The sequence below is a fragment of the Streptomyces bathyalis genome (assembly GCF_015910445.1).
Classification (GTDB): Bacteria; Actinomycetota; Actinomycetes; order Streptomycetales; family Streptomycetaceae; genus Streptomyces; species Streptomyces bathyalis.
This window is the reverse complement of the sequence record NZ_CP048882.1, coordinates 5534216-5590998: the sequence shown is the minus strand read 5'-3', so window position 1 is coordinate 5590998 and position 56783 is coordinate 5534216. Positions and strand designations below refer to the sequence as shown.

At 70.6% G+C, this 56783-nt stretch carries 53 protein-coding genes and 1 riboswitch (2 of these 54 running past the window's edge); of the genes, 22 read left to right on the top strand and 31 right to left on the bottom strand.

Translation table 11 applies throughout. From position 1 onward, the window contains the following. From G4Z16_RS24205 to G4Z16_RS32985, 4 genes are all read left to right on the top strand, one after another. Positions 1-456, top strand: the 3' portion of a protein-coding gene (locus G4Z16_RS24205) for an alpha/beta fold hydrolase (protein ID WP_246531030.1). 387 nt of this gene lie to the left of the window's left edge; the window shows 456 of its 843 coding nt (coding positions 388-843); the start codon falls outside the window, past its left edge; it ends in the stop codon at positions 454-456. A gap of 94 nt (positions 457-550) precedes the next feature. Next, positions 551-1468, top strand: coding sequence for an oxidoreductase (locus G4Z16_RS24200; RefSeq protein WP_197352775.1), 918 nt, complete (start codon positions 551-553; stop codon positions 1466-1468). A 319-nt stretch (positions 1469-1787) separates the two neighbouring features. After that, entirely contained in the window at positions 1788-2612 is an 825-nt protein-coding gene (locus G4Z16_RS24195) for a response regulator transcription factor (protein WP_197352774.1), read from the top strand. 276 nt (positions 2613-2888) lie between these two features. Further along, positions 2889-3067, top strand: a riboswitch (cyclic di-AMP (ydaO/yuaA leader). 59 nt (positions 3068-3126) lie between these two features. After that, complete coding sequence (locus G4Z16_RS32985) at positions 3127-4149, top strand: transglycosylase family protein (protein ID WP_343070899.1); 1023 nt, start codon at positions 3127-3129, stop codon at positions 4147-4149. 256 nt (positions 4150-4405) lie between these two features. Here G4Z16_RS32985 and G4Z16_RS24185 read toward each other — a convergent pair whose 3' ends face one another. Then, the gene (locus tag G4Z16_RS24185; protein ID WP_197352772.1) at positions 4406-6028 is read right to left on the bottom strand and encodes a thiamine pyrophosphate-dependent enzyme; all 1623 of its coding nucleotides are present in this window, start codon (positions 6026-6028) and stop codon (positions 4406-4408) included. Between the two features lie 91 nt (positions 6029-6119). Next, a complete protein-coding gene (locus G4Z16_RS24180; RefSeq protein WP_197352771.1) occupies positions 6120-7589 on the bottom strand; it encodes an MFS transporter in 1470 nt (489 codons plus the stop codon). Positions 7590-7712: 123 nt separating this feature from the next. Here G4Z16_RS24180 and G4Z16_RS24175 point away from each other — a divergent pair, with 123 nt between their 5' ends. Together G4Z16_RS24175 and G4Z16_RS24170 are read left to right on the top strand one after the other, a co-directional pair. Further along, on the top strand, positions 7713-8495 hold the full coding sequence (locus G4Z16_RS24175) for an IclR family transcriptional regulator (RefSeq protein WP_197352770.1): 783 nt from the start codon (positions 7713-7715) through the stop codon (positions 8493-8495). Between the two features lie 115 nt (positions 8496-8610). After that, on the top strand, positions 8611-10185 hold the full coding sequence (locus G4Z16_RS24170; RefSeq protein WP_197352769.1) for an MFS transporter: 1575 nt from the start codon (positions 8611-8613) through the stop codon (positions 10183-10185). A 294-nt stretch (positions 10186-10479) separates the two neighbouring features. Here G4Z16_RS24170 and ppdK read toward each other — a convergent pair whose 3' ends face one another. From ppdK to G4Z16_RS24140, 6 genes are all read right to left on the bottom strand, one after another. Then, positions 10480-13185 carry a pyruvate, phosphate dikinase gene (gene ppdK / locus G4Z16_RS24165; protein WP_197352768.1) on the bottom strand — a complete coding sequence of 902 codons (2706 nt, stop codon included), beginning with the start codon at positions 13183-13185 and terminating at the stop codon, positions 10480-10482. 428 nt (positions 13186-13613) lie between these two features. Continuing rightward, entirely contained in the window at positions 13614-14504 is an 891-nt protein-coding gene (locus tag G4Z16_RS24160) for a Gfo/Idh/MocA family protein (protein ID WP_425508114.1), read from the bottom strand. An 82-nt stretch (positions 14505-14586) separates the two neighbouring features. Further along, on the bottom strand, positions 14587-15792 hold the full coding sequence (locus G4Z16_RS24155) for an ROK family transcriptional regulator (RefSeq protein ID WP_197352766.1): 1206 nt from the start codon (positions 15790-15792) through the stop codon (positions 14587-14589). Positions 15793-15799: 7 nt separating this feature from the next. Beyond that, positions 15800-16666 (bottom strand): carbohydrate ABC transporter permease, encoded by an 867-nt coding sequence (locus G4Z16_RS24150; RefSeq protein ID WP_197354865.1) that lies wholly within the window; start codon positions 16664-16666, stop codon positions 15800-15802. A 142-nt stretch (positions 16667-16808) separates the two neighbouring features. Further along, entirely contained in the window at positions 16809-17864 is a 1056-nt protein-coding gene (locus G4Z16_RS24145) for a carbohydrate ABC transporter permease (protein ID WP_197352765.1), read from the bottom strand. Positions 17865-17949: 85 nt separating this feature from the next. Further along, positions 17950-19386, bottom strand: coding sequence for an ABC transporter substrate-binding protein (locus G4Z16_RS24140; protein WP_197354864.1), 1437 nt, complete (start codon positions 19384-19386; stop codon positions 17950-17952). A 155-nt stretch (positions 19387-19541) separates the two neighbouring features. Between G4Z16_RS24140 and G4Z16_RS24135 the strand changes: the two genes are divergently transcribed. From G4Z16_RS24135 to G4Z16_RS24115, 5 genes are all read left to right on the top strand, one after another. Continuing rightward, positions 19542-20588, top strand: a complete 1047-nt coding sequence (locus G4Z16_RS24135; RefSeq protein ID WP_197352764.1) for a zinc-dependent alcohol dehydrogenase — start codon at positions 19542-19544, stop codon at positions 20586-20588. 147 nt (positions 20589-20735) lie between these two features. Then, the gene (locus G4Z16_RS24130) at positions 20736-21536 is read left to right on the top strand and encodes a sugar phosphate isomerase/epimerase family protein (RefSeq protein ID WP_197352763.1); all 801 of its coding nucleotides are present in this window, start codon (positions 20736-20738) and stop codon (positions 21534-21536) included. Then, positions 21533-23125: an MGH1-like glycoside hydrolase domain-containing protein gene (locus G4Z16_RS24125; RefSeq protein WP_425508113.1), complete on the top strand. Its 1593-nt coding sequence runs from the start codon at positions 21533-21535 to the stop codon at positions 23123-23125. Before G4Z16_RS24130 ends, G4Z16_RS24125 begins: the two co-directional genes overlap by 4 nt. 7 nt (positions 23126-23132) lie before the next feature. Continuing rightward, positions 23133-25184, top strand: a complete 2052-nt coding sequence (locus tag G4Z16_RS24120) for an amylo-alpha-1,6-glucosidase (RefSeq protein ID WP_197352762.1) — start codon at positions 23133-23135, stop codon at positions 25182-25184. A gap of 176 nt (positions 25185-25360) precedes the next feature. After that, entirely contained in the window at positions 25361-25582 is a 222-nt protein-coding gene (locus G4Z16_RS24115) for a dodecin (protein ID WP_197352761.1), read from the top strand. 43 nt (positions 25583-25625) lie between these two features. Here G4Z16_RS24115 and G4Z16_RS24110 read toward each other — a convergent pair whose 3' ends face one another. Together G4Z16_RS24110 and dusB are read right to left on the bottom strand one after the other, a co-directional pair. Continuing rightward, complete coding sequence (locus G4Z16_RS24110) at positions 25626-26684, bottom strand: zinc-dependent alcohol dehydrogenase family protein (RefSeq protein ID WP_197352760.1); 1059 nt, start codon at positions 26682-26684, stop codon at positions 25626-25628. Positions 26685-26784: 100 nt separating this feature from the next. Beyond that, positions 26785-27924 carry a tRNA dihydrouridine synthase DusB gene (gene dusB, locus G4Z16_RS24105; RefSeq protein ID WP_197352759.1) on the bottom strand — a complete coding sequence of 380 codons (1140 nt, stop codon included), beginning with the start codon at positions 27922-27924 and terminating at the stop codon, positions 26785-26787. A 287-nt stretch (positions 27925-28211) separates the two neighbouring features. Between dusB and G4Z16_RS24100 the strand changes: the two genes are divergently transcribed. The 4 genes from G4Z16_RS24100 to G4Z16_RS24085 all read left to right on the top strand — a co-directional run bounded on the left by G4Z16_RS24100 (position 28212) and on the right by G4Z16_RS24085 (position 31360). After that, positions 28212-29216, top strand: a complete 1005-nt coding sequence (locus G4Z16_RS24100; RefSeq protein ID WP_197352758.1) for an aldo/keto reductase — start codon at positions 28212-28214, stop codon at positions 29214-29216. A 17-nt stretch (positions 29217-29233) separates the two neighbouring features. Beyond that, positions 29234-29824, top strand: a complete 591-nt coding sequence (locus G4Z16_RS24095) for a TetR/AcrR family transcriptional regulator (protein WP_197352757.1) — start codon at positions 29234-29236, stop codon at positions 29822-29824. A 12-nt stretch (positions 29825-29836) separates the two neighbouring features. Then, the gene (locus tag G4Z16_RS24090) at positions 29837-30658 is read left to right on the top strand and encodes a phosphotransferase family protein (protein ID WP_197352756.1); all 822 of its coding nucleotides are present in this window, start codon (positions 29837-29839) and stop codon (positions 30656-30658) included. A gap of 81 nt (positions 30659-30739) precedes the next feature. Further along, positions 30740-31360, top strand: a complete 621-nt coding sequence (locus tag G4Z16_RS24085; RefSeq protein ID WP_343070897.1) for a Uma2 family endonuclease — start codon at positions 30740-30742, stop codon at positions 31358-31360. 60 nt (positions 31361-31420) lie between these two features. Here the strand turns inward: G4Z16_RS24085 and G4Z16_RS24080 are convergent, their stop codons facing one another. Next, positions 31421-32803 carry a glycine--tRNA ligase gene (locus tag G4Z16_RS24080; protein WP_197352754.1) on the bottom strand — a complete coding sequence of 461 codons (1383 nt, stop codon included), beginning with the start codon at positions 32801-32803 and terminating at the stop codon, positions 31421-31423. Between the two features lie 171 nt (positions 32804-32974). Between G4Z16_RS24080 and G4Z16_RS24075 the strand changes: the two genes are divergently transcribed. From G4Z16_RS24075 to G4Z16_RS24060, 4 genes are all read left to right on the top strand, one after another. Then, positions 32975-33934 (top strand): metal ABC transporter substrate-binding protein, encoded by a 960-nt coding sequence (locus G4Z16_RS24075; protein WP_197352753.1) that lies wholly within the window; start codon positions 32975-32977, stop codon positions 33932-33934. A 96-nt stretch (positions 33935-34030) separates the two neighbouring features. After that, positions 34031-34819, top strand: a complete 789-nt coding sequence (locus G4Z16_RS24070) for a metal ABC transporter ATP-binding protein (protein WP_197352752.1) — start codon at positions 34031-34033, stop codon at positions 34817-34819. Further along, on the top strand, positions 34816-35805 hold the full coding sequence (locus G4Z16_RS24065) for a metal ABC transporter permease (RefSeq protein WP_197352751.1): 990 nt from the start codon (positions 34816-34818) through the stop codon (positions 35803-35805). The genes G4Z16_RS24070 and G4Z16_RS24065 overlap by 4 nt, the downstream gene beginning before the upstream one ends. A gap of 97 nt (positions 35806-35902) precedes the next feature. Further along, positions 35903-36316 (top strand): Fur family transcriptional regulator, encoded by a 414-nt coding sequence (locus G4Z16_RS24060; protein ID WP_028435051.1) that lies wholly within the window; start codon positions 35903-35905, stop codon positions 36314-36316. Between the two features lie 30 nt (positions 36317-36346). Here G4Z16_RS24060 and G4Z16_RS24055 read toward each other — a convergent pair whose 3' ends face one another. From G4Z16_RS24055 to G4Z16_RS24035, 5 genes are all read right to left on the bottom strand, one after another. After that, on the bottom strand, positions 36347-36535 hold the full coding sequence (locus tag G4Z16_RS24055; protein WP_197352750.1) for a hypothetical protein: 189 nt from the start codon (positions 36533-36535) through the stop codon (positions 36347-36349). 227 nt (positions 36536-36762) lie between these two features. Then, the gene (locus G4Z16_RS24050) at positions 36763-37578 is read right to left on the bottom strand and encodes an isoprenyl transferase (RefSeq protein ID WP_197352749.1); all 816 of its coding nucleotides are present in this window, start codon (positions 37576-37578) and stop codon (positions 36763-36765) included. Positions 37579-37666: 88 nt separating this feature from the next. After that, positions 37667-38485 carry a DNA repair protein RecO gene (gene recO / locus G4Z16_RS24045; protein ID WP_246531028.1) on the bottom strand — a complete coding sequence of 273 codons (819 nt, stop codon included), beginning with the start codon at positions 38483-38485 and terminating at the stop codon, positions 37667-37669. Between the two features lie 206 nt (positions 38486-38691). Beyond that, on the bottom strand, positions 38692-38919 hold the full coding sequence (locus tag G4Z16_RS24040) for a hypothetical protein (RefSeq protein ID WP_197352748.1): 228 nt from the start codon (positions 38917-38919) through the stop codon (positions 38692-38694). 111 nt (positions 38920-39030) lie between these two features. Further along, positions 39031-39462: a DUF2000 domain-containing protein gene (locus tag G4Z16_RS24035; protein WP_197352747.1), complete on the bottom strand. Its 432-nt coding sequence runs from the start codon at positions 39460-39462 to the stop codon at positions 39031-39033. A gap of 49 nt (positions 39463-39511) precedes the next feature. On the opposite strand from G4Z16_RS24035, the gene G4Z16_RS24030 reads away from it, so the two are divergent. Further along, complete coding sequence (locus G4Z16_RS24030; RefSeq protein WP_197352746.1) at positions 39512-40372, top strand: helix-turn-helix transcriptional regulator; 861 nt, start codon at positions 39512-39514, stop codon at positions 40370-40372. Between the two features lie 43 nt (positions 40373-40415). Here the strand turns inward: G4Z16_RS24030 and G4Z16_RS24025 are convergent, their stop codons facing one another. Continuing rightward, positions 40416-41105, bottom strand: coding sequence for a TerB family tellurite resistance protein (locus G4Z16_RS24025; RefSeq protein WP_246531027.1), 690 nt, complete (start codon positions 41103-41105; stop codon positions 40416-40418). Between the two features lie 248 nt (positions 41106-41353). Beyond that, positions 41354-43117, bottom strand: coding sequence for a 2-isopropylmalate synthase (gene leuA, locus G4Z16_RS24020; RefSeq protein ID WP_197352745.1), 1764 nt, complete (start codon positions 43115-43117; stop codon positions 41354-41356). 373 nt (positions 43118-43490) lie between these two features. Between leuA and G4Z16_RS24015 the strand changes: the two genes are divergently transcribed. Then, the gene (locus G4Z16_RS24015) at positions 43491-44627 is read left to right on the top strand and encodes a M4 family metallopeptidase (RefSeq protein WP_197352744.1); all 1137 of its coding nucleotides are present in this window, start codon (positions 43491-43493) and stop codon (positions 44625-44627) included. A 37-nt stretch (positions 44628-44664) separates the two neighbouring features. Beyond that, entirely contained in the window at positions 44665-44931 is a 267-nt protein-coding gene (locus G4Z16_RS24010; protein WP_197352743.1) for a protealysin inhibitor emfourin, read from the top strand. A gap of 38 nt (positions 44932-44969) precedes the next feature. Here G4Z16_RS24010 and G4Z16_RS24005 read toward each other — a convergent pair whose 3' ends face one another. From G4Z16_RS24005 to G4Z16_RS23945, 13 genes are all read right to left on the bottom strand, one after another. After that, a complete protein-coding gene (locus tag G4Z16_RS24005) occupies positions 44970-45833 on the bottom strand; it encodes a tetratricopeptide repeat protein (protein WP_197352742.1) in 864 nt (287 codons plus the stop codon). After that, on the bottom strand, positions 45830-46681 hold the full coding sequence (locus tag G4Z16_RS24000) for an NAD(P)H-binding protein (protein ID WP_246531026.1): 852 nt from the start codon (positions 46679-46681) through the stop codon (positions 45830-45832). Before G4Z16_RS24000 ends, G4Z16_RS24005 begins: the two co-directional genes overlap by 4 nt. A 134-nt stretch (positions 46682-46815) precedes the next feature. Further along, the gene (locus G4Z16_RS23995) at positions 46816-47457 is read right to left on the bottom strand and encodes an NAD(P)-dependent oxidoreductase (protein WP_197352741.1); all 642 of its coding nucleotides are present in this window, start codon (positions 47455-47457) and stop codon (positions 46816-46818) included. Between the two features lie 96 nt (positions 47458-47553). Continuing rightward, positions 47554-48993, bottom strand: coding sequence for an MFS transporter (locus G4Z16_RS23990; protein ID WP_197352740.1), 1440 nt, complete (start codon positions 48991-48993; stop codon positions 47554-47556). 153 nt (positions 48994-49146) lie between these two features. Next, a complete protein-coding gene (locus tag G4Z16_RS23985) occupies positions 49147-49656 on the bottom strand; it encodes a hypothetical protein (RefSeq protein ID WP_197352739.1) in 510 nt (169 codons plus the stop codon). 155 nt (positions 49657-49811) lie between these two features. Continuing rightward, entirely contained in the window at positions 49812-50153 is a 342-nt protein-coding gene (locus G4Z16_RS23980) for an antibiotic biosynthesis monooxygenase family protein (RefSeq protein WP_197352738.1), read from the bottom strand. Between the two features lie 45 nt (positions 50154-50198). Further along, positions 50199-51215: an alpha-ketoacid dehydrogenase subunit beta gene (locus G4Z16_RS23975; RefSeq protein WP_197352737.1), complete on the bottom strand. Its 1017-nt coding sequence runs from the start codon at positions 51213-51215 to the stop codon at positions 50199-50201. Beyond that, positions 51194-52177 (bottom strand): thiamine pyrophosphate-dependent dehydrogenase E1 component subunit alpha, encoded by a 984-nt coding sequence (locus G4Z16_RS23970; RefSeq protein WP_197352736.1) that lies wholly within the window; start codon positions 52175-52177, stop codon positions 51194-51196. Before G4Z16_RS23970 ends, G4Z16_RS23975 begins: the two co-directional genes overlap by 22 nt. A 20-nt stretch (positions 52178-52197) precedes the next feature. Then, a complete protein-coding gene (locus G4Z16_RS23965) occupies positions 52198-53241 on the bottom strand; it encodes a methyltransferase (protein WP_197352735.1) in 1044 nt (347 codons plus the stop codon). After that, positions 53231-54442, bottom strand: coding sequence for a 2-oxo acid dehydrogenase subunit E2 (locus tag G4Z16_RS23960; protein ID WP_197352734.1), 1212 nt, complete (start codon positions 54440-54442; stop codon positions 53231-53233). Before G4Z16_RS23960 ends, G4Z16_RS23965 begins: the two co-directional genes overlap by 11 nt. Before the next feature lie 45 nt (positions 54443-54487). Further along, a complete protein-coding gene (locus G4Z16_RS23955; RefSeq protein WP_197352733.1) occupies positions 54488-54823 on the bottom strand; it encodes a TcmI family type II polyketide cyclase in 336 nt (111 codons plus the stop codon). 209 nt (positions 54824-55032) lie between these two features. Beyond that, positions 55033-55776, bottom strand: a complete 744-nt coding sequence (locus G4Z16_RS23950; protein ID WP_197352732.1) for an AfsR/SARP family transcriptional regulator — start codon at positions 55774-55776, stop codon at positions 55033-55035. Positions 55777-56376: 600 nt separating this feature from the next. Next, a protein-coding gene (locus tag G4Z16_RS23945; protein ID WP_197352731.1) for a helix-turn-helix domain-containing protein crosses the window boundary here: on the bottom strand, positions 56377-56783 show its 3' end. The gene runs 856 nt beyond the window's last position; 407 of the gene's 1263 nt are visible here — the last part of the coding sequence; its start codon lies beyond the right edge, outside the window; it ends in the stop codon at positions 56377-56379.

The window sequence follows — 56783 nt, the reverse complement described above, 5'->3', positions numbered from 1 at the left end:
TCCATGGTCTGCTCCTCGGCCCGCTTCGGAGAGCCCTCCGCCTGGCGTGAGCGTGCGGCGGCCGTGCGTGCGAACGGCACCGAGTCCATGATCGCGTCCCGCCCCGGTGTGTGGTTCTCGCCCGAGTACGGGAGCACGCCGCACGGTGCGGCGATGCTGGAGGATCTGCGCTGTACGGAAGCCGCCGGGTACGCGGCCTGCTGCGACGCCCTCGCGTCGTTCGACCTGCGGGACCGGCTCGCCGATGTGACGGTGCCGACCCTCGCCGTCGCGGGACGCCTCGACCCGGCCACGCCGCCCGCGCACTCCCGTGAGATCACCGACGGCATCCCCGGCGCCGCCCTGGTGGAGGTCGCCGGGGCCGCGCATCTGGCCAACGCCGAGTGTCCCGACCCGGTCACCTCCGCCCTGCTCGTCCACCACGAAGGCGTGCCCGGCCAGGCGGACCGCCGGTGAGCCCGGCGCGGGCGGCCGGCGGCGACCCCGTGAGCCTCGCAACCCCCCTGCGGCTCCCTCGCGCGGTCCGTCCGGCCGCCATACGCTGAGTCGCATGAGCTGGACAGCGCGCAGCATCCCCGACCAGAGCGGGCGTACCGCGGTGGTGACGGGCGCCAACAGCGGCATCGGCTACGTGACTGCGCGCGAACTGGCGCGGCGCGGCGCCCGGGTGGTGCTGGCGTGCCGCAGCGAGCAGCGCGGCGCCGCCGCTCTGGACCGGCTGCTCTCCCAAGTGCCCGAGGCCCGCGCGGAGTTGCGCCTGCTGGACCTGGCGGACCTGGCGTCCGTACGGGAGTTCGCCAGAACGCTGCCCTACCGCCGGCTCGATCTGCTGGTCAACAACGGTGGCCTGATGGCGGTTCCCTACGGACGTACCGCCGACGGCTTCGAGACGCAGTTCGGCGTGAACCACCTCGGTCACTTCGCCCTCACCGGGCTGCTGCTGGAGCGGCTCCTCGCCGCGCCCGGCGCCCGCGTGGTGACGGTCGCCAGCATGGCCCACTTCCTGTCCAACATCGACATGAACGACCTCGGCAGCGAGCGCCACTACCGCCCGATGGTCGCCTACGGCGCCTCGAAGACGGCCAACCTGCTCTTCGTGCGGGAGCTTGCGCACCGTGCCGACCACCAGGGCCTCGATCTGACCGTCACGGCCGCCCACCCCGGCTATGCGCGGACCGAACTGCAGGCCAAGGGCCCGCGGCTGGCGGGCAAGGCGGGGCGCGAGCGGGTGACGCAGCTGTTCACCGACGCGGTGGGCGCCTCGGCGGACCAGGGTGCGGCGCCGGTCCTGTACGCGGCGACCGCGCCGTACGTGCACGGCGACACCTTCTACGGTCCGCGCATCCTGGGCGTGCGAGGCGGCCCCGGTCCGGCCTGGCGGGCCCCGTGGACGCGCAACGACATCGCGGCGGCGCAGCTCTGGGCGGTCTCGGAACGGCTGACGGGGGTCACCTACGCAGTGAAGTGACCCCCGTGCTCCGACCCGGGGCCCTGAGCGGGGACGGTGCCGGCGCTCCTGACGCGGGGCCTCCTCCGGTGCCGGCCGGGGGGTGCCGCTCAACCGCCTCTCGCCGCCGTACTGCCCCCGTACCTCCGCCGTCGGCTCGGTCGGAGCCTTTGTGCGTGACCTCGGGATCGGGCATGGTTTCCTGCGTCCGTGCGGTGCCACCGGGGAGGACCGCCGCCCGCCCGCCGGTCCGGCGTCCGGTACACCCCATACATCCCGTACTTCTTGTTCGTCCGTTCACGCCGGAGCCGCCCGCCCGGCGCGGCGGGAGGAGGCAGCCGTGATCCGCGTACTCGTCGTCGACGACGACTTCATGGTTGCCCGCCTGCACAGCACCCTCGTCGAGCAGGTGCCGGGCTTCACCGTGGCGGGAGCCGTGCACAGCGGCAAGGACGCCCTGGCGGCCGTGCGCGAGCTGCGGCCCGACCTCGTGCTGCTGGACATGTACCTTCCCGACCTGCCGGGCCTGGAGGTCCTGCGGGAGCTGCGCGGCACCGGCGGGCCGGAGGAAGGCCCCGACGTGCTGGTGGTCACCGCCGCCCGTGATGCCGAGACCGTGCGGGGCGCGCAGCGCGGCGGCGCCGTGCAGTACGTCATCAAGCCCTTCGAGGGGCAGCTGCTCAAGGAGCGGCTGCTCCGGTTCGCGGAACGACGCGAGGCCCTTGCGGCGCTCCAGGCGCCGGAACAGCGGGACGTGGACCGGCTGTTCGGCGACGCGTCCGCCCCCGGCGGCGAGCCCGGCGACCCCGGCACGTCCGGCCTCCCGGGCGGCAGCGGCACCGAGGGCTCCGGAGCGCACCGCCCGCATGCGAGGGAGGACGGGGCCGCCGGCCGTACGCGGCTGCCCAAGGGCCTCACCGAGCAGACGGCCGGACTGGTGCGTGCCACGCTCGACGCCGAGACGGATCCCGCGGGCCTTTCCGCTTCCGAGTGCGCCGGGCGCATCGGCCTGTCCCGTGTGAGCGCCCGGCGGTATCTGGAGCACTTCGTCTCCGTCGGGACCGCCCGCGTCACCCTGCGGTACGGCACCACGGGGCGTCCGGAGCGCCGCTATCACCGCGTGGATCCGTCCGGCTCCGAGGCCCCCGCGCAGACCGGTCCGTAAATCGGGCGGAAAGCGTGATTCGCGCCACAGAAACCCCGTGACCGGCGTCACATCGGCGACTTCACGCTCATCCCGGTCCGTTCAATTCCCTTGCACCGTAAGGCGAATGGAACGGCACGCCTTAACCCGTACATGCCAATTTCCGCGATCTTCATCTTCCGTGGATTCTGCGCCTTTCTTGTGGTGACGAATTCCTTCTGATTAACGTGCAAGCCCACCGCGTCTCCCGTGCGGTGGTCCGCTGCCGGAACGCCGAATCCTGCCACCGGCCCGCGGAAATCACGCAATCCCAGCCCGGCAGGAGCGGGGGACCCAGGTAAGTGCCGCGCGTTTCGCCCCCTTGGAAACGCACGGCTTGGGGTGAAGCCGCACGCGAATGCCCCCTCGCATTCGCCGCGGCCGGGCTGCTCCAGCCCGAATCCGACAGCTCACCTCGCAGGCGCAGGAGAGGAACAGCCCTATGTCCGGACGCGGTCGACACCGTCGTCAGTCCAATCGCCGTATCCCGCGCGGAGTGTCGCGCACTTCCCTCGCCATTACGGCGGGCGGTGCGGGCATCGCCCTGCCCTTCATCGGCTCGGGCACCGCGAACGCCGCCTCCGTGGACACCTGGGACAAGGTCGCCCAGTGCGAGTCCACGGGCGACTGGTCCATTAATTCCGGCAACGGCTACTACGGCGGCCTCCAGTTCAGCCAGAGCACATGGGCCGCCAACGGCGGCACGGAATACGCACAGCGCGCCGACCAGGCCACCAAGGAAGAGCAGATCAAGGTCGCCGAGAAGGTGCTCGACAGCCAGGGCCCCGGGGCCTGGCCCTCCTGCGGCGCCAAGGCCGGGCTGAGCGCGGACAGCGCCGCTCCGGACCTGTCGGGCGGCTCCGACAAGCAGGCGAAGGCCGCTGCCGGCGAGGCCGACAAGAAGGCCGAGAAGTCCAAGCCCAAGAAGGCCGGGAAGAAGGACAGCCCGAGGAGCGGCGAGAAGTACACCGTCGAGACCGGGGACACCCTCAGCGCGATCGCCCGCGAGCACGACACCAAGGGCGGCTGGCAGGGCCTGTACAAGGCGAACCGGAAGACCGTGGGCTCCGACCCCGACCTGATCCGCCCGGGTCAGAAGCTCAGCCTCGACGGCGAGGCACGGGCCTCGCGCTCGCAGCCGCAGCGCAGCGAAAAGGCACCGCGGGCCGGCGCCACGCATTCCTCCGGCTCGAAGTACGGGAACAACCTCGACGGCTGGATCCGCGAGTCCCTGGACATCATGAAGTCCAAGAACATTCCCGGGACTTACAACGGCATCAAGCGCAACATCATGCGGGAGTCCGGCGGCAACCCGAACGCCGTCAACAACTGGGACATCAATGCCCAGAACGGCACCCCGTCCAAGGGTCTGCTGCAGACCATCAAGCCGACTTTCGACTCGTACCACGTCGAGGGAACGGCCAATAACATGACCGACCCCGTCGCGAACATCGTGGCCGCCTGCAATTACGCGGCCGCCAGGTACGGCTCGATCGACAACGTCAACGGACCGTACTGACCGAGCGATCCACCGGACCCGGTCCGACGGGTCGGTGACAAGGCCGGCGACAACTCAACACAGGTGCGGTGCGATTCAGCATTCCTGCGATTCTCCGAATCGTCCACGGATCAGCGATTCGGCGAATCGGCTGTCCACCGCATTGCCACGCCGATGGCGGCTCGTTCACCGGATTCCTTCCGGGGGACCAGCCGCCATCGGCTTTTCCTTGTTCCGCGTTGTCACGGGCGGCGCAACGGATTCCGCCCGCGGCCCTTCACGGCTGGAATGTCTCCTCGGCACGCACCGCGACTTCGAGAACCAGCGGCCGTGTGCTGTCGGGGAGTTCGGGAAGCAGCGCGTCCAATTCGGCGAGGAGTTGGGCGTGTCCGGTGACACGGCGCGCCGAACAGCCCAGGGCCTTCGCCATGCCGGAGACGCTGACTTCCTCGAAGTCGGGCCAGGGCGCGGTGTTTTCGTGCTTGTCCGCGAGCCGGTCCATGATCGCGTAGCGCCCGTTGGCGAGGACGACGAAGACGACGCCGACCTTGTAGCGCACGGCCGTCCACAGCGCCTGTATCTGGTAGAGCGACGACCCGTCGCCGACGACCGCCACCACCGGGCGCTCCGGCGCTCCCATCCGCACGCCGATGGCCGCCGGCAGCGCGAACCCGAGCGCGCCCATGGCGGCGCTCAGGAATCCGAGGGGCCGACGCGCGGGCACGAGCGCGTGCAGATCGGGACGGCTGGAGGGGGTCTCCTCCACCAGCACCGTCTCCTCCGGCAGCCGCCGCGCGAGCTCCGCCAGTACGTGTGCGGCACGCAGCGGCTCCCCCTTGGCGGGCGGCGGGGGCGGAACGGCCCGCTCGGCGACGGGCCGCACGGCGTCGGGCGTCCGTGCGGCACCGCCTTCGCCCTTGCCAGCGGTCTGGGCGAGCGCCGTGCAGAACGCGGGCAGTTCGGCCACCACGGCGAGTGCGACCGGGGCCCGTTGGGCCTCGGCCGGGTCGTCCGTGACGACGGCGAGGCGCGTGCCCGCCCGCACCAACGGACCCTTCTCGTACGGGTACTGGCGGAAGACGGGCGCCCCCACGCTCAGCACCAGGTCGTGCGCGCCGAGGACCTCCCGCAGCCGCGTCCGGTCGGCCGGCAGATGGCCGGCGAAGAGCGGATGGTCCTGCGGGAATCCGGCGCGGGCGCCGAAGGACTCCTGCCACACGGGGCAGCCGAGCCGCTCCGCGAGGAGCGTCAGCGCCTCCCAGGTCACCGGGTGGTCGGCTCCGGCACCGACGACCATCGCGGGTGCGCTCGCCGCGTCCAGCAGCGCGGCGACCTCCCCCACGTCGCCGGTGTCGGCGGCAGCAGGAAGCCGCAGCTGCGCGGGAGCGGGAAGCGGCAACTCCTCCGCCGGCTGGGCCCAGTCGTCCATCGGGACGATGACCAGCGCGGGGCCGCGCAACGTACGGGCGGCGTGTGCGGCCCGCGCGATCGCGCCCGGCACGTCCTGCGCACGCGGAGGCGTCTCGGTCCGTACGGGATAGTCGCCGGCGAGCTGTTCCAGGCGCCCCGCGAGAAAGGGCTCCTGGACGAGGTGGCGGCGGTCCTGCTGGCCGACGACCACGACGAGCGGCGCGCGGTTCACCCGTGCCGTGGACAATGCGCCCGCCGCGTTCCCGAGGCCGGCGGTGGTGTGCAGCAGCGCGAGCGCGGGCGCCTCGCGCGCGATGGCATATCCGGTGGCGGCCCCGATGACCGAGCCCTCGTGCAGCGCGAGCACGAAGCGGATGTCCTCGGGGAGGCCGGCGAGGAAGGGCACCTCCGTCGAGCCGGGGTTGGCGAACACGGTGGTCAGGTCGTGCCGGCGCATCACGTCGAGCGCCGCCTCGCGGACGGTGGGCATGAAAGTGGAGCTCCTGTTGCGGTGACTTGCGGGGCCGGCCGGAGTGCCGGCCCCTCGTTCTGCCGTGTGTGCGGACGGCTGCCGCGGACCCCTAGGCCGCGGCGGGCTGCTTCCGGCTGCGGACCTGCGAGAGCACGAAGAAGCCCGCGACGACGATGATCGCGTCCAGCCACACGGCGGCCTCCCAGCCGCCGGTGCTGTCACGGAGGACGCCGCTGATCGCCGGAGAGAGGACGGCGCCGATCTCACCGATGAGGTTCTGCATGCCGAACGCCGAACCCCGCAAGGACTCCGGGGCGAGATCGGCGGTCAGAGCCTGGCCGACGGGCTGCAGCGCGTTGAAGAACAGGCTCGCGGTGAAGAGCAGGATGCCCATGACCCACAAGGACGGCTTGGCCGCGGCGCTGAGGTACCAGGCGAACGCCAAGGTCAGCACGGCCTGGATTCCGGTGAACGTGAGCATCATCGACTTGCGTCCCCAGCCGCGTCGCAGCCCGTAGTCCGAGAGCCAGCCGCCGGCCGGGAAGCCGAGGATGCCCGCCCCCGCGTTGAATCCCGCGGTGAGGGCGGCGGCCATGAACGACGACTTCGCCGCCCCGGCCACGATGGACACCGACCAGAAGCTGAAGAACCACAGGTTCCACAGGATCGCGATGTAGACGATGTAGATCAGCATCAGGTCCCGGTTCTTGACCACGGGACCGATCTCCGTGCCCTTGCGGACCAGCACGAAGAGCACCAGGCCGAGGGCCAGGCCGACTTCGAGCAGGGCGACCCACAGCTCGTTCAGACCGGCGCTCGTGCCGAGCCAGTACACGCCCATGATCAAGGCGAGCGAGACGGCGGAGTAGGCGCTCAGATGGAGCGTCGCGCGGCTCAGCCCGGAGATCGTCAGGTGCGCGCGGAACCAGAGGGCGACCACGACGGCGACGATCACGGTCCCGAGACCCAGCACCCAGAAGACCATCCGCCACGCCTCGACGTGGTCGAGGAAGAGCTTGCCGAACTCGATGAGTTCGGGCGTGAAGACGATCGCGATGGTGATACCGAGGGAAAGTCCCGTGATGACCACGCCCATACCGAGGCTTCGGTTGCGCTCGGGCGTCGTGGCACTGATCAGGCTGCGGTCGTTGGAGTAGAACGCGCCCTCGCCGAGGCCGGTGACCACGCGTACGACGATGAACGCGACGAGGCCGCCGATGAAGCCCGTCAGGATCGTGGCAACACCCGCCCACAGCAGGCTGACCACGATGAGGGTGCGGTGCCCGTAGCGGTCCCCGAGGTAGCCGCCGGGGAACTGGGTCAGCATGTAGCCGGCGAAGAACAGCCCGCCGACCAGGCCGCCGAGGGCGTGCGGATGCGGAGCCTCGGCCAGGAATCCGACCTTGTTGTCGATCATCCATGTGACGACGGGACCGGTGACGGCTCTGTCCGCGGCGCTGACCGTCCAGCCCAGGAGCAGCAGCACCCACAGGGTGTGCCAGGAGCGCCAGCCGCGGCCCTCCGCGGTGGTGTCCGTGCGTGGCTCGACTGAGGAAGGGTCTCCCGGTACAGCCTTCATGGGGTCTCCGTTGCGGTTGGTGCAGTGCCGGACGCCGGGCGGCGTCCGAAGGCGCGCGCGGGCCGCCGGTCAAACTAGGCTCACGGAGTGGTAGGCGGAACGGGTTGCGGTAGCTTTTCTGCTATGCCGAAAAAACAGGGGGAGGAACACGATCGGCAGGCCGACGTCTACGCCGCCAGCTCGGTCGACAACGCACTGCGCACCCTGGTCTATCTGCGCGGACACCAGTGCGCCCGCGTCACGGACATCAGCGACCACCTGGGCGTGGCCCGCTCCACCGCGCACCGGCTGCTGACAACGCTGCGCGGCCATGGATTCGTCGAGCAGGAACCCGGCGGCCGCCGCTACCGTCTCGGCCCCGTGCTGCTGGGGCTGACCCGCGGACCGGTCGACGAGCCGACGCTGGTGCAGGTCGCCCACAGCCATCTCGCCCGCCTGCGGGACGAGGCGGGCGAGACGACCAACCTCCTCGTCCTCGACGGTCCCGACTCGCGCTTCGCCGACGGCGTCGAGGGCCCGCACCCGCTCCGCGTGGGCACGCGTACGGGCGACCGCGTGCCCGCGTACGGCACGGCCGGAGGCAAGGCGCTGCTCTCCGAGCTGTCCCCCGAGGCCGCGCGCACCCGCTACCGGCGCGGGCTGGCGGCGCTGACGGCCTCGACGCTGCCCGACGTCGACGCCCTCGTCGCCGAACTCGCCGTGACGCGCGCACGCGGCTATGCCCTGAACGTCGACGAGAGCGTCATGGGCGTGCACGGCGTCGGCGTCCCGGTACGCGACCGGTTCGGCACATGCGTGGCGGCGGTGACCGTCGCCGCCCCGAGCATCCGCCTCGACCTCGCGCGCGCCGCCGAACTCGCCCCGCTGCTGCGGCAGACCGCCGAGCGCATCGGCTCGGAGCTGTAGAGCCGCGATCGCGGCGGCAGAGAAACGCGGCGGCACAGAGCAGCCCGCGGGAGAGCAGCGCCGCTGAACAGCACCGGCGTGGACGCGCGGCCGGGTGCTGCACGAGAGTTCTGTCATGCCGTATTCGAAGGCCCGCAAGCGGGCGGTGTTGATGATCCTCTGCACGGGCCTGTTCATGGCGATGCTCGACAACCTCGTGGTGACCACGGCCCTGCCCGGCATCGGGGCGGACCTCGGAACCGGAACGGCCGGTCTGCAGTGGGTCGTCGAGGCGTACAGCGTCGTCTTCGCCGCGCTGCTGCTCACCGGGGGAACGCTCGGCGACCGCTGGGGCCGGCGTCGCGTCTACCTCGCCGGACTCGCGCTGTTCACCGCCGGCTCGGCCGTCTGCGCCCTGGCCCAAGGCATCGACGTCCTGGTTGTCGGACGCGCGGTGCAGGGCGTGGGCGCCGCGGCCCTCACGCCGGGCACGCTCTCGATCCTGCGGCACGTCTTCACCGATCCCCGCGAGAGGGCCCGGGCGATAGGCGTCAACAGCGGTGTTTCGGGGGCGGGCCTCGTCCTGGGACCGGCGCTGGGCGGACCGTTGGTGGATCACTTCGGCTGGTCGAGCGCGTTCTGGATCAACGTCCCGGTCGGTGCTGCCGGGCTGATGGCCGCCGCGCGCGTCCTGCCGGAGGTTCCCCGCTCGGGCGCGCGGCCCGACCCTGCCGGGCAGATCACGGCCGTGCTCGGGCTGGGCGCCCTCGTACTGACCCTGATCGAGGGGCCCGTACGGGGGTGGAGCGACCCCGCGGTCCTCTGCGGAGCCGGCACCGCCGCCGTCGCCCTGACGGCCTTCACGGTCGCCGAACGCCGGGTGGCCTCGCCGATGCTGGACCTGCGGCTGCTGACTGACCGGTCCACCGGCACCGCGGTCCTCGCCGGAGCCGCCGTGGGCTTCGGCTTCTTCGGGCTCAGCGTCTTCGTCACGCTCTATCTGCAGTACGTCCTGAACTGGTCCCCGACCAAGGCCGGTCTGGCCATGCTGCCCGCCACCGTGTTCACCGCCGTCACGGCCGTACTGACCGGACGTCTCTGCGCCCGCTTCGGCCACCGCTTCGTCCTGGCCGCCGGACTGGTCCTGCTCGCCGCCGGGCTCGCCGGGTTCACCCTGTACGGGGCGCAGGCCCGGTTCGCCGAGTTCGGCTGGCTCATGCCGCTCCTGGGCACGGGGTTCGGCATGGCCGTTGCCTCCACCTCCGTCGCGGTGATGGAGGCGGCGCCCAAGGCACGTGCGGGAGCCGCCTCCGCGACGCTCAACATGCTCCGCGAGGTCGGCGGTGTGGCCGGTGTCGCGGTGATGGGCGCGATCCTCTCCGCAAGGTTCGCCGCCGCACTCCGCGACGAACTCCCCGCCACCGGTTCGCGGGACGCGGACGCGCTGGCCCACTCCGTCACGGCAGGGGGCAGCACGGGACTCGGCAGCACGTCGGGTCTGCCCGCCGCCGTCGTACGCGGCATCGACGACGCCTTCGTCACCGGCCTCCATCTGGCGCTGTGGACCGGTGCGTTCACGCTGCTGCTCGCCGCGGCGGCGGTGCTGCTGCGCATGCGGAAGCGGCACCGTCGCGACGACGGGCCTCGCACCGACGGCGACGGCGACAGTACGGCGGAAGAGTCCGCGGCCGCGCAGCCCGCTGAGCCCTGACCGGGGAGCCGGTCACGGGCACCGGCGGACAGGTCTCCACGAGGGAGAACCAGTGGATTTCGGGCGACCCCTGCCCGGAGGGGCGAGCGGCGTACGGACGCGGGCCGCACCATGAGGGCACCAATGAGGGGGTGGCACCTCCGCACAGGTGCCACCCCCTCGGGTTCCCGGGCCCGCCCCGCCGCCGGTGAGGGTGCGCGGGCGCGAGGCGGTCCAGGAAGTCCGGCCCGGTGCCCGGCGCATGGCCCGGACCGGAGCCGGACCGGGGCGCTTCCGGGGCCGGAGCCAGCGATATCAGTCGGCCGCGGCCGCCCTGCCCGCCTCCAGACGTGCGACGGGGATGCGGAACGGGGAGCAGGAGACGTAGTCGAGCCCCACGTCGTGGAAGAAGTGCACCGAGTCGGGGTCGCCGCCGTGTTCGCCGCACACGCCGAGCTTGAGGTCGGGGCGTGTGGCGCGGCCCGCCTCCACGGCCAGGCGTACGAGCTCGCCCACGCCTTCCCTGTCGATCGTCTCGAACGGGGAGACCCCGAAGATCCCCTTCTCCAGGTACGCCGTGAAGAAGCTGGCCTCCACGTCGTCACGGCTGAACGCCCACACGGTCTGGGTGAGGTCGTTGGTGCCGAAGGAGAAGAAGTCGGCGCACTCGGCGATCTGGCCGGCCGTCAGGGCCGCCCGCGGCAGCTCGATCATCGTGCCGAGTGTCAGGTTCAGCTCGACGTCGTGCTGCTCCTCGACGTCCGCGATGACCGCCTCCGCCTCCTCGCGGACGATCTCCAGCTCCTGCACGGTGCCCACGAGCGGGATCATGATCTCCGCTCGTGGGTCGCCGCCGCCGGCCTTGCGCGCGGCCGCGGCCTCCGCGATGGCCCGTACCTGCATCGTGAACAGCCCCGGCACGACCAGGCCCAGCCGCACGCCGCGCAGCCCCAGCATCGGGTTCTGCTCGTGCAGCCGGTGGACGGCCTGCAGCAGCCGCAGGTCGTTCTCGTTGGCGTCCTTGCGGGACTCGGCGAGGGCCACCCGCACCGACAGCTCGGTGATGTCCGGCAGGAACTCGTGCAGCGGCGGGTCCAGCAGCCGCACGGTCACCGGAAGCCCGTCCATGGATTCCAGCAGCTCGACGAAGTCGCCCTGCTGGAGCGGCAGCAGACCCTCCAGGGCCTCCTCCCGCTCCTCCTCGGACTCCGCCAGGATGAGCCGCTCCACGAGGCTGCGCCGCTCGCCGAGGAACATGTGCTCGGTACGGCACAGGCCGATGCCCTGCGCTCCGAAGCGCCGTGCGCGCGCGCCGTCCTCGGCGTTGTCGGCGTTGGCCCGTACGCGCAGGCGGCGCACCCGGTCCGCATACGCCATGATCCGGTGGACGGCCTTGACCAGCTCGTTGGCGTCGTCGGCCCCGGCGTGCATGCGGCCCTCGAAGTACTCGACGACGGGCGACGGCACGACCGGCACCTCACCGGCGTAGACCTTGCCGGTGGAGCCGTCGATCGAGACGACGTCGCCCTCCTCGATGATCAGCCCGCCGGGGGTCTTCAGGCGGCGCCGCTTGGTGTCGACCTCCAGCTCCTCGGCGCCGCACACGCAGGTCTTTCCCATGCCGCGGGCGACGACGGCCGCGTGCGAGGTCTTGCCGCCGCGGGAGGTGAGGATGCCTTCGGCCGCGAGCATGCCGTCCAGGTCGTCGGGGTTGGTCTCGCGGCGGATGAGGATGACCTTCTCACCGGACCGGGACCACTTGATCGCGGTGTAGGAGTCGAAGACCGCCTTGCCGACGGCCGCCCCCGGTGACGCGGCGATGCCCCAGCCGATCTCGTCGGCGTCCCTGACTCCGCCGTTGCTGTCGAACCGGGGGAACATCAGCTGCGCGAGCTGGTTGCCGTTGACCCGTTGCAGCGCCTCTGCCTCGTCGATGAGGCCCTGGTCGACGAGCTGCGTGGCGATGCGGAAGGCGGCGGCCGCGGTGCGCTTCCCGACGCGGGTCTGCAGCATCCACAACTTGCCGCGCTCGATGGTGAATTCGATGTCGCAGAGGTCCCTGTAGTGCGTCTCCAGGGTTTCCATGATCTGCATCAGCTGGTCGTAGGAGGCCTTGTCCAGCGACTCCAGCTCGGCGAGCTGCACCGTGTTGCGGATGCCGGCGACGACGTCCTCGCCCTGGGCGTTCTGCAGGTAGTCGCCGTAGACGCCCTGCTGGCCGGTCGCGGGGTCGCGGGTGAAGGCGACGCCGGTGCCGGAGTCCGGGCCGAGGTTGCCGAAGACCATCGAGCAGACGTTCACGGCCGTGCCCAGGTCCTGAGGGATGCGCTCCTGACGGCGGTAGAGCTTGGCCCGCTGGCCGTTCCACGAGTCGAAGACCGCCGTGACGGCGAGGTCCATCTGCTCGCGCGGGTCCTGCGGGAAGTCCCGCCCGGTCTCCTTCAGCACCAGGTGCTTGAACTTCTCGGTCAGGGTCTGCATGTCCGCCGTGTCCAGGTCGATGTCGCTGGTCACGCCCTTGAGGCTCTTGGCCTGCTCGATGGCCTCGGAGAAGACCTCGCCGTCCATGCCGAGGACGGTGTCGCCGAACATCTGGATGAGCCGCCGGTAGGAGTCCCAGGCGAAGCGCTCGTCGCCGGACTGTGCGGCCAGCCCGTGCACGGAGTCGTCGGAGAGGCCGATGTTGAGGACGGTGTCCATCATCCCGGGCATCGAGAACTTCGCCCCGGACCGCACGGACACCAGCAGCGGGTCGTCGGCCTGACCGAGCTTCTTGCCCATCTTCCGTTCCAGCGCCTCGAGATGGGCGCTGACCTCGTCGCGGAGAACGTCGGGCTCCTCACCGCTGTCGAGGTAGACCTTGCACGCCTCGGTGGTGATCGTGAACCCGGGCGGGACGGGGAGCCCGAGGTTGGTCATCTCGGCGAGATTGGCCCCCTTGCCACCCAGGAGGTCCTTGAGATCCTTGTTGCCCTCTGTGAAGTCGTAGACGAACTTCTGCGCTACATCGTGATCCGGCACGCGACTCGACTCCTCGTGGACGGCTGGCCCTGACGGCGGGGAGCGTACCCAGATCGAAGGCACAGACGTACGTCCAGCGGTACGCCAAAGGGCCGTAACCACCCGGACGGAGAGGATCGAAGGTGGCGGTCGCCTCATACGGCCGTAAAGATCGACTCCACAAGTCGAATTCACGACTCCGGGACGCAACCTCGCCCGGCCTCGGAGTCACCCTGTGTCATGCCGACCTTCGGGCAATGAATCTAGAGCGAGTAAAGTGACGGGCTGCTCCTTGGAGGTCTGCATCGCACAGTTGAGCGCTCATTTGAGCGCACCTCTGATCAAGGTGGCGAGAATCACGCCTGCGAGGGAACGCCCTTGTCTCACAATGCGGACATGTCGGCCCTCGTCGCCCGGCCCGCTCCGGAGCCCGTCGCTGTCGGTCCCAGTCAGGCGGCCGACCGCCGCGCCTGCTCCAGCAGCTCCTGGAGACGCAGCCCGCGCCGCGCGTCGACGTCCCGTGAGCGCCCCTCGCGTACTGCCTCCGCGAACTCGCGCCGCAGCACGGCCCAGCCCTCGTCCTGGTCGAACTCCGCTGTGTCGTAGACGAGTTCCTCCTCCTCGGAGTAGAGCTCGACCCGGGTCCGCGCCCGTGGGAGCCGCACCGCGCCCGACAACGACGCCTGGCTGACCGCACCGTTCTGGTGCTCACAAGTGAGCTCGATCCAGCGCCGCGAATCCCCCGCGGCACGCACGGAGGCGATGGGGCCGACCGCGAGGTCGAGCAGGTCCAGCAGATGCGGGCCCAGGTCGAGCAGCGCGCCGTGCTCCAGGCGCCAGCCGGTCGCCATCTCCCCGTCGAGGAAGGCGCCGTGCACGTAGCAGGAACGGGCACCCGCGACCTTCAACTGCCTTGCCCGCGCGAGGAATTCACGGGTGCGCGGGTGGTAACGCTTGCTCAGTACGAGTTGGGAGACGACGCCGCTGTCGGCCACGGCGTCCGCCAGCCCACGGGCGGAGGCGAGGTCGAGGCCGAGCGGCTTCTCCAGCAGCAGCGCCCGGCCCGCCCGCGCGGCGGAGGGCGCCAACTCGGCCTGCACCGACGGCGGTACGGCGAAGGCCACCGCCTCACACATGTCGAGGAGTTCGGCGAACGAGGACGCGGTGGCGGCACCGTACGGGGCGGCGACGTCCGCCGCGGCCTCGGGCCTGCGCGCCCACACGCCGGCCAGCTCGGTCTCCGGGCCTGCCGCGAGCATCCGGGCGTGCATGGTGCGGGCCCAGGGGCCGGCTCCGACGAGGCCCACCCGTACCGGGTCGGCGGTCCAAGGCTCGGTCACGAGCGCTCCTTCCGTACGGGACATGGGGCGGGCCGTACCGGGCGCCACACCGCCCTCGGGACGGCGAACACCCCCGTCGGGGTCAGCGGCCGGGATCGGCGAGCCGGGCATCGGCCCGCTCCGGCGAGTAGAGCTCCTCGACGACGCTCGCGGCGGCGCCCAGCAGCCCCGCCCGCTCCCCCAGCCGCGAGGTGACGACGTTCAGATGCGCTGTCGTGCGCGGCATGGCCCGCTGGTACAGCAGCTCCCGGACGCCGGTGAGGAACGGCGTCCCCGCCAGATCCCCGGCGATCATGAGAACGCCCGGGTTGAGCAACGTGACGACGGTGACGAGCACTTCACCCACCTTGCGTCCCGCCTCACGCGCCAGCCGCACCGCGTCCGGCTGCCCGGCGGCGAGGTGGTCGCGGACACCCGAGGCGGAGGAGGTGGCGATGCCCGCGTCCGAGAGCTGGGCCGCCAGCGCCCGCCCGCTGGCCACAGCGGCCAGGCAGCCGTACGAGCCGCACATGCACAGCGCGTCCGGGCAGTCGTGGAGGCGGATGTGGCCGATGTCGCCGGCGCCGCCGTCGATCCCGCGGTAGAGCCGGCCGTCCGCGACCACGCCCGCGCCGATGCCGGTGGAGACCTTCACCAGCAGGAAGGCCGCGCAGTCCCGGTGGCCGGCGCGCTGCTCCGCGTAGGCCATCAAGTTGGCGTCGTTGTCGACGAGTACGGGCACGGCAGGCCCGTCGGCGGCGATGTGCCGGACCCATGCCTCCTGGAGCCTGCCGCGGATCGGGAAGCCGTCCCAGCCCGGCATGATCGGCGGCTGGACGACCAGACCCGAGTCCCAGTCGACGGGGCCCGGCACGGACAGGCCGATGCCGCACACCCGGCCGTGCGGTGTGCCGGTCTCCTTCAGCAGACCGGCGAACCACTGCGCCAGCGTGTCGAGTACGTGGTCCGGCCCGTCCGTGATGAGCATCTCGCCGGACCGCTCGGCCAGTACGGTGCCCGCCAGGTCGACGACGGCCGCGCTCGTGAGGTGCGTGCCGAGGTCGGCGGCGAGCACGACGGCGTGCTCCGCGTCGAACTCCAGCCGTGTGGACGGCCGTCCGCCACCGGAACCCTCGACGGGTGCCGCCTCGCCCTCCCGCAGCCAGCCCGCCGCGAAGAGCTGGTCGAGCCGGTGCCCGACGGTGGACCGGGAGAGCCCGGTGGCCCGTTGCAGCGCCCCGCGCGTGGTCGCGCGGCCCTCCCGGATGAGCTGCAGCAGGTGTCCCGCGCTCGCCTGGTTCCCGGTCATCCGCTCCTCAGCTCTTGTCCGCCCCGCTGGTGAGGCCCTCGGTCAGCAGCCGTTCCGCGGCGAGGAAGAGAAGGACCACAGGAACGGTCAGCACGACCGATCCTGCCATCAGCACGGTCTTGGACACCTCGATGCCGTTGGCCAGCTGCTGGAGCCCGAGGGAGACCGTCCAGTTCTCCGGCGTCGCCGCGAGGAAGAGCAGCGCGAAGAGGAACTCGTTCCACGCGATCATGAAGATGTACAGGGCGGTGGCCATCAACGACGGTGCGGCCAGGGGCAGTACGACCCTGCGGATCGTCTGCAGGCGTGAACAGCCGTCCAGCGCCGCAGCCTCCTCGACGCTGAAGGGGATCGTCGCGAAGTAGTTCCTCAGCATGTAGACCGAGACGGGCACGGTCTGTGCGATGTAGACGATCGCGAGCCCCACGATGCTGCCCTGCAGCCCGATCTTCGCGAACATCACGAAGAGCGGCACGGCCAGCAGCGTCGCCGGGAAGAGATAGACGGCGAGGAAGAGCGCGCTCAGCTGCCGTCCGCCGAAGAAGCGCAGCCGGCTGACCGCGTACGAGCCGGGGATGGCCGCCAGGAGCGTGAGCACCACGGCACCGAGCGAGGCGAGCGCCGAGTTGGAGAGCATGCCCAGGAATCCCTGGCCGCCCTCGGCGGTCGGCTTGAGCACCTCCTCGTACGTGCTCAGGGTGAACTCCTGGGCGGAGACCCACAGTCGGCCGGGGTCCAGCAGCAGGGCATCGATGGGTTTCACCGACAGCAGGAGCATGTAGTAGAACGGCGCCAGCGTGATCAGCGCGAGGAAGGCGATCACCACCCAGCGCAGCACGCCGAACAGCCGCTCCTCGAACTGGGCCCGGCTCATGGGGACTTGGGCGCGGCTCATGCTGTGCTCCCTGCATTCTCCCCCGGAGCTGAAGCCCGGGCGGTACCCCCGGCTCCGCCCGCACAAGTCAGAGGCGCGGGCATCGCGTACCTCTGCCGCCGGGTGGTTGTGCGTGCGTCGCTCATGAGTCTTCCTGGACCTTCCTGCCGAAGAACGTGAAGTACAGGCCCAGCAGCGCCATCAGGATCACTGCGAGGACGAGCGCCTGGGCCGCGGCTGCGCCCACGTCGAAGCGGGCGGTGAGGAAGTTGTAGACCCGCACCGCGACGACGTCCGTGCCGGAGCCGCCGCCGGTCAGCAGGTACACGTCGTCGAACTTGTTGAACTCCATGATGAAGCGCAGCACGGACAGCAGCGCGACGACGGGCATGAGCTGCGGCAGCAGCACGTGCCGGAAGCGCTGGGTGGGAGCGGCGCCATCGACCTTCGCTGCCTCCTCCAGGCTGCCGGGCACCGCCTGGAGGCGGGCCAGCAGGAAGAGGAAGGCGAACGGGAAGTAGCGCCAGGTCTCGAAGGCGATGACGGTCAGCAGGGCCAGCGGCAGCTCGAAGTCCAGCCCGAGCAGGGAGACTTCGTAGGAACGGGTGGAGAGGAAGGCCACCGGGTCGTCCCAGCCGAGCAGCTTGGCGCCCCACTCGTTGACGATGCCGAACTGCGGGCTCAGCGCGATCTGCCACACGAACGCGACGGCCACGACCGGCGCGACGTACGGCAGCAGCATCGAACCGCGGACCAGTCCCCGGCCCCGGAAGGGCTTGCGCAGCGCGAGCGCGGCGACCAGGCCGAGCGCGATCGAGCCGGCCGTCGAGCCCACGGTGTACAGGAGCGTGGTCCACAGGCTGGTCCAGAAGCCGGGTGAGCCGAAGACCGACTGGAAGTTCTCCAGCGACCAGTCGCCCAGCAGCCCCATGTTCTGGATGTCGATGAGCCGTGCGTTCTGGAACGCGAGGAGCACCGTCCACAGGATCGGAAGGACGACGACGACGCCCACGACGACCACGGTGGGCGTGACGAAGGCCAGCCCCGCGCGGTTCTCCCTGCGGCTCGCGGTGAGCGGGCGGCGCGTGACGCCAGGGCCGGGTGCGCCTCGCGGGCTCCGCCCGTCCGCGGCGCCGTCTGCTGAGGAGGCGTCCGGACTGGGGACGCCGTCCGGTGCGGTGGTCGTGGGATGCGTCATGGTGTGCGTACCTCGGGTGTGTGCGTACCTCGGGTGACGGGGGTGATCGGGCCCGCGTGGACGGTCCCCTGGGCGCGGGAGCGGCTCACCGCAGGGACCGCCGCAGCGCGTCGATCTCGTCCTGGGACTCGCGGGCCGCCTCGTCCGGCGAGGTCTGGCCGCTGGTCATGGCTCCGATGGCCTTGGGTACGGGCAGTTCGCCGTTCGTGGCGCCGACGAGGGCTCCCTCACCCTGGGTGAAGCCCCAGCGGCGCATCACGCCGATGCCCTCGGTCAGTTCGTCCAGCAGCTCGTCGGGATAGATCGAGTTCAGGGGCTTGCGCACCTTCGCCTCGACGCCGAGCCGGCTGGAGTGCCAGGCACGGGTGAACTTGCGGGGGTCGTCCGAAGTCCCTTGCCGTACCGGGATCTTGCCTTCGGGCGCCATCCCGAACCAGTCCTCGTAGCCGTCGCTCAGCATGTACTTCACGAACTTGCGGGAGGCTCCGGTCTCCGCGGTCTTCGTCACGGCCCACGAGGTGATCTCGCCGAACTGCACGGGCTTCTTTCCGTCCGGGCCCTTCAGCGCGGTGGTGATGCCGCTGTTCTCCGCGAGGAACGCCTTGTTCTTCTTGCACTCCGGGCAGCTCGGCACCGCGTCGGCACGCTGCCCGGACAGCTCGTCCAGCAGGAACGAGGACCAGACCATCATCGGAGACCTGCCCGCGAAATACGTGGCACGGGTGGTGTCGACGGTCTGCGTGCCGGGAGCTCCGTGCTCGCGGGCCAGTTCGTCGTACGTGGCGAAGGTGCGACGGCACGCGGAGGAGTCCAGCGTCACCTTGCCCTTCCCCACCAGCTGGCAGTCGTTGGCAAGGGCGAGGTCCTCGAAGCTCTGCTGTGTGAAGGCGTCGGCGGGATCGGTGGCCAGCGAGATGCCGTGCATGCGGCCGCGGTCGAGCTTCCGTGCGGCGTCGAGCATCGTGGCGTAGCTGTCGGGCGCGGGCAGGCCGGCCTTCTTCAGCAAGTCCTTGCGGTAGACGAGGAGTTGCAGCCAGGCGTCGGAGGGGACGGTGAGCCGCGCCGGGCCGTCCGACGTCAGCTCGAGCGCGTTGGGGTTGAAGGTGCCGCGGCCCAGCTCCTTGACGATGTCGGCGGGTGCCTTGGTGTTCAGCAGCCCGTTGCCGTACATCTGCCAGGCCTGGCCGAGGGGGAGCGAGCCGATCACGTCGGGCAGATGGCCGGAGGCGGCGGCGGACATGATCAGCTGCGGGAGCTGGCCCTCGTCCACGCCGACGAGTTCGACCCGCACACCGCTCTTCTTCTCGAAGCGGGCCACCATCTTCTTCTCGGCCGCCATGCGCGCGGGCAGGTTCTCCAACGTCCACACGGTGATCTTGTCGTCCGGCCGGTCCGGGCCCGTCCGGGCGTTCGCCGAGCACCCCGCGAGCAGCGCGGCACCCAGCGACACGGCCACGGCGGCCGCGGCGGTTCTCCCGGCGGCGTTCCTCGCGTACCTCGCGTGCGGGCGCCGCGCCCACATCCACATGCGTGCCATGCCTGCTTCGTCCTCACCTGGCTTCCGCTTCACAGGGATGCATCTCAGCACCACTTCTGTCTATTAACAAGACGTAATTCTCATGTATCTTCGACGGAACTTGGGAAGCCCACGTCAGAGCCAGACCCCCGGAGTGCCTTGTGGAGCGAGTCGTCCAGTTCACCGGACCGCGGCAGGTGGAGATAGCCGAGCACGAACGTGCGCCGCTGCCGTCGGGCCATGTGCGGCTCCGCACGCTCTACTCCGGCATATCGGCGGGCACGGAACTGACCGCGTACCGGGGGACGAACCCCTATCTCACCCGCACCTGGGACCCGCAGGCGCGGCTCTTCCGGGACGGCGCCGCCGGCATCGAATATCCCGTGACCGGCTGGGGCTACTCCGAGGTCGGCGAAGTCACCGAGGTTTCACCGGAGTTGACCGGGCTTCCCGGGATGCCCGCCGTCGGCGACCTGGCATGGGGCATCTGGGGGCACCGCAGCGAGGGCATCGTCCCGGGCGAGAGGCTCGCCGGTCACACACTGCCCGCGGAACTCGAACCTCTCGCGGGGGCGTTCGCACGTGTCGGTGCCATCGCGTACAACGCCGTGCTCGGCGCCGCGGTCAACCTCGGTGAGGACGTCGCGGTGTTCGGGCAGGGCGTGATCGGGCTTCTGACCACGCGTCTCGCCCGGCTGAGCGGTGCCCGTGTGATCGCCGTCGACGCGCTCGCGGCGCGGCTGCAGGTCGCACGCCGCTACGGCGCGGACGTCACCCTCGACGCCCGCGAGGACGATGTCGCCGAACGAATACGGGAGTTGACGGAGGGCCGGGGCGCGGACTCCGCCATCGAGATCAGCGGCGCCTACCCCGCGCTCCAGGAGGCACTGCGCTCGGTGGCCGTCGGCGGACGCGTCGTCGCCTCGGGCTTCTACCAGGGGGAAGGCGCGGGGCTGCGGCTCGGCGACGAATTCCACCACAACCGGGCGCAGTTGATCTGCTCGCAGATCGGAGGGGTGCCCCAGGAGCTGGCGGGACGGTGGAGCGTGGAACGCCTCCAGCAGACGTTCCTGCGGCTGGTCGCCGAGGAGCAGATCGATGTGAAGTCACTCGTCAGCCACGTCGTCCCGGTGGCCGAGGCCGGCGACGCCTACGCGCTGCTGGACGAACGCCCGGCCGACGCCCTGCAGATGGTCCTGGAGTTCTGAGACCGGACCTCGGCCCGGCCCAGGCCCGGCGACCGCACACACCGACACACCGACGCACACGCACCCCGCACCCCGCACCCCGCACCACGCACCACGCACCACGCACCACGCACCACGCACCGAGAACACCCTGCGAAAGGCCCCACCATGTTCACAACCGCCTGCCAGGAGCAGCTGCTGCCGGGCGAAACCCTGCAGCAGAAGTGGGAGTTCGCACAGTCGGCGGGCTACGGCGCCATCGAGCTGCGCGGAAAGGGCGGTCTCCACTTCCGTGAGCGGCTGCCGGAGCTGCGAAAGGCCCTCGCGGACGGTGTCGTCATGCCGACGGTGTGCGTCGAGATGCTGCACTTCTTCGGCGCCTTCGACGACGAACTGCGGCGCGACGCCGTGGAGCAGATGAAGTCCCAGCTGTCCGTCATCGGTGAACTGGGCGGCCGGGGCGCGATGACTCCCGCCTCGTACGGGATGTTCTCCCGTCGTCTGCCGCCTTTCGAGCCGCCGCGCAGCGACGAGGAGGACCGCGAGGTGCTGCTCGCGGGTCTCACGGAACTCGGGGAGCACGCCCGCCGCGAGGGGGTCGTCCTCTTCCTGGAGCCCCTCAACCGGTACGAGGACCACATGGTCAACAGGCTCGACCAGGCAGTGGAGTTGATACGCGAGACCGGTCTGGACTCCGTCCGCGTGGGCGTCGACAGCTACCACATGAACATCGAGGAGGCGGATCCTCCCGCCGCGCTCCTCGCCGCGGCCCCGTACATCGGGCACGCCCAGGTCAGCGACTCCAACCGCTTCCAGCCGGGCGCGGGCCACCTGGACTGGCCCGCCTGGCTCGGGGCGCTGGACGCGGCCGGCTACACGGGCGAACTGGCCGTGGAGTGCCGGCTGACGGGCGACCCCGTCGAAGCGGTCCGCTCCATACCGGCGTTCCTCGAGCGGGCCGCCGCGTGAACGCCGCCGCGCCTGCCTCGGCGTCGCGGACGGCACAGGGACCGGCGGGAGCCGCGTCCCGGGAGACCGGGCCCGGTTCCGCGAAGTCCCTTGCCCCGCACCGGTTTCCAGGACGAACTGAACGCAGCGGGCTGCGGCGCGGGGCCCACCGCGTCCTGCTGGGCAACTGGACCGGGTCATCGACGGTGCCCTCGCACGGCCTGTATCCGCACCAATGGAGCTGGGACTCGGCGTTCATCGCCGTCGGGCTCCGCCATCTCTCGCCCGTCCGTGCCCAGCGCGAACTCGAGACGCTTCTCGGAGGCCAGTGGGACGACGGACGGATCCCGCACATCGTCTTCAACTCCCATGTGCCGTCCGACGCCTACTTCCCCGGGCCCGGCTTCTGGCGTTCCTCCACGGCGGGTGCCGCCTCCGGCGGAGGCGCGGGCGCGCCGCGCGGCCTGGAGACGTCAGGGATCGTGCAGCCGCCCGTGCACGCGCTCGCCGCCTGGCTGGTGCATCTGGCCGATCCGGCGGTCTCCCGGCGCAGGGGGTTCCTGGAGCGGGTCCGGCCGCGGCTGGCGGCCTGGCACCGCTACCTCGCCGGCGAACGCGACCTCGGCAGAGGGGGTCTGGCCGCGGTCGTGCATCCGTGGGAGTCGGGCATGGACAACAGCCCGTGCTGGGACGGTCCGCTGTCCCGTGTCGAACCGGCTGCCGCGGACTCCTTCCGGCGGGCCGACCTCAGGCACGGCGCTGCCGACGACCGGCCGACCGATCTGGACTACGGGCGTTACGTCGCTCTCGCCGCCGGCTACCGGGACCACGGGTACAGGGACGCGGAGGCACCGCACCCCTTCGCCGTCGAGGACCCGTCCTTCAACGCCCTGCTCATCGTGTCCGAGCACGCGCTGGCCTCGGTCGACCGCGAGCTCGGCGGCGACCCGGCCCCCCACGGCGGACACGCCGCCGCGCTGACCGACGCCCTGGTGCGGCGACTGTGGTCGCCGGAGGCGGGCCAGTTCCTGTGCAGGGATCTGCGCGACGGGACCGGCCCGGCGGCCTCCGGTGCGGGCGCCCCTGAATCCTCCGGACCTTCCGGGGCGCTCGTGGAAGCGCGAGGCGCAACGGGCCTGCTGCCCCTGATCGCCCCCGGCCTGCCCGGTCACATCACGGCGGAACTGCTGCGCACCGTCACCAGTGAGCACTTCGGTCTGGGCACGAGGGTGCGGCTGCTGCCGAGCTACGACCTGTCCGGCCCGGCCTTCGATCCGTACCGCTACTGGCGCGGACCCGCCTGGTTCAACGTCAACTGGCTGCTCGAACGCGGCCTGCGCCGCTGCGGCGAGAGCGAACTCGCCGACACGCTGCGTGCCGACGTGCTCGGCGCCGCCGCGGCGTCCCGCTTCGCCGAGTACGTCGACCCGTACACGGGCGCGGGCCGTGGCGCACGCGACTTCAGCTGGACCGCGGCTCTCGCCCTGGATCTGCTGAAGGCACCGGATTCAGGCCAGGAGTCCGAACTCGAGGTTCAACCGGACGGATTCACGTCAATGAGCCGAGCAGAGTCCGCATCCGAGTCATCCGAGCCCGAGAAGGGACGCTGACCTACCTGTGAATGCGACCGAGCACCGTCTGCTCGTCCACGAAGGCACCTTCGCCGTGCTGGGCCCCTCCGGCGACATCAGCGGCTCGCCCGGCTGGGCGCTGCCCAGCGCACAGTCCGACGGGACCGTTCCCGAGGGCCTGTTCGTACGCGACGCCCGGCATCTGAGCCGCTGGCAGCTGACCGTCGACGGCTCCTCCCCAGCCGTTCTGGTGCCCGCGTCCGACAGCAACGGCACCGCCGTACTCACGCCGCACGGCACCCGTGAGGAGCCGCCCGCCTACACCGTCTTCCGGGAACAGGCCGTCGTCAGTGGCGAGTTCACCGAACGGATCCGGCTCACGAGCAATCTGGGCGAGGACACGACGGCACGTCTGACGCTCACCGCCGACGCCGACTTCGCCGACCAGTTCGAGCTGCGCTCGGACCACCGCTCCTACGACAAGCCGCACACGGTACGCACGCACGAAGTGCACCCGGACGGCGTCGAGTTCGGGTACCGGCGCGGCGAGTGGCACTCCCGCACCACCGTCACCGCCGAGCCCCACCCCATGACCGTCGAGGAAACCGGCAGCTCCGCCCGGCAGTTGGGCTGGCTGCTGGAACTGCCGCCGCACGGCACGGCCGAGTTGACGCTCCGGGTGACGGCACACCCCCACGGCGCACCGGAACGCCGGGGGGCCGCGAACGTACCGGACGCCGATCCGGCCACCATCACCTCGTGGCTCAAGTCCCGTACGGGCGAGTTCACTTCGGCCGACCCCGTCCCCGCCCGCATGACCGACTGGCCTGAGCTTGCCCGCGCCTGCGAGCAGGGCCTGGCCGACCTGGCCGGGCTGCGCGTGACCGCACGCGGCCCCGACGGCGAGGAACTGCTCATACCCGGCGCGGGCGTTCCCTGGTTCCTGACCCTCTTCGGCCGGGACTCCCTGCTCACCTCGCTCTTCGCGCTCCCCTACCGCCCGCAGCTCGCCGAGCCCACGCTGCTCGCACTCGCCGCCACCCAGGCGCGCGAGGACGAGCCCGAACGCCTCGCCCAGCCAGGGAAGATCGTGCACGAGGTGCGCCATGGCGAACTGGCCCACTTCGGACAGGTCCCCTACGGGCGCTACTACGGCTCGGTCGACTCCACACCGCTCTTCCTGATCCTCCTGGGCGCGTACAGCGAACTGACGCGGGAGACGGACGAGCGGCAGGGCCAGGACGCTGAACGGCCACCCCTGGCACGCCGTTTGGAGCCACACGCACGAGCCGCCGTGGACTGGATGTTCACCCACGGTGGCCTGGACGAGTACGGCTACCTCGCCTATCACGCACACCAGGGCGGCCTGGCCAACCAGAACTGGAAGGACTCCCCGGGAGCGGTGTGCAGCACCGACGGCACACGGCCCACCGGAGCCGTCATGGTCGCCGAGGTCCAGGGCTACGCCTACGACGCGCTGTGCCGCACGGCGGAGCTGGCCCGTACGGCCTGGCAGGACGAGGCGTATGCCGAACGGCTGTCGAAGGCGGCCGCGGCCCTGCGTGAACGCTTCGAATCCGACTTCTGGATGCCGGAGGAGAACTTCCCGCTGCTCGCCCTCGCCGAAGGCACCTCAGGCCGGGGGCCGGGGGACGGCATGCGCGCCGACGCCCTCGCCTCCAACGCGGGTCACCTGCTGTGGTCGGGGATCCTCGGCCAGGAGGCGGGCGAGCAGGTGGGCCGGCGGCTGATGGCCCACGACTTCTTCTCGGGCTGGGGGGTGCGCACCCTGGCGTCCGGCCAGGCCCCGTACCACCCGCTCTCCTATCACCGGGGCAGCATCTGGCCGCAGGACAACGCGGTCATCGCCCTCGGGCTCGCCCGTTACGGCATGCACGAGGAGGCCCGCACCCTCGCCGCCGGAATGGTCGAGGCCGCGGCCAGGCAGAACTACCGGCTACCGGAGGTGCTGGCCGGCTACGGCCGCGCCGATCACCCGGACCCCGTCCCCTATCCGCATGCCTGTTCCCCGCAGGCGTGGGCCGCTGCCACGCCGCTCGCGCTGCTCACAGCCGTGGGGGGCGCGCCGGGCACCTGACGGCCCCGTTCGCCCCTCACCCGCCGCCCCCGGCCGCCGTCCCCCCTGCGGCCGGGGGCGGCCCTCGTCGTGCGGGGTGACCGGCGGGGTCGCCCAAATCCTGTGATCTGCGTAATCCGGGCGTATCCGGGCACCGGGGAGGGACGAACCGGGCGAACGATCCAGCGGAGGTCCTCATGAGCGAGCACACCTACCGGGTGACCGAGATCGTCGGCACGTCCCACGAGGGCGTGGACAGCGCGATCCGTAACGCGATCAGCCGTGCTTCGGAGACGCTGCGCAATCTGGACTGGTTCGAGGTCACACAGGTGCGCGGCCAGATCGAGGACGGGCGGATCGAGCACTACCAGGTCTGCATGAAGGTCGGGTTCCGCCTGGAGGGCGGCGGGTCCGCCTGACGCCTGTGGCCGGGCGGCTCACCGCCGCCCGGCACGGACACGTTCAGGACTTCGGCGACTCCGGCCTGATGACCGTCACGCCGGGGGTGCCGGGCACCGGGATGTCCATCTCCATCAGTGCGGCGGGCGCCTCGGACAGGTCGATGGTTCGCCGCACCAGCAGCTCGGGGTGGAGCACCTCGGCTTCGACGAGCCCCAACAGGGCAGGGTACTCGTGGGCCTGGATGCCGTGGCTGCCGAGCAACTCCAGCTCGTGGGCGACGATCCGGTCCATCGGGATCGCCGGGGAGCCCTCGTCGGGCGGCAGCAGGCCGACCTGCACATGGCGTCCCCGCCGCCGCAGGCTCCGTACGGACGCGCAGCAGGTGCGCGGATCGCCGAGGCAGTCGAGGGACAAGTGGGCGCCGCCCAGGGTGCGTTCGATGACGGCCGCCCCCGGATCGTCCACGTCGGAGACGTCCACGGTCGCCTCCGCGCCGAGGTCGCGGGCGACCTTCAGCGCCGCCCTGGAGATGTCCACGGCCACGACCCGCGCGCCGTTCGCCACGGCGATCATCACCGCTGAGAGCCCGACGCCGCCGCAGCCGTGGACGGCGACCCACTCGCCGGCGGTGACGCGGCCCTGGCGCACGACGGCGCGGTAGGCCGTGCCGAAGCGGCAGCCGAGCGCGGCGGCCGCGGGCGCCTTGATCGAGTCGGGGATCGCCACGAGGTTGCCGTCGGCGTTGTCGATCGCCACGTACTGGGCGAACGAGCCCCAGTGGCTGAATCCCGGCTGTGTCTGCTGCTCGCAGACCTGCTGGTTCCCCGTGACGCACTGGGCGCAGGTGCCGCAGCCGCACACGAAGGGCACGGTCACCCGCCGTCCCACCCACGGCAGCGCCGAGCCGGAGCCTGCGGCGACGACCGTCCCCGCGAACTCGTGGCCGCCTACGTGCGGAAGCTTCACATCGGGGTCGTGACCGCGCCAGGCGTGCCAGTCACTGCGGCACAGACCGGTGGCGTCGACTTCGATCACCACGCCGCCCGGGGCGGGAGCGGGGTCGGGTACGGAGCGCAGAGCCGGGTGCTGCCCGAACTCCTCGTAGACAATGGCCTTCACAAGGGCACAGTCTCCCAGTCACCCGACCTGCACAGGACGTTGGTTAGCCGTTCTGGATAAAAGTCCGATTGGTCTTCACCAAGCCCTGTGACGAGGATGTTCAACCGCCCGAAGTGTCGAGTTCCGCATCGGCGCCGACACCTTCGGCGCAGTCGTACGGGTCGTCGAGCCAGCCCTCGGGCAGCACGACCTTGTTGCGCCCGTGGGTGCGTCCTCGCGGACCGTCCGCGTCGTGCGGCCACGGCTGGTCCGCGTCGAGGCCGTCGAGCAGACCGGCCAGCTCCTCCAGCGACGCGGCCACCGCCAGCCGCTGACGCGCCTGCGAACCGATCGAGAACCCCTTGGTGTACCAGGCCACGTGCTTGCGGAAGTCGATGACGCCGCGCGCCTCGTCGCCCAGCCACTCCCCCAGCAGCGTCGCGTGACGCAGCATCACGCGCGCCACCTCGCCGAAGGACGGCCGCGCGTACGCCTCCGGGCCCTCGCCCCCGAACGCCGCGACGAGGTCGCCGAACAGCCACGGCCGCCCGAGGCAGCCACGGCCGACGACCACGCCGTCGCACCCGGTCTCACGCACCATCCGCGTCGCGTCGTCCGCGGACCAGATGTCGCCGTTGCCGAGCACCGGGATCTCGGGCACGGCCTCCTTGAGCCGGGCGATGGCGTCCCAGTCGGCGGTGCCGCCGTAGTGCTGTGCCGCGGTTCTGCCGTGCAGGGCGATCGCGGTGATTCCCTCGTCGACCGCGATGCGTCCGGCGTCCAGGTACGTCAGGTGGCCGTCGTCGATGCCCTTGCGCATCTTCATCGTGACGGGGAGCCCGCCCGCGTTGCCGACGGCCTCGTGCAGGATCGCGCGCAGCAGCGGCCGCTTGTACGGGAGTGCCGAACCGCCGCCCTTCCGCGTCACCTTGGGCACCGGGCAGCCGAAGTTGAGGTCGATGTGGTCGGCGAGGGCCTCGTCCGTGATCATCCGGACCGCCTTGCCGACCGTGACCGGGTCCACCCCGTACAGCTGGATCGAACGCGGCCTCTCGCTGTCGTCGAACCGCACGAGCTGCATGGTCTTCGCGTTGCGCTCGACGAGGGCCCTCGTCGTGATCATCTCGCTGACGAAGAGCCCCTTACCACCACTGAACTCCCGGCACAGCGTGCGGAACGGCGCGTTCGTGATCCCGGCCATCGGCGCCAGCACCACGGGCGGCTGGACGGCGTGGGGACCGATGTGGAGCGGCGGCGTCATGACGTCGGCGTCCTCCGAGACGTACGGGCTTACGGGGCTGGGCCGGCCTGGCCCGGGTGCCGCTCGCATGTGCGGCGGCGAGGTGTCCGCGCGGGCGGCGCGGCATCCCATTCTCCCGCATCGGCGCCGGGCCCGTACGAGGGGCCGTCCCGCCCCGGCCCGGGTGGAGGCAGGGAGCGTGAAGACCACCTCGCGAAACAGAGATGGAATGACAGATATTGACATCTGTCATTCCATCTCTTACTCTCGGCAGTGGCAGATCCGGCAGCACCAAAGGAGCGCAAACCATGCAGACCCGCACCCTCGGCAGCAACGGCCTCCGTACCTCGGCCCTCGGCCTCGGCTGCATGGGCATGTCCGCCCTCTACGGCCGAACCGACCGGGCCGAATCCGTCGCGACGATCCACGCCGCGCTCGAAGCGGGAGTGACCCTGCTGGACACCGGCGACTTCTACGGAATGGGCCACAACGAGCTGCTCATCAACGAGGCGCTGCGCACCGCACCCGCCGCCCGCCGCGAACAGGCCCTGACCAGCGTGAAGTTCGGAGCACTGCGAACCGTGGAAGGCGGTTTCACCGGGATCGACGGCCGCCCGGAGGCGGTCAAGAACTTCGCCGCGTACTCGTTGCAGCGCCTCGGCACCGGCCACATCGACATCTACCGGCTCGCCCGACTCGACCCCGCCGTCCCGATCGAGGAGACCGTCGGAGCCGTCGCGGAACTGGTGAAGGCGGGCCACGTGCGGCACATCGGCCTCTCGGAGGTCGGCGCCGGCACCATCCGCAGGGCCGCGGCGGTGGCTCCGGTCAGCGACCTCCAGATCGAGTACTCGCTGATCTCGCGCGGCATCGAGGACGAGATCCTCCCGGTCTGCCGCGAGCTCGGGATCGGCGTCACCGCGTACGGCGTGCTCTCCCGCGGACTGATCAGCGGCAACTGGTCACGCGAACGGGAGCTCGCGCCGGGCGACTTCCGCGGCATGAGCCCCCGCTTCTCCGGCGAGAACCTGGACCGGAACCTCGACCTCGTCGAGGCTCTGCGCCGGGTCGCCGACGGCAAGGGGATCACCGTCGCCCAGACGGCCGTCGCATGGGTGCTCTCCCGCGGCGAGGACATCGTCCCGCTGGTCGGCGCCCGCACCCGTGAGCGGCTGGCGGAGTCGCTGGCGGCGCTTGACGTTACTCTCGACGCAGACGATCTCGAAGCCATCGAGCAGGCGGTGCCCGCCGGTTCCGCCGCAGGCGACCGCTACCCGGCGGCCCAGATGGCGCACCTCGACAGCGAGAAATAGCGAGAACAGGGGGCCGGATGGTGTCGGAAGCGCTGACTCCGGAGCGCATCCTCGAGGCCACCGAGGAGGTGCTGCGCCGCTACGGCCCCGGCAAGGCCACGGTCGTCGACGTGGCCCGCGCCCTCGGCGTCAGCCACGGCAGCGTCTACCGGCACTTCCGTACCAAGGCCGCCCTCCGCGAGGCCGTGACGCAGCGCTGGCTGGACCGCACCAGCGAGCGTCTCGTCGCCGCCGTCGACGGGCCCGGCCCGGCCGACGAGCGCCTCGACAGATGGCTGACGACGCTCTTCGAGGCCAAGCGCCACAAGGCGGGCGACGATCCGGAGCTGTTCGCCACCTACTCGGTGCTGACGGACGACGTGAACGCCGTCGTCGACCGGCACATCGACGAGCTGGTCGGCCAGCTGTCCCGGATCATCGAGGACGGGCGTACGCAGGGCGTCTTCGCCTCCGACTCCGCCGGCTCCGCCGCCGAGACCGCGCGTGCCGTCTTCCACGCGACGGGACGGTTCCACGACCCCGCGTACGCCCCGGAGTGGTCGCGCCCCGGGATCGAGGAGGCGTTCGCGGCGGTGCGCGCCCTGATCCTGCGCGGGCTGCGCGCCTGACCCCGCGGACCGTTGAGCACCGGCGGCCCGCACGGCACCCACGCCGTCGAGCTGGGCCCTCACCGGGTCGTCAAACGCTTCCGCGCGGGTGACCGCGAGGAAGGCGAACGGGAGTGGCGCGCCCTGCGGTTGCTCGCCGAGCACGCACCCGGGCTCGCGCCCGCTCCCCTGGCGGCCGGACTCGGCACGGAGGAACCGGCGATCACGATGTCGCGACTGCCGGGCGAGCGGCTGCGGGGCCGCCCGCACGACGGGCCGGCCCTCGACGCCCTGGCAGAAGCGGTGCGGACGCTTCACTCCGCGCTCCCGCCCGCCGTACTCGCCGATGTCCCTCCCCGGCCCGGCCTCGCCCATGACCTGAGGGCACACCTCCGCTCCTGGGCCTCCCGGGTCCGGGTTCCGCCCCGCGGCGAGGCCGACGCCGCGATGGATCTCGGGCTGCGATGGCTGGACCGGTCGGACGTGGAATCCGCACCGGACAACGTGCCGCCGGTATTCGGCGCCGGGGACGGAAATCTCGCCAACTACCTCTGGGACGGCCGCCGCGCGAGGATCGTCGACTTCGAGGACTCGGGCCGCAGCGACCGGGCGTTCGAACTCGCGGAGATCACCGAGCATGTGGGCTCCTGGGTGGACGAACCTCTCGACGTCCGCGCCTTCCTGAGCCGCTTCTCCCTGACGGCGCAGGAGTCCGCCCGCCTGCGGGACTGCCGCCGCCTCCTCGCTCTCGTATGGCTGTTCCTGCTCTCCTTCGACGAGGAGCGGCAGCGCCCCCGGAACCCTCCCGGCACGGCGGAGCGCCAGGCCCGGCGCCTGACGGCCCTTCTGACCTGAGCGGACCGCCCGTTGTCAGACCCGTTGAATACTGTGGGTGACCACTGGATCACCCGGCAGGAAAGGCGCATCATGACGGTGATGCTGGATCGACCGACGCCCATAGAGACCCCCGACGGCCCGCCCGACTTCGAGGCGATGTGCCGGACCTTGCTGAGCATGGACGTGCCCGACGGCTACCGGGCGGAGATCATCAGGGGGAGCATCGTCGTGTCACCGTGGTCCAGGGGGTTCTACTACCGAGTGATGGAATCCATCCGGGAGCAGTTGCGGCAGCAACTGCCCGAGGGCGAGACGTGCGGCGATGCCCCGTTCCTCTTCACATTCCCCTCCGAGCAACGTGCTTACGGGCCGGATCTCTACGTGGCGGCACGTGCGGCCTTCGACACCGCGAAGCGGTACATCGACGGCGAGGCGCTCACGCTCGTCTGCGAGCTCACTTCACCCTCGACGCGTGACGCCGACTGGGACGACAAGGTCCGGGTCTACGGGAAGGCCGGCGTTCCCGTGTATCTCCTCCTGGACATGGAGGAGGAGTCAGCCACCGTCTTCTGGGCGCCGGCGGAGAAGGGATACACCTCGCACACGACGGTGCCGTTCGGGAAGACGCTCCACATCCCCGCGCCGTTCGACTGCGAGCTGGACACCAGCGGCTTCGGGGCCCCCGCGGAGCAGCAGGACGGGCAGCGGGAGGGCAACTGACGGACGACGAGGGCCGGTTCCGCACCCTTGGCGGAACCGGCCCTCGTCACTCCGTACGGGTCAGCAGCCCAGCAGCCGGCCCGCGAGGTAGCTCTCGATCTGGTCGAGCGAGACGCGGTCCTGCTTCATCGTGTCGCGCTCGCGAACCGTGACGGCGTTGTCGTCGAGGGTGTCGAAGTCGACCGTGACGCAGAAGGGCGTGCCGATCTCGTCCTGGCGGCGGTAGCGGCGGCCGATGGCGCCGGCGTCGTCGAACTCGATGTTCCAGTTCTTGCGCAGCGCCTCGGCGAGGCCGCGCGCCTTCGGCGACAGCTTCTCGTTGCGCGACAGCGGGAGCACGGCCACCTTGACGGGCGCGAGCCGCGGGTCGAGCCGCATCACGTTGCGCTTCTCCAGCTTGCCCTTGGCGTTGGGCGCCTCGTCCTCGATGTAGGCGTCGAGCATGAACGCGAGCATCGCGCGGTTGACACCGGCCGCCGGCTCGATGACGTACGGCACCCAGCGCTCACCGGCCTCCTGGTCGAAGTAGGACAGGTCCTGTCCCGAGGCCTTGGAGTGCGCGGTGAGGTCGAAGTCGGTGCGGTTGGCGACGCCTTCGAGCTCGGAGAACTCGTTGCCGCCGAAGTTGAAGCGGTACTCGATGTCGGCGGTGCGCTTGGAGTAGTGGGAGAGCTTCTCCTGCGGGTGCTCGTACCAGCGCATGTTCTCTTCGCTCAGCCCGAGCCCCGTGTACCAGGACCAGCGCTGCTGCATCCAGTACTCGTGCCACTTCTCGTCCTCGCCCGGCTTGACGAAGAACTCCATCTCCATCTGCTCGAACTCGCGGGTGCGGAAGATGAAGTTGCCCGGCGTGATCTCGTTGCGGAAGGACTTGCCCGTCTGCGCAATGCCGAACGGCGGCTTCTTGCGCGAAGTCTGCTGCACGGCCGCGAAGTTGGTGAAGATGCCCTGCGCCGTCTCGGGCCGCAGGTAGGCCACGGAGCCGGCGTCCTGCGTCGGGCCGAGGTGCGTGGAGAGCAGCCCGGAGAACTGCTTGGGCTCGGTGAAGCCGCCCTTGTTGCCGCAGTGCGGGCAGTTGATGTCGGCGAGGCCCTGCGCCGGGAGCCGCCCGTGCTTCGCCTCGTACGCCTCTTCGAGGTGGTCCGCGCGGAAGCGCTTGTGGCAGGACGTGCACTCGGTGAGGGGGTCGGTGAACGTGGCGACGTGACCCGAGGCCTCCCACACCTGCGGCGCCAGGATCACGGACGAGTCGATGCCGACGATGTCGTCGCGCGAGGTGACCATGGCCCGCCACCACTGACGCTTGATGTTCTCCTTCAGCTCCACACCGAGCGGACCGTAGTCCCAGGCGGCACGCTGACCGCCGTAGATCTCACTGCACGGGTAGACGAAGCCACGGCGCTTGCTCAGGCTGACGATGGTGTCGATCTTGTCGGCGGCCACAGTGCTCTCTTCATCAACGGCGGACGGAATACTTCAGGTTACCGAGCCATGAGGGGGGCGGATCAAATCGGTCCGGGCTATCGGTACGGCGAACGATTCGCGGACCACCGGCAGCCCGCCCCCAGCCGACCCATTTGACAATGGTTTCCAAGTAGGTTGAAAATGAGTGTCATGAACGCTTCCTGCCGGCTCATACGTGTCCTCGCCGCCGCAACCGCTCTCGGCGTCGGCGGGCTCGCCCTGACCGCCTGCACGAGCGACTCGGCCGCCGACGAGGAGGCGAACGGGAAGGTGGACGTCGTCGCGTCCTTCTACCCCCTCCAGTACGTCGCCCAGCAGATAGGCGGCGAGCACGTCGAGACCGAATCCCTCACCAAGCCCGGCACCGAGCCGCACGACCTGGAGCTCAGTCCCCAGCAGACCGGACGGCTGAGCGACGCCGGTCTCGTCGTCTACCTCAAGGGCCTGCAGCCCGCGGTCGACGAGGGCGTGCAGCAGGCCGAGCCGGAGCACGTGGCCGACGCCTCCTCGTACGCGACGCTGGAGAAGCACAGCACGGACGTGCACGGCGAGGACCACGGAAAGCACCACTCCCACGACGCCGCGGGCGCCGGGCAGGGCGGAGACCCGCACGTCTGGCTCGATCCCCTTCGCTACGCCCAGATCGCCAAGGGTGTGGGCAAGGAACTCGCGGAGGCCGACCCGTCCCACAAGAAGGACTACGCGAAGAACACCGAGACCCTCGTCCAGCGCCTGCACTCACTGGACAAGGAGTTCAAGAAGGGTCTGGCTCGCAAGAAGACCGACACCTTCATCACCACCCACGCCGCCTTCGGCTATCTCGCCGAGCGGTACGGGCTGCACCAGGCCGCCGTCTCCGGCATCGACCCGGACTCCGAACCCAGCGGCGCCCGCATGAAGCAGCTGCACAAGACCGCCAAGGCCGGGCGAGTCGACACCGTCTTCTTCGAGTCGAGCGCCAGTGACAAGACGGCGCGGACGCTCGCCGGGGATCTGAACCTCAAGACAGGCGTCCTCAGCCCTCTGGAGAGCGTGAAGAAGAACGAGGACTACTTCTCGGTCATGCACCAGAACCTCTTCTCACTGCAGAACGCGCTCGGCGCCAACTGAGGGCCGCCGCATCCGCCACATTCCGCCGCCCTCCGGTCCCGTTCCCGCCACCGGACCCCGATCCCCAGCACCGACCACCGAGGAAGGGCCCTTCGCATGGCCGAGCCTCAGCCAGTGATATCCCTCCGGGGCGCCACCGCCTCCCTCGGGGCGCGCACCGTTCTGCGCGGCCTCGACTTGACCGTGGACCGCGGCGAGGTCGTCGCCCTGCTCGGCTCCAACGGTTCGGGGAAGTCGACCACGATCCGCACCGTGATCGGCCAGGTGCCCCTGTCCGGGGGCGAGTTGGAACTGTTCGGCACCCCGTTCCCCCGGTTCCGTGACTGGCGCCGCATCGGCTACGTCCCGCAACGATCCACCGCGGCAGCGGGCGTGCCCGCCACCGTGCGGGAGGTCGTCTCCTCCGGCCGTCTCGCCCGTACGAAGCTGCGTCCGCTGGGCCGCGCCGACAAGGCCGCCGTCGGCAGGGCCCTGGAGGTCGTCGGGCTCACGCACCGCGCCAAGGACTCCGTCAACGCGCTCTCCGGGGGGCAGCACCAGCGCGTGCTGATCGCGCGGGCCCTCGCCGCCGAACCCGACCTGCTGATCATGGACGAGCCGATCGCGGGCGTGGACCTGACCGGCCAGGACGTACTGGCGGACGCGCTGCGCGAACAGGTCAGCCGGGGCACGTCCGTACTGCTCGTGCTGCACGAACTCGGGCCCTTCGCACCGCTGATCGACCGCGCGGTGCTGCTGCGCGAGGGCCGGGTCGAACTCGTCGCGAACCCGGACCGCCTCCACGACCTCGCCTGCCATCCGCACGACACCCCGGGCGCGGCAGTGGCCGCCGCCATCCAGACCGGACTGTCCGTGAGCGAGACCGACCCAGGGACCCACGTATGACCGAGCTGCTGCAGTACCCGTTCATGCAGCGCGCCCTGCTCGCCGCGCTGCTGGTCGGCATCGCCGCCCCGGCCGTGGGCATCTACCTCGTGCAGCGGCGCCAGGCGATCATGGGCGACGGCATCGGCCACGTCGCGCTCACCGGCGTCGCCCTCGGTTTCCTGCTAGGCACCAATCCGGTGTGGATGGCGGTCGGCGTCGCCTCGCTCGGTGCGGTCGCGATGGAGCTGATCCGCTGGCACGGGAAGGCACGCGGGGATCTCGCGCTCGCGATGCTCTTCTACGGCGGAATGGCCGGCGGCGTCATGATCATCAACCTCGCGCCGAACGGCTCCAACGCGAGCCTCACCACTTATCTCTTCGGCTCGATCACCACCGTCTCCGACTCGGACGTCGTCGCCATCGTCTGCCTGTCGGCCTTCGTCCTGGCCGGTTCGCTGGGGCTTCGCCGTCAGCTGTTCGCCGTCTGCCAGGACGAGGAGTTCGCACGGGTCACCGGGCTGCCGGTGCGGCTGCTGAACCTCCTGCTGGCCGTGACCGCGGCGGTGACGGTCACCGTCGCGATGCGGGTGGTGGGGCTGCTGCTGGTGAGTGCGCTGATGGTGATCCCGGTCGCCACCGCACAGCAACTCACGCGGGGCTTCGCGAGCACGCTCGGGCTGTCAGTGATCTTCGGTGTGGCGGTGACGCTGTCCGGGACGAGCACCTCGTACTACGCGGACGTGCCGCCCGGCGCCAGCATCGTCGTACTGGCGATCGCGCTCTTCGCGCTGGTCACGGTGCTGGCGGCGCCGCTCGCCAAGCGCAGGGCGGTCGACGGCGGCGGGCACGGCCGCGGCGGCACCGGAGACGGCGACGACCACGGCGACAAGGTGGCGGTCGCGGGTGGCGCACCGCCGGACGGCAGCCTCGACCGGTCTGCGAGGGCCCGGGAAGGGAACCCGGCCCCCTCCGGAGACGGCAGGGGCGCCGAAGGCGCAGCGTAGGCTCCCGGTTCCCGGGCGTGAGGGTCCCCTGTCCCCGGTGCCTGGCACAATGACCGGGCAGGCCCCGTGAGCGAGCAAGACGAGCAAAGGAGACAGCGTGACCACCGCAGGTCCCCCTGTCCGCGGCCGGTCGACGCGGCAGAGAGCCGCCGTCTCGGCGGCACTTGCCGAGGTCGAGGAGTTCCGCAGTGCGCAGGAGCTTCACGACATGCTCAAGCACCGCGGGGACTCGGTCGGCCTGACGACGGTCTACCGCACACTGCAGTCCCTCGCCGACGCCGGCGAGGTCGACGTACTCCGCACCGACGAGGGCGAGTCGGTCTACCGACGCTGCCACAGCGACGACCACCATCACCATCTCGTGTGCCGCCACTGCGGCAAGGCCGTCGAGGTCGAGGGCCCGGCCGTGGAGAAGTGGGCCGACTCCATCGCCGAGGAGCACGGCTTCGTGGATGTCGGCCACACCGTCGAGATCTTCGGTACGTGCGGGGACTGCGCCGCCGGCAAGTGACCGGCGCTCCCGCGGTCAGGCCCCGGCCGTTCACCGTGTGACGGCGGCCCCCAGCAGCTCGGCACCGAGCAGGGTGAGGCTGTGCCGGCTGCTGCGCCCCGCGCGCTCCGTGTGCACGAGCCCCACGTTGCGCAGCACCGTCGCGTGCTCGCTGGCGGACGCGTTCGAGACGCCGGCCCGGCGGGCCGGCTCCCCGGTGGAGACGCCGTCGGCGATCACCTGGAGTACGGCGGCAACTTCGGGCGAGGCCGAAACGTCTTCCCGAACTCGCAGGGCGCACAGCACAGTTGGCTCGGAGCTGCCGCCGCCCGGGGGGAGGCGACGGGGTGGCGCCCCGTGCCCGCCCGAGCGCCCCCGGGGAGCGCGCCGCGAGGGGCGCCGGGCGCCGGGCCGGGCACGTATCCCGGAAGGAACTCCGGGCACCGGCAGGGCGGATGGGCCGCCTGTCAGGGCTTCTTCCCGCCGCCGTCCCGCGCACCGCCGAAGCGGCGGTCGCGCTTGGCGTACTCGAGGCAGGCCCGCCACAGGTCGCGTCGGTCGAAGTCCGGCCACAGCACGTCCTGGTAGACCATCTCGGCGTAAGCGCTCTGCCAGATCAGGTAGTTGGACGTGCGCTGCTCGCCGGAAGGGCGCAGGAACAGGTCCACGTCCGGCATGTCCGGGTAGTAGAGGTACTTGGCGAAGGTCTTCTCGTTCACCTTCGAGGGGTCGAGCTTCCCCGCCTTCACGTCCTCGGCGACGGCCTGGACCGCGTCCGCGATCTCCGCGCGGCCCCCGTAGTTGACGCAGAAGTAGAGCGTCATCGCGTCGTTGTCCACGGTCTGTTCCTGGGCGACCTGCAACTCACGTACCACGGACTTCCACAGCTTCGGCATCCGTCCGACCCAGCGGATGCGGATGCCCAGTTCGTCCATCTCGTCGCGGCGGCGGCGGATGACGTCCCGGTTGAAGTTCATCAGGAAGCGGACCTCCTCGGGCGACCGCTTCCAGTTCTCCGTGGAGAAGGCGTACAGGGAGAGGTTCTTCACGCCCATCTCCAGGCAGCCCTTGAGGACGTCGAGCACGACGCCCTCGCCGACCTTGTGCCCCTCGGTGCGCGGCAACCCCCGTTGCTTCGCCCACCGGCCGTTGCCGTCCATGACGCAAGCCACATGGCCGGGGACGAGCTCCGGCGGGATCTCGGGCGGACGTTCGCCTGAGGGGTGCGGCTCGGGTGTGAGGTACTCGCGACGCTGCCTCTGCAGCATTGCGCGGCGTGCCATGGTCGTTCAGCTCCAGGGAGGGGACGGATCGGATGCGGGAGGCGCGGGGACACGGCGAGCGTAGCCGACGCCGGTACGTCGCCGCCGGTCAGGACTGCCGGGCCTCCGGTTCCGCCCCAGGCCGCGCGCCGGAGGCGTCCGGACCGCCCCGGCCGCCCTGCGTGCGGTCCACGTAGCGCAGTGAGCGCAGCCCGCGCTCCATGTGCCAGTGCAGATAGGCCGAGACGAGCCCGGTGCCCTCCCGGGCATGCCTGGCCTCGCACGCGTCGGCCGTCTCCCAGTCGCCGGTCAGCAGCGCGCCGAGCAGCCGCAGCGTCTCCGGCGACGGTACGACGCTGCCGGGCACCCGGCAGTCGCCGCACACCACGCCGCCGGAGGCGACGGAGAAGAAGCGGTTGGGACCGTGCAGACCGCACTTGGCGCAGTCGTCGAAGCTCGGCGCGTAACCGCCCATGGCCAGCGACCGCAGCAGGAAGGCGTCCAGCACCAGCCCGGGCGTGTGGTCCCCGGCGGCCAGCGTGCGCAGCCCGCCCACCAGCAGCAGGTACTGCTGCACGTTGGGCTCGCCCTCGTGGTCGGTGAAGCGCTCGGCGGTCTCCAGCATGGCCGTGCCGGCGGTGTAGCGCGCGTAGTCGGAGACGATGGTCTGCCCGTACGGGGCGATGGTCTCCGTCTGGGTGCACAACGGCAGCCCGCGGCCGATCAGTTCACTGCCGCGTGCGAAGAACTGCACATCGACGTGGCTGAAGGGCTCCAGCCGGGCCCCGAACTTCGACTTCGTGCGCCGCACCCCCCGCGCGACGGCCCGCACCCGGCCGTGCCCGCGCGTGAGCAGCGTGATGATCCGGTCCGCCTCACCCAGCTTCTGGGTGCGCAGCACGATGCCGTCGTCGCGGAACAGGCTCATGGGGCTCAGTATCCCGCATGCCCGGTGGGCAGGGTCGCGGGCGCGTCATCCGCCGATGACCGAGCCGCCGTCGTCGAGGGCGCGGGAGAGCTGGGTGCGCAGCAGTTCGGCCTCGGCGAGCGAGAGGCGCAGGTCGAGGTCGGAGTGGTACACGCCGTCGCGCAGCAGCCACAGCGGGACACTGACCCACCCGTCCTCCTCCCGGTTTACGGGCTTGGCGGGGACGCTCGATGCGCCAGCCGCGAGACGTCACGGCCGTGCTTCCCCGCGCCACGCGGTACGGAGTACAGCAGCCAGCCTGCGTGCGGGTCGACATTGCAGTTGCCGAGCGCCATCAGGGGAAGCTGCGCCTCTGCGGCGAAAGCGGGCAGTTCGACGGTGATGGAAGGAAGCGTGATGCCGTGGGCCGCCAGGGCCTCACGGAGATCGGTCACGCAGTCCTGAACGTCGTCGGGGTCGTTGCCGGGTCCGGAGCGAGGACCTGGCACGCCGGCACCCGCGCACGTCCCGGTGCAGGGCTCCACTCTCCCGCTTTCCGGCGGTGCTCAGGGATGCATGCGAGCGCCCTTGAGCACCTTGTCGACCCCGTTGCGCGGTCCGTACACGGCGAGACCCACGAGATCCAACTGGTCCTTCGGCACGGCCCGTACCGACGCGCGGTTGTCCCGGTCGTTGGCTGTGGCGAAGAGGTCGGAGGTGAACACCGACCGGGGAAGCGAACGGGACAAGGCGCGGGTGTGCGCGGCGGTCAGCGTCTCCTTCGTCCCCTCGAAGACCAGGACGGGCTGGCGGAACATGGGCAGGTAGTCGGTGCCGTCGGCATCGGCGTAGCTCTCGCCGATCACTTCAGGCAGCTCCGAGCCAAGGCCGCTGACCAGGAACGCGGTCACGTTCAGCCGCTGCCAGGGCTCCAGGTCCTCGCGCAGCAGAACGGCGATCTTGGTGTCGAAGCGTACGGGAGTCTTCTCGGTCGTCATGCTCTGAGACTGCCGACCGCTCCGCGGCGCCTTCTTGTACGTTCTTGGCATGGTGGCACGGCAAGAGGTTTCCGCGTGGCGCCCGCGGATCCCGGGTGTCGTGGAAGTCTTCCACGCCCACTTCACCGAGCACGCGTACCCGATGCACGTCCACGACGTGTGGACGTTGCTGATCGTCGACGACGGTGCGGTCCGCTACGACCTGAACCGCCGCGAGCACGGCACCCCCCACGACACGGTGTCCTTGCTTCCCCCGCAGGTACCGCACAACGGCTCATCGGCCACCTCACAGGGCTTCCGCAAGCGGGTTCTCTACCTGGACCTGTCCCAGCTGGACGAGAGCTTCATCGGCCCGGCGGTGGACGGCCCCGACATGGTCGACGACATGCTGCGCCGACGCATCGGACAGCTGCACTCAGCCCTGTCACGCCGGGGCGACGAGCTGGAAGCGGAGAGCCGTCTCGCGCTGATCGGCGAACGGCTGCGCAGCCACCTGAGGCCGCGGATCCTCCCCCATGCACCGAAATCAAATCGCGGCCTGGCCCACAGCCTGCGGGAGCTCCTCGACGAACGATCGCTCCACGGCGTGAGCCTGGACGAGGCCGCGGCACTGGTGCACGCCCACCCCACGCATCTGGTGCGGGCGTTCACCGCCGCCTTCGGCATCGCCCCGCACCAGTACCTCATGGCCCGCCGGGTCGACCGCGCCCGACAGCTGCTCCTCGACGGCCGGCCTCCCGCCGAGGTGGCGTCCGCAGCCGGCTTCTACGACCAGTCGCACCTGACCCGGCACTTCAAACGGCTCGTGGGCACCACTCCGGGGCGCTACGCGGGCAGGGTCCCTGCTTCGGGACGGCTGTCCGAGGTGAAGCCCCCGACCACGTCCGAAGAGGTCCGCCTCGCCCCCTGAGGTGGCGGGGCCGGTCACCTGCCGGCCCGTTCAGGGCCGCGCCTCAGGACGGCGTGCGGGCGCGGGCGAGCAGGCGGTCGACGTCGTCCTCGTCGATCCGCAGCGACCTGCCCACCGCCGCGAGCGCCTCACGCTCCGCCGAGCAGTACGGGCCGTCGGCCAGTGCGATGCGCGCTCCGTGCAGCAGCAGGGACTCGCGGCCCGAAGGAGCGAGGTGGGGCGCGAGCGGGGCCAGCGCTTCGTGCAGTTCGATCTCCGCGGAGACGCTGTCCGCGGAGTCCCGCTCGGCGGAGACGGCGGCCAGCAGCGTCAGCAGCTGCTCCTCGGTGCAGCCGGTGTAGCCCGCGCTGCGCACGGAGTGCACGGCGGCCTCGCGGGCGGCACGGTTCTCGCGGCCGCCCGCGGTGAGCACGGTGAGCGCGATGGCGTGGACGGCGTCGCGCAGCAGCAGGGCGAGGCGGTTGGTGGTGGGGTGGTCGAGGGACTCCGTGCCGAAGTGCCCGTGGCAGGCGGCGCATTCGAGGACCGGGGCGACCTGGCCGCGGGAGAGCAGCGGCACACCGAGCAGTACGAAACGGCGCTTGCCCGCACGTCGGCGGTAGCTGCGGTCGCCGCCGCAGCCGGGACAGAAGAAGTCCCCGTCGTCCACGGTGTGCCAGCTGGTGCGAACACCTGCCAGGCGCAGACTTGGACGCTGTCCTTGCTGGTCACGGGAACGTCTTGCGTCGCCCACGCCGTACCTCCGTCACGATTCGGCCACGCTGCCGGTGAGCGTGATGTTAACCACAGCGGAAGTGCGCCGTCAGCACCCCGTTCCGGACGATTCACGGCGGACGCGGCACCAGCGGGGACGGGAGACGGCCGCGGGCCTCACCCGGAAGTGGGTGAGGCCCGCGGAACGCTGCGATGACGCCGGCCCGGGGGCCGGAGAGGCGACGTGGGCGACGGCCCTGTACGCGAGTACGCGCAGCGCGAACGCGCTCAGCGTGAGGCGCGGTTGACCGCCGAGACGACGGCCTTGATCGACGCGCGGACGATGTTGGCGTCGATGCCCACGCCCCACAGCACCTTCCCGTCGATGGCGCACTCGATGTACGCGGCCGCCTCGGCTCCAGCGCCTTCGCTCATGGTGTGCTCGACGTAGTCCAGGAGCCGCACGTCGACGTCGATGGCCTGCAGGGCGTTGAAGAAGGCCGCCAGGGGACCGTTGCCGCTGCCCGCGAGCTCGGTCTCCTCGCCGTCGATGACGGCCTCGACGGTGACCGCGTCCTGTCCGTCCACCGTGGTCGTCGTCTGGCCGGTGCGCAGCGCGATGCGTCCCCAGGCGTTCTCGGGGGTGGGCAGGTACTCGTGCTGGAAGATCTCCCAGATGTCGGCCGGGGTGACCTCACCGCCCTCGCTGTCCGTGCGCTCCTGGATGATCTTCGAGAACTCGACCTGCATCCGCCGCGGCAGGTCCAGGTTGTGCCCGCCCTTCAGCACGTAGGCGATGCCGCCCTTGCCGGACTGGGAGTTGACGCGGATGACGGCCTCGTAGGAACGGCCGACGTCCTTGGGGTCGATGGGCAGATACGGCACGGCCCACTCCAGCTCGTCCACGCTCTTGCCCTCACGCTCGGCGCGGAGGTCCATGGCCTCGAAGCCCTTCTTGATGGCGTCCTGATGGGAGCCGGAGAAGGAGGTGTAGACGAGGTCACCCACATACGGATGCCGGGAGTGGACCTCCATCTGGTTGCAGTACTCCGCCGTGCGCTTGACCTCGTCGATCTGCGAGAAGTCGATCTGCGGATCCACACCCTGGGAGAAGAGATTCATCCCCAGGGTCACCAGGTCGACGTTGCCGGTGCGCTCGCCCTGCCCGAACAGACAGCCCTCGATACGGTCCGCACCCGCCATGATCGCCAACTCCGCGGCCGCCACCGCCGTCCCACGATCGTTGTGCGGGTGTACGGACAGGCATACGTGCTCGCGCCGCGAGAGGTTGCGGGACATCCACTCGAACCGGTCCGCATGCGTGGAGGGCGTCGAACGCTCCACCGTCGCCGGCAGATTCAGGATGATCTCGCGGCCGTCCTCGGGCTGCCACACGTCCATGACGCTCTCGCAGACCTCCAGCGCGAAGTCCAGCTCCGTGTCGGTGAAGATCTCCGGGCTGTACTGGTACCCGAAGACCGTGCGGGCATCCAGCAGCTTCTCCGCGTACTCCGTCACCAGCCGCGTGCCGTCCACCGCGATCTGCCGCACCTGCTCCCGCGTGCCACGGAAGACCACCTCACGGAAGACCGGCGCCGTCGCGTTGTAGAGGTGGACGGTCGCGTTGCGGGCGCCCTTCAGCGACTCCACCGTCCGCTCGATCAGCTCCTCGCGGGCCTGGGTGAGGACGGAGATCGTCACATCCTCCGGGATCGCGTCCTCCTCGATGATGGAGCGCACGAAGTCGAAATCGGTCTGGCCCGAGGCCGGGAAGCCGACCTCGATCTCCTTGTAGCCCATCGACACCAGCAGATCGAACATCGCCCGCTTGCGGGCGGGCGACATGGGGTCGATCAGCGCCTGATTGCCGTCCCGCAGATCGGTCGACAGCCAGCGCGGGGCCTTGGTGATCCGGTTGTCCGGCCACGTGCGGTCCGGAATGTCCACGGCCTCGTACGGGCCGTACTTGTGCACAGGCATTCCGGACGGCTTCTGCCGTACGGTCGCCGCGGTGATGGGCGTGGATGCGCCGAGGGAAGCTGAGGAAGTCATGATGCGTTGGCTCCTGATCGCGGAGGGGGCTCCGCGCGAGTGGGCTTCGAGGGCCGACGGTGGCAGCACCGGTCTCCGCGGGGAGGGGGTCGGCCGTACGACTACAGACCCTCGCCGCGGCAGCTAAGAAGAAGCAGCCCGAAACGCATGATCAGCGAGTCTAACGGAGACCGCGCGGATCCCCGAGCCCCGTATCACCATGCGGGACTGGGCATTTGTTCACGCCTCGCTCCGGCCGGACGGAGCCCCGGAGTCACGGACAGTGCACGGGAGTTGGGCACAGCACTCCCCCTTCACGTCGATTCATGGACTTTCGGGACCAATTTCCGCAGCAGGGAGTGACATCACCATGACCCTGTGCCACGTTCTGTATATGAACGCACACTCGGAGCACACGAGTCAGTCACACCGCGTGAACCCCGTCTTCTGCGGCATCGTCCCGCCGCACCTCCTGGACCATCTCTCCCGCTCCGGCGATCCCACCCTGTACGAACCGGCGCGCCGCACCCTGGAGCACGACGCGCTCCAGCGGACCCGCCGCCGCATCACCACCGTCCGCATGACGGCGGGCACGGGCCCGGGACCGGCCGGCGACGCGAGCGCGGAGAAGAAACCGAATCGCACCATCAGCGACGCGGAGCACGGCGAACAGCTGCCGGGCACGACCGTGCGGTCCGAGGGCGAGGAGCCCGTCGAGGACGCCAGCGTGAACCGCGCGTACGCGGGCCTGGGCGCCACGTTCGAGCTCTACCTCAGCGTCTTCTCCCGCTATTCGATCGACGGCGCGGGCATGCCCCTCGACGCCACCGTCCACTACGGCCGCAACTACGGCAACGCGTTCTGGGACGGCGAACGCATGGTCTTCGGGGACGGAGACGGCGAGATCTTCCGCGACTTCACGCTGCCGGTCGACGTCATCGGTCACGAGCTGACCCACGGCGTCACTCAACACACCGCGAATCTCGCGTACTTCGGGCAGTCGGGGGCGCTCAACGAGTCGCTGTCGGACGTCTTCGGCTCCCTCATCAAGCAGTACGGGCTCGGCCAGACCGCCGAGGCCGCCGACTGGCTGATCGGTGACAACCTCTTCACCGACCGGGTCGAGGGCACGGCTCTGCGCTCGATGAAGGCGCCCGGCACGGCGTACGACGACGACGTCCTCGGCAAGGACCCGCAGCCGGCGAAGATGGAGGACTACGTGCACACGGGCTCCGACAACGGCGGCGTGCACATCAACTCGGGCATCCCCAACCACGCCTTCTACCAGCTGGCGACGGAGCTGGGCGGTCACGCGTGGGAGCGCGCGGGACAGATCTGGTACGACACCCTCACCTCCGGCGGCCTCTCGCCGGACGCGGAGTTCGCGGACTTCGCGGGCGCCACCGTCACCGCCGCTTCGGACCGTTACGGGGAGGGCAGCCCGGAGCGAGAAGCGGTGCTCAAGTCGTGGTCCCTGGTGGGCGTCACCCCGGCCGACGCCGCGAACGCCACAGAAGCGGAAGTGGCGTAGGCGGGCGCCGCCGCCGAAGTCGCGGGAGGATGGAGACATGCGTATCACCGTCACCCGAACCGGCGGCTTCGGCGGCCTCACCCGCCGGGCGACACTCACCACGGACGGCAGACCGGACGCCGCCGATCTGGAGGCCCTGGCGAGAAGCGCCCACTCCGAGGGCGGCTCCCAGCGCCCCCTGGGCGTTCCGGACGGATTCCAGTACGAGATCGAGACGGACGACGGCACCTCGTACGGCGCCGACCCCCGCCTCACGGAGGCCCAGTCGAAGCTCATCAAGAGGGTGTTCCAGGACGGGAGTTGAGCCGGTGAGGCGAGCGCCGGGGCAGGCGCGGCCCGCGGTTACTTCACCAGCCGCCGCAGCAGGTCCCGCCATGCCTCGGTGTCGGCGCCGCACTCCTCCAGCAGAGCGGTGAGGTCGTCGAAATCCCTGTGCAGCGTGGCGGGGAGGGCGTCCGCCGCCGACCGCACACGATCCAGCCGCTCCGCGTCGGGGTGGCCGGGCAGCAGGCTGTCCCGGCAGAAGTCGAAGAGCTCCAGCAGGAACGCAAACCAGGCGGGGGTGCCCTCGGTCGCCAGGGAGGCCCGCAGCGACGGGTAGTCCGGGCTGCGGGTGAGCAGCAGGTATTCGAGGAGGTTCGCCTCGGCGAACTTGTTGCCCGGAGCCCGCTCGACGGCGTCCTGGAGCAACGCACGCGCGCCCTCCCCGTCCCCGAGGCCGCGCCTCATCAGCGCATAGCGCTTGACCGTCCATGTGTGCTGCGGATTGCGTGCGAGCACGTCCTCGTACGCGGCCCGCGCCTCCTCGGTGCGGCCGCACTTCTCCAAGTACCAGGCGTGGTGGGACCGGATCCACAGGTCGTCCGCCTCGGGACCCGCGAGCGCGCGCTCGTACCACTCGCCGGCCTCCCGCAGCCGGCCGCGGCGTTCCAGCACGTAGGCGAGATAGCCCGCTCCCAGCTCACGGTCCGGCTCCAACGCGAAGGCCCGCTCCAGGTGTTGCAGCGCACCGCCGTGGTCGCCGGACTTCCCCAGGCTCTGCCCGAGCCCGAAGCGGGCCTGCGCGGACTCCGTACGGGACAGCACCCACTGGTAGAGCTCGACGGCGATGCCGTATGCCGCGGACTCCCTCAGCAGATCAGCCGTGACGAGCGCTTCGTCCTCCACCGTCCGTTCCGCGGTGCCGGCCCGGGCGACGCTCGTCATCGCTCCTCCGTTCCGCGGAAGTCCCCGGCGTGGTCGCTCGCCCACTGCGCGAAGGTCCGCGCCGGGTGGCCCGTCACCTCCTCGACGGTGGGCAGCACGGGCCCCGGGTCCTCGACCTGGCGGGCGAGGGCGGCGAGCACCATCTCGGCGAACTCGGGGGCCACCGATCCGGCCATGGCCTGACGGGCCTGCTCGGGTGTGACCTCCACGAACCGCACGTCCCTGCCCGCCGCTTCGCCGATCACCCGTACCTGCTCCTCCTGCGTGAGCAACTCGGGCCCCGTCAGGTCGAGTACGCGTCCCGCGTGGCCGTCGCCGAGCAGGCACGCGACCGCCACGTCGGCGATGTCGGCCTCGTGGATCAGGGCGCGGGAGGAGAGTCCGTAGGGCGCCCGTACCACTCCGTCGGTGCGGACGGCGTCTCCCCAGCGCCAGAGCGTGTTCGTGGCGAAGCCGGTGGGCCTGACGAACGTCCACGTGAACTGCCTGTCCCGCAGGGCGCGTTCGACCGTGAGGTGGTGCTGGGCGCTCGGATTGTTCTCGCCGTCCTCGGTGATGGACATCGACGACAGGAGCACGACGTGTTCGACGCCGGCCTTCTCCAGCAACCCGGCCACCTCGTTGGCGGTCTCGGGGACGGGGAAGAGGAACACGCGCCGCACGCCGTCGAGTGCGCCTTCGAGGGTGTCGGGCTGCGCGAGATCGCCCACGTGGACCGCGGCCTCGGACGGCAATGACGCGGCCCGCGGGTTCCTCGTGAGCACGCGGACCCTCTCGCCCGCCTCGATGAGTCCGGCGGCCACGTGCCGTCCGACGTGGCCGGTGGCGCCTGTAACCAAGATCGTCACGGTGTGCTCCCGATTCTGCGTGGGGGTGTGTACGGGCCGTCGAGGTACGGAGTCCGCTGAGCGCCGCGGCCTGCCCTCGCGCCTCGCACGTCTTGCTTGCCTTGTGCGCCCTGCGCGGCCCGGGCGCCTTGCACCTAGGTGGCCTGGCCGACGAACGTCCCGATCACGCGCTCGTCGTCGAGCACCTGGAGGATCGCGTCGGCGACGTCGCCGCGCACGATCGACCACCCGCCCGGCACGTGCTCGCCGACGGCGAGGCGGTAGTGGCCGGTGCGGGGTCCGTCCTTCATCCGGGCGGGCCGCAGGATCGTCCAGTCCAGGCCGCTGGCCTCGACCTCCTTCTCCATGTCGGAGACGTCGGCGAGCGGCACCCGCAGCGGCAGCCGCAACAGGCGCTGGACGAGCCGGCGTCCGGCGGAGTCGCCCGCCTCGGCGGTGTGCACCGAGTTGCTGACCGCGACGAGCCTGCGCGTGCCCGTGGCCTTCATCGCGGCGACGATGCTTCTCGTGCCGTCCCGCAGCACGTGGGGCTGCTGCCGTGAGGTCTTGCCGAGGGAGGTGACGACGGCGTCGGCACCGTCGACGACCGCCGCGATGGCGTCAGGGTCGAAGACGTTCCTCTGCTCGACGCCGAGCCGTTCGTGCCGGATCTCCAGGCGCGCGGGGTCGCGCACCACGGCGGTGACGTCGTGCCCCGCGTCGAGGGCCTGCTGGATGAGGTGGTGGCCCGTGCGTCCGGTGCCACCGAATACCGCGAGCTTCATGGGCCGCTGCATGGGAGGAAGCCTCCACTGCGATCGAGGTGCGGGGGTCTGGTCGAAGGGTGAGGGGAGGCCGGGATTCCGGAGCCGCGGCGGGACCGGCCCCCTCCGTCAGCCCGCTCCGGGCGAGGTCCGCTTGCGGATGGTGAGCACGACCACCAGCAGCGAGATGAGCGCGATGCCGGCGCCCAGCGTCAGCGCCTGGTCGTAGGCGTCGGTGACGACCTGCGGCCCGGGCTTCCCCGGCGCCTCGCCCAGCGCACCGGCGAACACGGTGACCATCGCGGCCAGTCCGAACGAAGTGCCCACCTGCTGGCAGGCGTTGAGCACGCCGGTGGCCATGCCGGAGTCCTGCGGGGCGATGCCTGCGAGGGCGGTGACGGTCACGGGTACGACCATGCTGCCGAAGCCCGACGCGTAGAGGATCAGCGCGGGCAGCATCCCCGTGGCGTAGGCGGAGTCGAAGGTGAGGAACGAGGCGTAGAACAGCCCGCCCCCCAGCAGCAGTCCGCCGGTGACGAGGATCGGCAGCGGGCCCGTCCTGGCCAGCAGCCTGGAGGCTGTCTGCGCGGCGATGATGACGCACAGCGGCGCGGGCAGCAGCGCGAAGCCGGCGGCCAGCGGGTCGTAGTGGAAGACGTCCTGGGCGAACTTGCTCAGGAAGTAGTAGAAGCCGATGTTCACGCAGTTGTTCAGCAGCTGGACGGTGAACGCGCCGGACCTGTTGCGGTTGACGAACAGCCGGAGCGAGACCAGCGGTTGGGAGTGCGTCGCCTGGATCACCACGAAGGCGGTCAGCAGTACGGCGGCGGCGGCGAGCGAGATCAGCGTGGGCGCCGAGGCCCAACCGCCCCCGGACGCACTGATCGCCGCGTTGACCAGTGCGGTGGAGCCGACGGTGACGGTCACCGCACCGAAGACGTCCAGCTTCCGCTTGGGCCGCGCCGGCTCGGAGAGCAGCAGCACGGCACCGGCGAAGATCAGCGCACCGAGCGGCACGTTGATGAAGAAGGCCGAGCGCCAGGTGAGGGCGTCCGTGAGGACACCGCCCGCGATGACGCCGAGAGCCGACGCCCCGCCCGCGGTGGCGCTCATCACCCCGAACGCCCGGTTGCGCTGCGGCCCTTCGGCGAAGTGCGTCGCGACGAGCGCGAACGCCGTGGGAGACAGCAGCGCCGCACCGATCCCCTGACCGGCCCGGCTCGCGATCAGCGACACCTGGTCCTGCGCCAGCCCTCCGCACAGGGAGGCGAGCACGAAGACGGTGGTGCCGGCGAGGAAGACGCGGCGCTTGCCCGCCAGGTCGCCGAGCCGGCCGCCGAGCAGAAGCAGACCGCCGAACGCGAGCGTGTACGCGTTGACGACCCATTGAAGCGCCGCCGGCGAGAAGCCGAGATCGCGCTCGATGCTCGGTACGGCGATCAGGATGATCGTGATGTCCAGGGCGACCAGGAACTGGGCGCCCGCGAGTACCGCGAGCACCAACCCGGGGGCGCGTGCTGCGGCCGGGTTCGCCTTCCCCTCGGCCTGCGCCGAATTCGTCGTTGCCATTGAAGGCTCCCACTTGGATCAGTACCAGTAGCAGACGCTCATGGCGTCGTATTGGACGTTATTAGAAACGCCAGTGTATCTAATCTGGGCGCACGTGTAACCCGGGAACACTCGGATTCCGCTGCGCCGGAGGAGCCCGAGCCAGGTTTCGCGTCAGCGGGAGAGCGCCCGGAGACCGGCCCACCAGGCGGCCGTCAGAGCACCCAGCCGCACCTGGTCCAGCCGCACCCGGCGCCGGATCCGCTCCCGCACCTCGCTGTCCTCCAGGTGGTGGGCGTCGCTCAGCTTGTGCAGCTCCGGTGCGAAGTAGGTGGCGGTGGCAACGCTCATCGCCGCCGCGGTGCCGGCCGACAGCAGCCAGGGTCCGCGCCGTGGGCCCTCGGAGCCGAGGGCGGCGTAGAGGTTCGCGGCCGTCAGCGGCAGGGCTGCCGGGCCGAGGAGCGCCCAGAACTGCTTCCCGGAGGCCATGTGCCCGGACCGCTCCAGGGCCTCGGCCACCTCCTTGGCGTTCGACGCCTTCGCCCACTGCGGGATGACCACGCGCATCTCGAACCAGCCGGCGCCGACCACGACCCCGCTGACCACGAGGAACGGTCGCAGCAACCGGTTCTCGGTCGTGGGCGAGAAGCGCCGGAAGACCGTCCGTACGAGTGATTTCCGCATTCCGATGTCCTCAATTCACAGGGGTGGGGCGGGTGGTGCTGTGCCGCCGTCGCCGGGCGGGCGCCCGTACGCGGTGCCGTTGTCCCGCGTCTTTTCCTACGGTGCATCAGGAGCCGCGGCACGGCGGCGATTCCGCGTGACGGGTCCTTCGCCGCTCACGACCAGCGCTCGACGTCGCTCTCCGCGTCGTGGGTGTAGGCCACGCGGCAGAAGACGGGCTGGGGCTTCGACAGCCGCCGGCACTCGTCGAAGTGCTCCTGGACCTCGGGCCTGGCGTGCATCGCGCGGAAGTCGGCCTCGCTGCGCCATTGCGCGTAGTTGATGACGTACTTCCCGTCGTGGCTCAGATGCACGTTCGCCGATACGTAGCCGGGCATCCGTTTGATGATGCCCGTCGCGTCGGTGAGCACCTCGAACAGGCGCTGCTGGTCCTCCGGTTCCACCGGAAAGATGTTCACCAGCGTGAAGACGTCCTCGTCCGCCGAGATGGTCGCCATGCTGCTCCTCCTCCTGAATCGGCTGGATCGCTGCCGTGCCGTGCGCTACCGCTCGGGCGCCTCGCGTACGGCCTTCTCGATGTCCTCCGCCTGCACCAGCACGTCCCGTTCGAGGTGCGCGGCGGAGGGGATGACGCTGGCGCGGGAGTGGACGAGCCTGACCCTGTCGCGCAGGCTCGGCCACAGCCGCCGGTAGATCTCGTCGGCCACGTCGGCGCCCCAGGTACCGCCGGCGACGCCTTCCTCGACGACGACGATCCGCCGGGCACCGGCGAGCATGCTCTCGACGGGTCCCGGGTCGAACGGATACAGCCGCGAGGGCACGACCAGCCGGCACACGATCTCCGCCTCCAGGAACAGCCGGCGGGCGGCCTCGAGGGCGAGCGGTGCGGTGCCTCCGGTCGAGACGATCACGCAGTCCACGTCGGTGGCCCCCACGCGCGGCACCGCCGTGCCGTACTCCCGCCGGGGACCGGCGAACCCGAACTCGAAGAGCTCGTCCGTCCCGTCAACCCAGCGGCGACGGCCGTAGAGGGTCTTGTCCTCGAAGTGGAGGCAGGGTTCCCGGCGTTCGGCCATCTCCGCGAAGACGTCGGCGCTGTCGTGGAACGGCGTCAGCTCGTACAGCGCCAGATCGGGCACGCCGAGGAAGTGCTTCTGCACGGCCTGGCTGTGCGTCGGGCCGTACCCGCGGTGCCCGCCGACGGGGCACCGCACGACGAGCCGCAGCGGCTGCCGCGAGCCGTACATCGAGACCGACTTGGCCGCGAAGTTGACGATCTGGTCGAAGGCGAGGAAGGCGAAGTCGCCGAACATGATCTCGGCGATCACGGTGTTGCCGGTCAGCGCGAGACCGTTCGCCACGCCGAGCAGACCGTTCTCGCTCAGGGGCGTACTGAGCACGCGCTCCGGATACTTGGTGCTCAGTCCCCTGCCCACCTTGAAGGCGCCGCCGTAGGGATCGGCCAGGTCCTCACCGATGAGGTACGCCCGCTCGTCCTCGGCGAAGACCTTGTGCAGCGCGGCGTTCAGGTTCTCGACTATGCGCTCGGAGCGAGGCATGGGTCCCTCCATTCCGACAGTGGCCTGGCGTCGACGTCGCGTACCACCCGCGCCACCTGCTCCCGCATCCGGTCCTCGGCGCGTGCGAAGCGCTCCGGGAACAGCTGCTCGTACCGCGCGTGCCAGTCGCGTGCGCGGGCGGCAGCCAGTTCGGCCTCGCTGCGGGTGTCGTCACCCTTGCTGTGCGGGCCGATCCGGGGCACCGAGAGTTCGAGGACGAGCGGCCTGCCCGTCGCGCGCACCTCCTCGACGGCCGGACCGGCGGTGGCCCTGAGGGTGTCCACGTCCCACGCGTCGGCACTGCGGTACGCGACGCCGAATCCCGCGGCGCGCCCCTCGATGGAGCCCGCCATCTGCATCTCCGCCGGCGTGGACTGGGCGATCCCGTTGTGCTCGACGACGACCACGACCGGCACCTGCCACAGCTGCGCCATGTTGAGGGCTTCGTAGACGCTGCCCTCTCCCCACGTGCCGTCACCGATATGGACGACGGCGGCACGGCCCGGCTCGTGCTCCTTCAGGTGCAGCCCGACGCCGACGGCCACCGGGAGGCTCTCGCCCTGGACGCCGGTGGAGAGATAGCGGCCGCGCAGGATGTGCTGGCTGCCGCCGACGCCCTGGCAGACGGCGCCCTCCCGGCCCATGATCTCGGCCAGCAGCCCCTCGGGGTCGCGGAAGCGCGCCAAGTAGTGCCCGTGGCCTCGGTGGTTGCTGAAGACGTGGTCCCGCTCGTCCAGCAACGGCGCGAGGGCGACCGGCACATGCTCCTGCCCCAGGCACGTGTGTGTCGTGCCGTTCAGCTTCCCCTCTGAGAAGAGGCCGAGCAGGCTGAGCTCGAAGTGCCTGATGAGCAGCAGCAGTTCGAGATCGTCGTCGGTGAGCGCCGTTCCGGGCGGGGACTCGGGGGCCGTGCGCGGCGCCGCGGCGCCTCCTGCGGCCGGAGAGGTCTGCGTGTCGCTCATGGTCGGAGCCTCCACCCGCCTCAGGCCCGGTCCGCGAGCAGTACGCGGAAGGGCAGGTTCTCCACCTGGTGGACGGAGGGCTCCTCCAGGCCGCAGTCCGTGAACATCCGGCGGTAGTTCCGCTCCGAGTGCACCTCGCCCTCGGACGTCCACACGAGCATCAGCACCGAGAACAGATGCGGCGCCGGATCCAGGGCGGGCGGGGCGTCGCTCGTGGTGAAGCCGACGATGCCGATCTTCCCGCCGGGGCGCAGGGCGGCCGCCGCGCGCGACAGCAGCTCCCGGGCGCGCTCGTCGGAGAAGTGGTGCAGCACGTTCGTGATGAGCACCAGGTCGTATTCGCCGCCGAACGAGACGTCGAACATGTCACCGGCGATGAAGTTCGTGCGCTCCCGCACGCCCATGGATCCGGCGTGCTTCGCGGCCACGTCGAGCACGTTCTCCCAGTCCAGCGACCAGACGGCTGCCTGTTCGAAGCGCTGAGCGACGGTGTATCCGTAGATGCCGTGCCCGCACGCGAGGTCGAGCACGTCCAGGCTCTCGCGGTCACGGGCCCACGGCTCCAGGGCGTCGGCCAGCACGCGGGCGGTGGGCCTGGCGACGTGCGGCGCGAATGCGGCGAAGTCCTCCCAGTACGAGTACTCGGGGGTCTCCGCGTGTTCGTCGAGGACGGTGCCGCCGTTGCGCACGGCGCCGTCGAGGTTCTTCAGCGCGTCCCACTCGTAGTCGCTGGCGATGACGTGGATCATGTCGCCCGCGTAGCCGTCGCTGTCACGCGAGAGCAACTCCGCGGCGCCCGGGGGCAGCCGGTACTGCCGGCCGTCCGTCTCGATCAGTTCCAGGGCCGCGAGCGCGTTGAGGAGGATCCGCATGCCGCGCGGGTCCGAGCCGAGCCGGCGGGCCAGCGATTCCGCGTCCTGCGGCTCCTCGCGCGCGAGCTCGTCGAAGACGCCCAGCTTGATCCCGGCCTTGAGGACGCTCGTCTCCTTGTACGCGGACATCATCGGCGTCAGCCGGTTGTGCGTGAGGGACGGGATTCGAGAAGTGTTGGTGTCAGCCGTCATCACGGCTCTCCTCCGTCTGGTGGGGCACGGTCTGCTCCGCGGCACGGCAGATCCCGGCGAGAGACTCCGGGCTCTCGAGAAGTGCCTTCGCGGACTTGAGGTAGCGAGCGGCCAGGCGTCCGTTGACGACGCGGTGGTCGTAGGAGAGCCCGACGTGGAAGAACGGGACCCGGCTGCCGTCGGCGGGGTCGGTCTCGTACTGCGTGCCGCAGAGCGAGAGCATGCAGGTCTGTCCCGGCTGTACGAACGGCACGGAACACGACAGGTCCGCGTAGTTGGCGACGGAGACCGACAGATGGGCGCCCGTCAGGTCGCGGGCCCGGAAGTCACCGGTCAGCGACTTCTTGCGGAACTCCTCGATCTCCGCGGCCACTTCGCCGAGGGACTTGTGCGCGACGGAGCGGACGACGGGAATGTAGAGGCCGTTCCCCGAGTCGATCGTGATGCCGACGTGCATGTCGTCGGCCAGGGCGACGTGGCGGTCGTCGATCCGCCGGGCGTGGATCATCGGGAAGTCGGCGGCCAGCCTGCCGGTCACCAGGACGAGCACTTCCAGCGCGGAGACGATGAGTCCCGTCTCGAGCCGTACCGCCTTGCGCTGGTCGGCCAACGCGCTCCCCCGGATCTTCATCAGGGCGAATGCCTGCGGGATCTCCCGCATCGAGCGTTCGACGGTGGAGGCCACCGCCTGCTGGTGGCGGCCGATGTCGACGACCTTCCCGTCCTCCTCCGCGGGCGCGGCAGCGAGCTGCTCGACGTCGGCGCGTGTGATGACGCTCTTGCCGAGCGTCGCGAGCCCGCCGGCCGGTATGCCGTGGCGTGCCATGAACGCGGCAGCGGGCTCGGTGATGGTCAACCCCCGGAGGGTTTCCGGGTCCTGGACCGCGGGCGACTCACCAGGCGGTGCGGCCGCGGCATCCTCGCCCGCTCCACCGGAGGTGCCGCTCGCGCCGGTTCCACCGGCCTGCGCCGGGTCCAGCAGCCGTCCGAGCACGTCGCCCGGGGCGCACTCGTCGCCCTGCTTGCGCTCCTGCCGCATGATCCCGGAGGACTCCGCGACGATCTCCTCGACGGCCTTGGCCGTCTCGACCATGGCGACGACGGCGCCCTGGGGTACGTCCTGCCCGTCCTCGAAGAGCCATTCCAGGAGCACGTACGACGCGTCGTTGTTGTTGAGCCTGGGAACGGTGATATCGGACACCTGGCTCCTTTCCGGGAAGGTGACTGGCGTGCAGGACCGGGCCGTTCACCTCCGGTGTTCGGGCACCCAGTCGTAGAAGGCCTCGGCGCGCGAGTCCTCCATCTCCGTCCACTTGCTGTCGTAGCGGTCCAGCAGATGCCCGAGACGCTCGTTGATCTTCTGGAAGTGGGGGTCCTGCCGCGCCGCGTTGAGGTTGGGCATGAGCTCCTCATCGGTCTCGATGAGGTGCACGTACAGGTCGCGGTAGCGGAAGAGCGTCCGCCGGGAGACGCCCAGCTCGATCGGCAGCGAGCTGCGGTCGTGCTCAGCGAACAGGTCGGCGATCTCGAGATGGGCCGAGGGGTCCTTGAATCGGTTGACCATCATGGTTCGGTGCTGCATCAGTGAGTCTCCGCAGTCCGGTAGTCGGGTCCCTCGCAGGGCCTTTGCCTTGACGCACCCTCATCGTGGCGAAGGGCCGTCGACATCCGCGTGAGCCTGGGTCGAGGTCCGGACGGCATGCGGTGGCGCGCTCGACGGCACACGAGAAGGGCCGCCCGTGGCGTGATGTCTCACGCGACGGGCGGCCCCGGGACCCGCGTTGCGGTGCCCTACCCGGCCGACCGGGTGGAGAGTTCGAGGAGCTCGTGCTCGCCGTCGGCCTTCACACGGGGATCCTCGGCGAGCACTGCCTGCTGCAGGCTCCTCAGCTGCTCCGAGGGCTCAAGTCCCAGCTCCTCCACCAGACTTGTGCGGAGCCGCTGATAGGCCTTGAGCGCGTCGGGCACGCGGCCCGAGCGGGCGAGCGAGATCATCAGCTTCCCGTGCAGGCTCTCGTGCAACGGGTGCTCTATGGCCAGTGAGGACAGCTCCCCGAGGAGCTCGCGGTGCCTGCCCAGCATGAGGTCGGCCTCGATGCGGTCCTCCAGGGCGCGCAGACGCCGCTCCCGCAGATGCGTGAACTTCGCCTCGAGGACGCCGCCGGGCCGCGCCTCGACGGTGTCGTGGCCGCTCCACAGGCTCAGCGAGGCGTTCAGCAGCCGTACGGCGTCCGCGTAGTTCCTGGACGCGAACTCCTTCTCGCCCTCCTGGGCGAGGAACATGAACTCCCCCAGGTCGAGCTGCCGTTGGTCGGGCACGCAGAACCTGTATCCGCCGGGCTCGGTGACGAGCCGTTCGTTGCTGACGTCCGCCGGGTCGATGCCGAGCACCCGTGAGAGCCACTTGCGGATCTGGAAGATGTACGTCTGGAGAGTGTTGTGCGCACTGACCGGAGGATCCTCGCCCCACAGCTCGTCCAGAAAGACCGATTTCGGAACCACTTCATTGGCGTTGAGCATGAGCAGGGCCAGCACCGATCTGGGCTTGGCTGCACTGAGGAAAAGGCAGTGATTACGCACTCGCACCCCGACTGCGCGTAGCACCGTGTAATGCATGATTTCGTTTCCGATGCCGATCACGTTCCCTCCGGCTGTTTTCACCAGAACTGTGGACGCGCCCCCGTGAGACCTTTGTCCGTCGACCACACACAGCCGGCACCCGCGGAGAAATCCACTCACACCGTCCGGCCGCGTTCACGCGGCGCCGAATTCAATATTGCAAGGGGGTTTGTTTAATGGTCAAGCCGATTCGGTGGTCACAATGCGCCATGGCCGCGCGAAGCGTTTCCCATCCTGTCACCCACCCCATGTAACGCCTGGTCAGAGCCGCCTGGAAGCGGTGAACAACAACAGAAATCGACCTGAACAGCGAAGGATGGACGCCTCCTGGTGCGGCAGATTTCATTTCAGCGGCGACCGCCGGGAAATCAGACGAAGACGGCATTCCATTATCCGTACAGGTGGCGCCGGATAAAGGAATGCCGGTCGTCCGGCCGCCCAGGAGCAGGCAGAACGCAGGCTCCGGGCACCGCCGGCGCGCGGAACGCCGCCGATGCCTCGGGGAGGTGCAGGGAGTCAGCCCGTGGCCCGCTTGGGCCGCGGCGGCTTCGGCATGCCCAGCAGCCCGGCGGCGCGGGCCGCCACCAGTCCGGCCTGCAGGACTTCCACGCCACGGCTGGAGACCGGGTTGAGGTTCGTCTTCTCCGAGATCCGCCGCAGCCGGTGCACCAGAGTCCGGCGGTGGATGCCCAGGGCGTGCGCCGTGCGGCCCCGGTCCAGGTCGAAGCGGTAGAGCAGGTCGAGGCTTTCGGTCAGCTCGGGGTACGGACGCAGCGGCGCGATCACCTGGCACAGCGAGTCGCGCAGGTCCTTGTCGGAGACGATGGCGCGGTCGAGGGGGATCATCTCCTCGGTGATGACCCCGCACGAGCTGGAGTGGCGGGCCACGCTCGCGATCCCCCTGGCCCGCTCCAGGGCGGCCG

Bases quoted from the DNA above. Each gene is read 5' to 3' on its own strand.
- G4Z16_RS24200 (WP_197352775.1), top strand. From the start codon at position 551: ATGAGCTGGACAGCGCGCAGCATCCCCGACCAGAGCGGGCGTACCGCG.
- G4Z16_RS24185 (WP_197352772.1), bottom strand. From the start codon at position 6,028: ATGCCCACCGTCCGCGAGGCGGCGCTCGACGTGATGCGCCGGCACGAC.
- G4Z16_RS24180 (WP_197352771.1), bottom strand. From the start codon at position 7,589: ATGAAGGCTGTACCGGGAGACCCTTCCTCAGTCGAGCCACGCACGGAC.
- G4Z16_RS24175 (WP_197352770.1), top strand. From the start codon at position 7,713: ATGCCGAAAAAACAGGGGGAGGAACACGATCGGCAGGCCGACGTCTAC.
- G4Z16_RS24170 (WP_197352769.1), top strand. From the start codon at position 8,611: ATGCCGTATTCGAAGGCCCGCAAGCGGGCGGTGTTGATGATCCTCTGC.
- G4Z16_RS24155 (WP_197352766.1), bottom strand. From the start codon at position 15,792: ATGACCGGGAACCAGGCGAGCGCGGGACACCTGCTGCAGCTCATCCGG.
- G4Z16_RS24150 (WP_197354865.1), bottom strand. From the start codon at position 16,666: ATGAGCCGGGCCCAGTTCGAGGAGCGGCTGTTCGGCGTGCTGCGCTGG.
- G4Z16_RS24145 (WP_197352765.1), bottom strand. From the start codon at position 17,864: ATGACGCATCCCACGACCACCGCACCGGACGGCGTCCCCAGTCCGGAC.
- G4Z16_RS24140 (WP_197354864.1), bottom strand. From the start codon at position 19,386: ATGTGGGCGCGGCGCCCGCACGCGAGGTACGCGAGGAACGCCGCCGGG.
- G4Z16_RS24130 (WP_197352763.1), top strand. From the start codon at position 20,736: ATGTTCACAACCGCCTGCCAGGAGCAGCTGCTGCCGGGCGAAACCCTG.
- G4Z16_RS24115 (WP_197352761.1), top strand. From the start codon at position 25,361: ATGAGCGAGCACACCTACCGGGTGACCGAGATCGTCGGCACGTCCCAC.
- dusB (WP_197352759.1), bottom strand. From the start codon at position 27,924: ATGACGCCGCCGCTCCACATCGGTCCCCACGCCGTCCAGCCGCCCGTG.
- G4Z16_RS24100 (WP_197352758.1), top strand. From the start codon at position 28,212: ATGCAGACCCGCACCCTCGGCAGCAACGGCCTCCGTACCTCGGCCCTC.
- G4Z16_RS24095 (WP_197352757.1), top strand. From the start codon at position 29,234: ATGGTGTCGGAAGCGCTGACTCCGGAGCGCATCCTCGAGGCCACCGAG.
- G4Z16_RS24085 (WP_343070897.1), top strand. From the start codon at position 30,740: ATGCTGGATCGACCGACGCCCATAGAGACCCCCGACGGCCCGCCCGAC.
- G4Z16_RS24075 (WP_197352753.1), top strand. From the start codon at position 32,975: ATGAACGCTTCCTGCCGGCTCATACGTGTCCTCGCCGCCGCAACCGCT.
- G4Z16_RS24070 (WP_197352752.1), top strand. From the start codon at position 34,031: ATGGCCGAGCCTCAGCCAGTGATATCCCTCCGGGGCGCCACCGCCTCC.
- G4Z16_RS24065 (WP_197352751.1), top strand. From the start codon at position 34,816: ATGACCGAGCTGCTGCAGTACCCGTTCATGCAGCGCGCCCTGCTCGCC.
- G4Z16_RS24050 (WP_197352749.1), bottom strand. From the start codon at position 37,578: ATGGCACGCCGCGCAATGCTGCAGAGGCAGCGTCGCGAGTACCTCACA.
- recO (WP_246531028.1), bottom strand. From the start codon at position 38,485: ATGAGCCTGTTCCGCGACGACGGCATCGTGCTGCGCACCCAGAAGCTG.
- G4Z16_RS24035 (WP_197352747.1), bottom strand. From the start codon at position 39,462: ATGACGACCGAGAAGACTCCCGTACGCTTCGACACCAAGATCGCCGTT.
- G4Z16_RS24030 (WP_197352746.1), top strand. From the start codon at position 39,512: ATGGTGGCACGGCAAGAGGTTTCCGCGTGGCGCCCGCGGATCCCGGGT.
- leuA (WP_197352745.1), bottom strand. From the start codon at position 43,117: ATGACTTCCTCAGCTTCCCTCGGCGCATCCACGCCCATCACCGCGGCG.
- G4Z16_RS24015 (WP_197352744.1), top strand. From the start codon at position 43,491: ATGAACGCACACTCGGAGCACACGAGTCAGTCACACCGCGTGAACCCC.
- G4Z16_RS24010 (WP_197352743.1), top strand. From the start codon at position 44,665: ATGCGTATCACCGTCACCCGAACCGGCGGCTTCGGCGGCCTCACCCGC.
- G4Z16_RS24005 (WP_197352742.1), bottom strand. From the start codon at position 45,833: ATGACGAGCGTCGCCCGGGCCGGCACCGCGGAACGGACGGTGGAGGAC.
- G4Z16_RS23995 (WP_197352741.1), bottom strand. From the start codon at position 47,457: ATGCAGCGGCCCATGAAGCTCGCGGTATTCGGTGGCACCGGACGCACG.
- G4Z16_RS23990 (WP_197352740.1), bottom strand. From the start codon at position 48,993: ATGGCAACGACGAATTCGGCGCAGGCCGAGGGGAAGGCGAACCCGGCC.
- G4Z16_RS23985 (WP_197352739.1), bottom strand. From the start codon at position 49,656: ATGCGGAAATCACTCGTACGGACGGTCTTCCGGCGCTTCTCGCCCACG.
- G4Z16_RS23980 (WP_197352738.1), bottom strand. From the start codon at position 50,153: ATGGCGACCATCTCGGCGGACGAGGACGTCTTCACGCTGGTGAACATC.
- G4Z16_RS23975 (WP_197352737.1), bottom strand. From the start codon at position 51,215: ATGCCTCGCTCCGAGCGCATAGTCGAGAACCTGAACGCCGCGCTGCAC.
- G4Z16_RS23970 (WP_197352736.1), bottom strand. From the start codon at position 52,177: ATGAGCGACACGCAGACCTCTCCGGCCGCAGGAGGCGCCGCGGCGCCG.
- G4Z16_RS23965 (WP_197352735.1), bottom strand. From the start codon at position 53,241: ATGACGGCTGACACCAACACTTCTCGAATCCCGTCCCTCACGCACAAC.
- G4Z16_RS23955 (WP_197352733.1), bottom strand. From the start codon at position 54,823: ATGCAGCACCGAACCATGATGGTCAACCGATTCAAGGACCCCTCGGCC.